Origin of the sequence: Streptomyces sp. V4I23, from assembly GCF_030817975.1 — a bacterium.
Taxonomy (GTDB): Bacteria; Actinomycetota; Actinomycetes; order Streptomycetales; family Streptomycetaceae; genus Streptomyces.
On record NZ_JAUSZW010000004.1, the window covers coordinates 6,670,045 to 6,727,715 of the forward strand.

At 68.9% G+C, this 57,671-nt stretch carries 43 protein-coding genes, 5 pseudogenes and 1 riboswitch (2 of these 49 only partly in view); of the genes and pseudogenes, 27 read left to right on the forward strand and 21 right to left on the reverse strand.

Features of this window, described 5'->3' with window-relative positions:
• From QFZ82_RS32645 to QFZ82_RS32660, 4 genes are all read right to left on the reverse strand, one after another.
• A protein-coding gene (locus QFZ82_RS32645) for a NosD domain-containing protein (RefSeq protein ID WP_307716544.1) crosses the window boundary here: on the reverse strand, positions 1-1,130 show its 5' portion. Its footprint begins 55 nt before the window's first position; the window shows 1,130 of its 1,185 coding nt (coding positions 1-1,130); the start codon lies at positions 1,128-1,130; its stop codon lies off the left edge, out of view.
• 355 nt (positions 1,131-1,485) lie between these two features.
• Positions 1,486-2,412, reverse strand: a complete 927-nt coding sequence (locus QFZ82_RS32650) for a carbohydrate ABC transporter permease (protein WP_307716545.1) — start codon at positions 2,410-2,412, stop codon at positions 1,486-1,488.
• A complete protein-coding gene (locus QFZ82_RS32655; protein WP_307716546.1) occupies positions 2,409-3,281 on the reverse strand; it encodes a carbohydrate ABC transporter permease in 873 nt (290 codons plus the stop codon). The genes QFZ82_RS32650 and QFZ82_RS32655 overlap by 4 nt, the downstream gene beginning before the upstream one ends.
• A gap of 82 nt (positions 3,282-3,363) precedes the next feature.
• Positions 3,364-4,680 carry an ABC transporter substrate-binding protein gene (locus QFZ82_RS32660; RefSeq protein ID WP_307716547.1) on the reverse strand — a complete coding sequence of 439 codons (1,317 nt, stop codon included), beginning with the start codon at positions 4,678-4,680 and terminating at the stop codon, positions 3,364-3,366.
• 355 nt (positions 4,681-5,035) lie between these two features.
• Between QFZ82_RS32660 and QFZ82_RS32665 the strand changes: the two genes are divergently transcribed.
• From QFZ82_RS32665 to QFZ82_RS32695, 7 genes are all read left to right on the forward strand, one after another.
• The gene (locus QFZ82_RS32665; RefSeq protein ID WP_307716548.1) at positions 5,036-6,037 is read left to right on the forward strand and encodes a LacI family DNA-binding transcriptional regulator; all 1,002 of its coding nucleotides are present in this window, start codon (positions 5,036-5,038) and stop codon (positions 6,035-6,037) included.
• Positions 6,038-6,283: 246 nt separating this feature from the next.
• Complete coding sequence (locus QFZ82_RS32670; protein ID WP_307716549.1) at positions 6,284-7,618, forward strand: ABC transporter ATP-binding protein; 1,335 nt, start codon at positions 6,284-6,286, stop codon at positions 7,616-7,618.
• Positions 7,619-8,034: 416 nt separating this feature from the next.
• Positions 8,035-9,045, forward strand: a complete 1,011-nt coding sequence (locus QFZ82_RS32675) for a LacI family DNA-binding transcriptional regulator (RefSeq protein ID WP_307716550.1) — start codon at positions 8,035-8,037, stop codon at positions 9,043-9,045.
• An 85-nt stretch (positions 9,046-9,130) separates the two neighbouring features.
• Complete coding sequence (locus tag QFZ82_RS32680) at positions 9,131-10,507, forward strand: glycoside hydrolase family 172 protein (RefSeq protein WP_307716551.1); 1,377 nt, start codon at positions 9,131-9,133, stop codon at positions 10,505-10,507.
• A complete protein-coding gene (locus tag QFZ82_RS32685) occupies positions 10,500-12,035 on the forward strand; it encodes a glycoside hydrolase family 32 protein (RefSeq protein WP_307716552.1) in 1,536 nt (511 codons plus the stop codon). Before QFZ82_RS32680 ends, QFZ82_RS32685 begins: the two co-directional genes overlap by 8 nt.
• Complete coding sequence (locus QFZ82_RS32690) at positions 12,032-12,964, forward strand: carbohydrate kinase (RefSeq protein ID WP_307716553.1); 933 nt, start codon at positions 12,032-12,034, stop codon at positions 12,962-12,964. Before QFZ82_RS32685 ends, QFZ82_RS32690 begins: the two co-directional genes overlap by 4 nt.
• Before the next feature lie 168 nt (positions 12,965-13,132).
• A complete protein-coding gene (locus QFZ82_RS32695) occupies positions 13,133-14,536 on the forward strand; it encodes a glycoside hydrolase family 172 protein (RefSeq protein WP_307716554.1) in 1,404 nt (467 codons plus the stop codon).
• Here QFZ82_RS32695 and QFZ82_RS32700 read toward each other — a convergent pair.
• The 3 genes from QFZ82_RS32700 to QFZ82_RS32710 all read right to left on the reverse strand — a co-directional run bounded on the left by QFZ82_RS32700 (position 14,511) and on the right by QFZ82_RS32710 (position 15,956).
• Positions 14,511-14,804 (reverse strand): putative quinol monooxygenase, encoded by a 294-nt coding sequence (locus tag QFZ82_RS32700; RefSeq protein ID WP_307716555.1) that lies wholly within the window; start codon positions 14,802-14,804, stop codon positions 14,511-14,513. The genes QFZ82_RS32695 and QFZ82_RS32700 overlap by 26 nt on opposite strands.
• 131 nt (positions 14,805-14,935) lie before the next feature.
• On the reverse strand, positions 14,936-15,703 hold the full coding sequence (locus QFZ82_RS32705) for a CbtA family protein (protein WP_307716556.1): 768 nt from the start codon (positions 15,701-15,703) through the stop codon (positions 14,936-14,938).
• 28 nt (positions 15,704-15,731) lie between these two features.
• Positions 15,732-15,956 (reverse strand): CbtB-domain containing protein, encoded by a 225-nt coding sequence (locus QFZ82_RS32710; protein ID WP_307716557.1) that lies wholly within the window; start codon positions 15,954-15,956, stop codon positions 15,732-15,734.
• A gap of 36 nt (positions 15,957-15,992) precedes the next feature.
• Positions 15,993-16,147, reverse strand: a riboswitch (cobalamin riboswitch).
• Between the two features lie 67 nt (positions 16,148-16,214).
• Between QFZ82_RS32710 and QFZ82_RS32715 the strand changes: the two genes are divergently transcribed.
• Positions 16,215-16,805, forward strand: coding sequence for a histidine phosphatase family protein (locus QFZ82_RS32715; protein ID WP_307716558.1), 591 nt, complete (start codon positions 16,215-16,217; stop codon positions 16,803-16,805).
• Between the two features lie 31 nt (positions 16,806-16,836).
• On the opposite strand, the gene QFZ82_RS32720 is transcribed toward QFZ82_RS32715, so the two are convergent.
• Together QFZ82_RS32720 and QFZ82_RS32725 are read right to left on the reverse strand one after the other, a co-directional pair.
• A complete protein-coding gene (locus tag QFZ82_RS32720; protein WP_307716559.1) occupies positions 16,837-17,367 on the reverse strand; it encodes a hypothetical protein in 531 nt (176 codons plus the stop codon).
• A complete protein-coding gene (locus QFZ82_RS32725; protein ID WP_307716560.1) occupies positions 17,367-17,609 on the reverse strand; it encodes a hypothetical protein in 243 nt (80 codons plus the stop codon). The genes QFZ82_RS32720 and QFZ82_RS32725 overlap by 1 nt, the downstream gene beginning before the upstream one ends.
• Before the next feature lie 107 nt (positions 17,610-17,716).
• Here QFZ82_RS32725 and QFZ82_RS32730 point away from each other — a divergent pair, with 107 nt between their 5' ends.
• The 5 genes from QFZ82_RS32730 to QFZ82_RS32750 all read left to right on the forward strand — a co-directional run bounded on the left by QFZ82_RS32730 (position 17,717) and on the right by QFZ82_RS32750 (position 25,878).
• Positions 17,717-18,310 (forward strand): TetR/AcrR family transcriptional regulator, encoded by a 594-nt coding sequence (locus tag QFZ82_RS32730; protein WP_307716561.1) that lies wholly within the window; start codon positions 17,717-17,719, stop codon positions 18,308-18,310.
• Between the two features lie 53 nt (positions 18,311-18,363).
• Positions 18,364-18,792, forward strand: coding sequence for a DUF6153 family protein (locus tag QFZ82_RS32735; RefSeq protein ID WP_307716562.1), 429 nt, complete (start codon positions 18,364-18,366; stop codon positions 18,790-18,792).
• A gap of 86 nt (positions 18,793-18,878) precedes the next feature.
• Positions 18,879-19,511, forward strand: a complete 633-nt coding sequence (locus QFZ82_RS32740) for a DUF305 domain-containing protein (RefSeq protein ID WP_307716563.1) — start codon at positions 18,879-18,881, stop codon at positions 19,509-19,511.
• 111 nt (positions 19,512-19,622) lie between these two features.
• Positions 19,623-19,748: a hypothetical protein gene (locus QFZ82_RS32745; RefSeq protein ID WP_307717998.1), complete on the forward strand. Its 126-nt coding sequence runs from the start codon at positions 19,623-19,625 to the stop codon at positions 19,746-19,748.
• Positions 19,749-20,607: 859 nt separating this feature from the next.
• The gene (locus QFZ82_RS32750) at positions 20,608-25,878 is read left to right on the forward strand and encodes a sacsin N-terminal ATP-binding-like domain-containing protein (protein WP_307716564.1); all 5,271 of its coding nucleotides are present in this window, start codon (positions 20,608-20,610) and stop codon (positions 25,876-25,878) included.
• Between the two features lie 121 nt (positions 25,879-25,999).
• Here QFZ82_RS32750 and QFZ82_RS32755 read toward each other — a convergent pair whose 3' ends face one another.
• The 8 genes and pseudogenes from QFZ82_RS32755 to QFZ82_RS32790 form a co-directional block, all read right to left on the reverse strand.
• Positions 26,000-26,521, reverse strand: a complete 522-nt coding sequence (locus QFZ82_RS32755) for a hypothetical protein (protein WP_307716565.1) — start codon at positions 26,519-26,521, stop codon at positions 26,000-26,002.
• A gap of 7 nt (positions 26,522-26,528) precedes the next feature.
• Positions 26,529-28,060: pseudogene (locus QFZ82_RS32760) on the reverse strand (VirB4 family type IV secretion system protein).
• A gap of 28 nt (positions 28,061-28,088) precedes the next feature.
• Entirely contained in the window at positions 28,089-28,553 is a 465-nt protein-coding gene (locus QFZ82_RS32765; protein ID WP_307716566.1) for a DUF6238 family protein, read from the reverse strand.
• Positions 28,554-28,685: 132 nt separating this feature from the next.
• Entirely contained in the window at positions 28,686-30,158 is a 1,473-nt protein-coding gene (locus QFZ82_RS32770; protein WP_307716567.1) for an SCO6880 family protein, read from the reverse strand.
• Entirely contained in the window at positions 30,155-31,615 is a 1,461-nt protein-coding gene (locus tag QFZ82_RS32775) for an ATP-binding protein (protein WP_307716568.1), read from the reverse strand. Before QFZ82_RS32775 ends, QFZ82_RS32770 begins: the two co-directional genes overlap by 4 nt.
• A gap of 36 nt (positions 31,616-31,651) precedes the next feature.
• Positions 31,652-32,344, reverse strand: a complete 693-nt coding sequence (locus QFZ82_RS32780; protein WP_307716569.1) for a hypothetical protein — start codon at positions 32,342-32,344, stop codon at positions 31,652-31,654.
• Entirely contained in the window at positions 32,344-32,658 is a 315-nt protein-coding gene (locus tag QFZ82_RS32785) for a DUF6112 family protein (RefSeq protein WP_307716570.1), read from the reverse strand. Before QFZ82_RS32785 ends, QFZ82_RS32780 begins: the two co-directional genes overlap by 1 nt.
• A 135-nt stretch (positions 32,659-32,793) precedes the next feature.
• Positions 32,794-33,921 (reverse strand): C40 family peptidase, encoded by a 1,128-nt coding sequence (locus QFZ82_RS32790; RefSeq protein WP_307716571.1) that lies wholly within the window; start codon positions 33,919-33,921, stop codon positions 32,794-32,796.
• 507 nt (positions 33,922-34,428) lie between these two features.
• Here QFZ82_RS32790 and QFZ82_RS32795 point away from each other — a divergent pair.
• From QFZ82_RS32795 to QFZ82_RS32810, 4 genes and pseudogenes are all read left to right on the forward strand, one after another.
• The gene (locus tag QFZ82_RS32795; protein ID WP_307716572.1) at positions 34,429-35,184 is read left to right on the forward strand and encodes a site-specific DNA-methyltransferase; all 756 of its coding nucleotides are present in this window, start codon (positions 34,429-34,431) and stop codon (positions 35,182-35,184) included.
• A 256-nt stretch (positions 35,185-35,440) separates the two neighbouring features.
• Positions 35,441-35,998, forward strand: a complete 558-nt coding sequence (locus tag QFZ82_RS32800; RefSeq protein ID WP_307717915.1) for a DUF4913 domain-containing protein — start codon at positions 35,441-35,443, stop codon at positions 35,996-35,998.
• The gene (locus QFZ82_RS32805; RefSeq protein WP_307716573.1) at positions 35,995-36,477 is read left to right on the forward strand and encodes a hypothetical protein; all 483 of its coding nucleotides are present in this window, start codon (positions 35,995-35,997) and stop codon (positions 36,475-36,477) included. Before QFZ82_RS32800 ends, QFZ82_RS32805 begins: the two co-directional genes overlap by 4 nt.
• 266 nt (positions 36,478-36,743) lie before the next feature.
• Positions 36,744-37,016: pseudogene (locus QFZ82_RS32810) on the forward strand (transposase); the annotation flags it as partial.
• A gap of 187 nt (positions 37,017-37,203) precedes the next feature.
• On the opposite strand, the gene QFZ82_RS32815 reads toward QFZ82_RS32810, so the two are convergent.
• Positions 37,204-37,710, reverse strand: coding sequence for a S1 RNA-binding domain-containing protein (locus tag QFZ82_RS32815; protein ID WP_307716574.1), 507 nt, complete (start codon positions 37,708-37,710; stop codon positions 37,204-37,206).
• Positions 37,707-45,677 carry a DNRLRE domain-containing protein gene (locus QFZ82_RS32820; protein WP_373429456.1) on the reverse strand — a complete coding sequence of 2,657 codons (7,971 nt, stop codon included), beginning with the start codon at positions 45,675-45,677 and terminating at the stop codon, positions 37,707-37,709. Before QFZ82_RS32820 ends, QFZ82_RS32815 begins: the two co-directional genes overlap by 4 nt.
• Positions 45,678-46,923: 1,246 nt before the next feature.
• Between QFZ82_RS32820 and QFZ82_RS32825 the strand changes: the two genes are divergently transcribed.
• The 6 genes and pseudogenes from QFZ82_RS32825 to QFZ82_RS32850 all read left to right on the forward strand — a co-directional run bounded on the left by QFZ82_RS32825 (position 46,924) and on the right by QFZ82_RS32850 (position 51,422).
• On the forward strand, positions 46,924-47,277 hold the full coding sequence (locus QFZ82_RS32825) for an SH3 domain-containing protein (protein WP_307716575.1): 354 nt from the start codon (positions 46,924-46,926) through the stop codon (positions 47,275-47,277).
• Positions 47,278-47,382: 105 nt separating this feature from the next.
• Positions 47,383-47,865, forward strand: coding sequence for a hypothetical protein (locus QFZ82_RS32830; protein ID WP_307716576.1), 483 nt, complete (start codon positions 47,383-47,385; stop codon positions 47,863-47,865).
• Positions 47,862-48,331 (forward strand): annotated as a pseudogene (locus QFZ82_RS32835) (hypothetical protein). The gene QFZ82_RS32830 and the pseudogene QFZ82_RS32835 overlap by 4 nt, the downstream one beginning before the upstream one ends.
• A 5-nt stretch (positions 48,332-48,336) precedes the next feature.
• A pseudogene (locus QFZ82_RS32840) lies at positions 48,337-48,474 on the forward strand (hypothetical protein); the annotation flags it as partial.
• 242 nt (positions 48,475-48,716) lie between these two features.
• Positions 48,717-49,715 (forward strand): hypothetical protein, encoded by a 999-nt coding sequence (locus QFZ82_RS32845; protein WP_307717999.1) that lies wholly within the window; start codon positions 48,717-48,719, stop codon positions 49,713-49,715.
• 1,242 nt (positions 49,716-50,957) lie between these two features.
• Positions 50,958-51,422 (forward strand): TrmO family methyltransferase, encoded by a 465-nt coding sequence (locus tag QFZ82_RS32850; protein ID WP_373429457.1) that lies wholly within the window; start codon positions 50,958-50,960, stop codon positions 51,420-51,422.
• Positions 51,423-51,679: 257 nt separating this feature from the next.
• On the opposite strand, the gene QFZ82_RS32855 is transcribed toward QFZ82_RS32850, so the two are convergent.
• Both QFZ82_RS32855 and QFZ82_RS32860 read right to left on the reverse strand, forming a co-directional pair.
• Positions 51,680-52,560 (reverse strand): IS5 family transposase gene (locus tag QFZ82_RS32855; RefSeq protein ID WP_307717655.1). Its coding sequence is split into 2 segments (ribosomal slippage): positions 51,680-52,200 and positions 52,200-52,560, totalling 882 coding nucleotides; the frame shifts between segments, so codons are not numbered across the junction.
• Between the two features lie 32 nt (positions 52,561-52,592).
• Positions 52,593-52,874 (reverse strand): hypothetical protein, encoded by a 282-nt coding sequence (locus QFZ82_RS32860; RefSeq protein WP_307716577.1) that lies wholly within the window; start codon positions 52,872-52,874, stop codon positions 52,593-52,595.
• Between the two features lie 154 nt (positions 52,875-53,028).
• Here QFZ82_RS32860 and QFZ82_RS32865 point away from each other — a divergent pair.
• The 4 genes and pseudogenes from QFZ82_RS32865 to QFZ82_RS32880 all read left to right on the forward strand — a co-directional run.
• Positions 53,029-54,131: pseudogene (locus QFZ82_RS32865) on the forward strand (helix-turn-helix domain-containing protein).
• Between the two features lie 16 nt (positions 54,132-54,147).
• Positions 54,148-54,309 (forward strand): hypothetical protein, encoded by a 162-nt coding sequence (locus tag QFZ82_RS32870; RefSeq protein ID WP_307716578.1) that lies wholly within the window; start codon positions 54,148-54,150, stop codon positions 54,307-54,309.
• Between the two features lie 514 nt (positions 54,310-54,823).
• Complete coding sequence (locus QFZ82_RS32875) at positions 54,824-56,623, forward strand: sigma-54-dependent Fis family transcriptional regulator (RefSeq protein ID WP_307716579.1); 1,800 nt, start codon at positions 54,824-54,826, stop codon at positions 56,621-56,623.
• 74 nt (positions 56,624-56,697) lie between these two features.
• Positions 56,698-57,671 carry the 5' portion of an aldehyde dehydrogenase family protein gene (locus tag QFZ82_RS32880; protein WP_307716580.1) on the forward strand. 523 nt of this gene lie beyond the right edge of the window, so only the first 974 of its 1,497 coding nucleotides appear in the window; its start codon is at positions 56,698-56,700; its stop codon lies off the right edge, out of view.

Below are 57,671 nucleotides of genomic sequence, written 5' to 3' on the forward strand. Positions count from 1 at the left end.
GTGGTGGCGCTGTGGAGCACCCTCGTAGCCGTGGTGCTCGCGTCGAGGACGACCTTGGCCGCCACGTTGCTGGTGATGTGGTTCGATGCCAGGTAGTTGTTGTCGCCGCTCTTGACCAGCACGATGGTCGGGGTCTGGCCCGCGGGCGTGATGTTCTGCGACGGGACGCCGAAGGAGAACTGATTGCCCGTCACGGTGTTCTTGTTTCCGGCGATGTGCACCATGCCGAACTTGTCGTCGAAGCGGGTGCTGGTGCCGTCTCCGTAGACCCGTCGGAAATGGTTGGCGGAGATCAAGTTCTCGGAGCTGTTGTCCAGCAGGGCGATCTGGCTGGGGAAGTTGCTGAGCAGCTTGTTGCCGGTGATGGAGGCGCGGTTTCCCCTGGACAGTGTGATGTTGCAGGCCCACAGGATGGTGTTGCCGGCAATGTGAAGCCCCTCGGCGTTCTCCGCGAAGATGGAGTAGCCGGCCCAGGCGCTGATCAGGAAGTTGTTGGTGATCTTGGCGACCTGTGACGCTCCCGTCAGTTCGATGGAGGAGCCGCACTCCGCGATGAAGTTGTTGGTGATGTTGGGGGCGTCCGCGCCCTTGATGACGAGGGCGTGTGCGAGGTACACGAAGCCCATGCCCTCGATGCGGACGGCGTCGTTGTCGGACTGGAACGAGATGCCGGTCTTGCCGTTGCCCGGAAGATAGGGCTTGCCGGCGGTCACCCCGTCGAGACAGAAGTCCTGGAAGACGATGCTGTTCAGCCGCCCGACCGTGGCGGGGGCCCCGGTTCGGCTGACCAGGAACGCTTCGTTGTGACCGTCGTTGTTCTTGACCCGGATGTGACTGGCGCCCGGAAGTGTCTCGACCCAGGACCCGGTCTGCGACTCGTCACGGATGGCCTCGGACAGGAACCCGTGGCCGGCCCCCTTGATCTGCAGGAAGCTGACATCGACGACCACCCGCGTCAGGAGGTCGTAGTGGCCGGGCGGGATGTAGATGACCGCGCCGGGTCTGGTGGTCTGCGTCGTCTGCTTCGACTTGATGTCGGCGATGATCTGGTTGATCACGGCGCCGATGTCCACGTACGGGGAGACCGTCGCTCCGGTCCACGTCGTGACGTCGTAGACAGTGTCTGCCATGTCCGTCCTTTCTGAACGGTCTGGTGTGCGGGTGCTGTGTGTGCGGGGTGGTCAGAGAAGGCCGACGATGGAGTGGTACGACGGGTGCGGGGGAGGCGGTGCGGACGGCTGTGCCGTTGCGGCCCGAGCGGTGCTGCGCTGCGCGGTGTTGAGGGACACCGCCGCTGTCAGAACTCCCGTGAGCCCTGCGAGCACACTGCGACGTGAGATCCGCGGCTTTTCCTGATGCATGGCGGCTCCTGGACGAAGGATCGGGGTGTCCGTGTGTCCCGGTGCGGGCACCGACGCCCGCACCGGACGGAGCACACGGTCGTGCGAATCGGCTCCTTTCGACGGCTCAGCGGATCGCGACGGCTCAGCGGATCGCGCCGGCGGTCATGCCCGAGATGACCTGACGCTGGAAGACCGCGTAGATGATCAGCTGAGGGACCAGCACGAGGGTCGCGGACGCCATCATCGCGCCGTAGTTCACGCTGTAGACGCCCTGGAACTGGGAGATCCCGAGCGAGACCGTCGTCAGCTCCGGCTTGTTGATCAACGTCACCGCGAAGGGGAACTCGTTCCACACGTAGATGACGTTGAGGATGGCGAGGGTGGCGACGACCGGGCGCATCAGCGGGAACACGACCTTCCACGCCATCGACCACAGCCCCACCCCGTCGATGACCGCCGCCTGCTCGATCTCCTCGGGGAACTCGCGAAGGAACCCGGTGAGGAGAAGGATGTTGAAGGGGATCGAGACGGCGATGTACGGCAGGATCAGCGCGGCATGCGTACCGAACAGACCCAGCGCGATGTCGAGCCGGTACACCGGGAAGAGCAGAATGTATACGGGTACGGCCAGGCCGGCCAGGAGGTAGTACCTCGTCGCGTTCTGGACGCCGCGTCGTCCGCTGCGGAAGACCATCCGCGTCAGAGCGAAGGCGGCCATGTAGGAGATGACCAGGCCGATGGTCACGGAGAACACCGCCAGGATCAGCGTGTTCTTGTACATGATCATCAGGTCGAGCGTTTCGAGGGCCTGTCGGTAGTTGGCGAGGCTGAGATCCGACAGGGAGAACGGGTGCGCCAGGATGTTCTCGTTGGTCTGGAACGACAGGAGCATGATCCAGAGCAGCGGCAGCAGGATCACGAAGGTGATCAGATAGGCGAGGGCCGAGGCGATGATGCGGCCACGGCGCGGACGCCGGCCCGGCAGGGACTTGGCGGGCACGGACTTGGCGTGAGACGCGGTGCGCCGGGTGCTCGTCGTTGCGGTGCGTGGGGTGCTCGTCGTCTTCACGCCGCAGCCCTCCTCTTGAGGCCGAACAGAGTGGCGACGGCGGCGACGACGCCGATGACGAACACCACGACTGCCAGCGCCATGCCGTAGCTGTACTGCAGTGTGGTGAAGGTGACGTGGTACATGTAGCTCACCATGACCTCGGACAGATGGACCGGGCCGCCGCCGGTCAGGGCGTAGACCAGCTCGAAGATCTTGAAGACGCCGGTCACGACGAGGGCCGTGCAGATTCCGAACGACTCCCGCAGCATCGGCACCGTGATGTACCGGAGTTGCTGGAAGCGCGTAGCCCCGTCGAGGGTGCTGGCCTCCATCACGTCACGCGGCAGCATGCGGATGGCGGCGTAGAGGATGGTGACGATGAAGCCGATCTGCTGCCACAGATAGACGAACGCGACGGAGTAGGGGCTGAGGGTGCTCCCTCCGATCCACTGCGGCTGGACGGCCATGCCGACCGCCTGCAGCACCGCGTTGACCAGGCCGATCTTGGGGTCGAGGATGAAGATCCAGATCAGCCCGACGAGAATCGGTGCCACGATCGCCGGCGCGAACACGAGTGGCCGGAGGATCGCGCTTCCCTTGACGTCGCCGCTGAGCAGGACCGCCAGGAGGAACGCCAGGGGGACCAGAAGCGTCACCGCGACGCCGAGGATGATCCCGGTGTTCTGGACCGAGGTCCGGAACACCGTGTCCTGCGCCATCTCGCGGTAGTTGTCGAGTCCGGTGAACGTCGCCGGTGAGACGCCGTCGTAGCTGGTGAAGCTGTAATAGACCGAGTACAGGATCGGGTAGACCATGTACACGGTGTAGAGGAGCAACGCCGGCGCGATCATGAGGGTGAAAGTCCGGCGTGTGGTGAGCCAGTTCATGCTGTCCTTGCCATTCGGACCAGGGTGGGCGGCCCCGGTCGTCTCCGGACGGCGTTCGCCGTCGGCTGCCTTGTGCCGTCGGCTACTTGAGGGTCCGCTGAACGAGCTGCACGGCGTCCTTCGGACTCATCGCACCGGACATCACGCCGTAGAGGCTGTCGTACATGGCGTTGGCGGTCTCGGCCGAGACGACCAGGTCCGGCTGTGCCTTGGGGCTCGACAGGTCCTGCCGGGCGGCCTCCTCGAGCACGGCCCAGAACACGGAGGACTTGGCCTTGTCCACGATCGGCACGTAGGTGGTGACGGGCGGCTGCGCATTCTCGACCAGGATCTGCTGGCCCTCGTCGCTGTAGTAGAACTGGAGGAACTTCTTGACGGCCGCGTACTTCTTCGGGTCCTTCTTGACCTCGGCGCTGGCCACGAGCGGCGCCGACGGGGCGTTCATCACCAGGTTCTGGTTGCCGACGCCGTCGGAGAAGGTGGGACCTGCCCAGAACCCGACGTTCTTGCCGACGGGGCTCTCCTGGATCTTCGCGGCGTCCCACACCCCGGAGTCGAGGAAGGCGGCCTGTCCGGAGGTGAACGAGGCGACGGCCTGGGTGTAGGTCTGCGTCGTCATGTTCGGCGGAAAGGCGCCGGCCTTGGCCAGGTCTTCGATGTGCCCGTACAGGCGCAGGAAGTCGGGGTTGTCGTAGCTCTGCTTCTTGTCGAGGATCGCCTGGTACTTGTCCTCGTAGCCGAAGCGGTCGAGCATCGTGAGGAAGGCCCATACGCTGAAGGAGGAGTTGTTCGCGCCCTGGGCGATCGGCACGACGCCCTTGGCCTTCAGCTTCTTCACGGCGGCGAGCAGGTCGTCGTGGGTCTTGGGGACGGCGATGCCGTGCTCGTCCAGGATGGCCTTGTTGTAGTAGAAGCCGGTGACCAGCGCCTGGTAGGGGACGCCGTACTGGACGTTCCCCTGCTTGAAGCCCGAGAGCATATGGGGGGCGAACTTGGCGTCCAGCTTCTTCTCGGCGAGGACCGGCTGCAGATCGAGCAGGTCGCCGTTCTTCGCCATGTTCTTCGCCAGCGCGTTGTAGACCCAGAAGACCTCGGGCAGGGTGTCGCTCTGCGCCGCGATCGTCATCTGCTGCTGGTGCTGCTCCATCGGCCGGCCGACGAGCTTGACCTTCATCGTCGGGTTCTTCGCGTTGAACGCCTGGACGAGTTCGTACGTCGCGGGGTCCTGCTGCTGGATGTTCGGGTTGTGCATCGCCAGGGTGATCGCCCCGTCGGCGGAGGCGCCACCGGAGTCCGAGCCGCATGCCGTCACCATCGCGGCCGTCAGGGCCGTCGCCGTGACACCGCTTGCGAGCCGACGTATCCGCGGGGAGCGAGATCTGTCGGTCTCGCGTGTCATCGTTGACATAGTGCTGCACCTTTCACTGACATCTTCTGAGGCGGGTCTGCTGACTGCACCGAGATGAGCGGCCCGGATCGGCTGCTGGAGATGGCTTGGTGACGGCCGGCGCGGGGCTCTTGTGAACGAGGCTCGCCGGGCGGGGCAAACGTTTCGATGAAAGATACTCAGCCGGATTCGCGTGTCAAGACTGTGTACCAACGGGATTTCCCTGCACTGCGGGGGATACAGCTCACTGCCGCCGCGCGGGATCCCGTCGGGCGCTGATCAACGGCTCCCGCGCCCGTTGACGGCGCTGTCGCGGCGTGCCATCTTTTGCGTAAACGTTTCGATTACGTAAGGCGGAGATGGGCGAGTGGCAACGATCGTCGACGTCGCGCAGCTGGCGGGCGTCTCCACGTCCACCGTGTCTCACGTCCTCAACGCGACGCGCCCCGTCCGCGAGGACACCCGAGCACGCGTCGAGGCGGCGATCCGGGCCACGGGATACCGGCGCGACAGCGTGGCCCGGGCCATGCGCCGGTCACGGACCGACTCGATCGGCCTCGTCGTGTCGGACGTGACCCAGCCCGCCTTCGCCGAAATGGTCCGGGGCGTCGAACACGAGGCGACTGCCGCCGGCCTCACGCTGCTGCTCGCGAACTCGGGCGAGGACCCCGCGCGCGAGCGGCGTGCGCTGGAAGTGCTGACCGAGCGCCGGGTGGACGGCCTGATCATCGCCCCGGTCGGCCGTTCACACCGCAAGGAGATGGCGGACATCCAGCAGCGGGGCACCCCTTTGGTCCTCATGGACCGGCTGGGGGGCCTCCGCGCCGATCAGGTGGGGGTCGAGAACACGGCTCCCATGCGCGACGTGGTCCTGCACCTCGTCGAGCACGGTCACCGGCGCATCGCGCTGGCGGCCGGCGACGCCTCGGTCCCGACCATCGCCGAGCGGCGGCAGGGCTACCTGGACGCCCTCGGCGAGGCGGGCATCGAGGCCGACGACTCGCTGATCCTCATGGGCCGCGGTCTCGCGGCCGACACCCGGCACAGCATGACCGGGCTCTTCCAGGAGCCGGACCGTCCGACGGCCGTGGTGGCGGTGAGCACCGAATCCGCCGTCGGCGTGCTCCAGGCGGCACGGGCGCTGGATCTGCACACCCCGCGCGACTTCGCGTTCGCCGCCTTCGACGGCTTTCCGAACGCGGACCTGTTCCGGCCTCGGATCAGCACCATCACGCAGCCCGCGTACGAAATCGGCAGCACAGCCATGCAGCTCCTGCTCGGCCGCCTGGAGGACGACACCAACAGCTACCGCTCCGTCCGGCTGGCGCCCGAGATCACGTACCGGGAGTCGTGCGGCTGCCCGGACTGACCCGGCGCCACCGATCGGACACCGCATGTCCGGTGCGCGAGACGTGCCGGTGGCGGTGCGGAGCGTCAGGCGGCGGGGGAGGCCAGTCCCCCGCCGCCTTGCAATCAGCGACTGACATATCACTGAAAGGCAGATGGTAATGCCCTCCCCTCCGGTCACCCCTGCCCCTCTTACTGATCCGGCGCACCTCGGCGATCCGGCGCACCGGACCTCGCCCCGCGGGCCCTTGCCACCCGGCGGCACCAGATGACACGGGCCGTCTCCCTGCGTGGCGTCAGCAAGACCTACGCTCGCGCCGCCACTGCCGTCGACCGGTTCTCGCTCGACATCGCACCGGGAGAGTTCCTGGTCCTGCTCGGCCCCTCGGGCTGCGGCAAGTCCACCGTCCTGCGCATGATCGCGGGCCTGGAGGACATCACCGAGGGCGAGCTGCTGCTGGACGGCGCGTACGCCAACGACGTGCCACCGCGCGAACGCGGCATGGCCATGGTGTTCCAGAACTTCGCGCTCTACCCGAACATGACGAACCGGCACAACATCGGTTTCCCCCTGAAGCTGCAGCATCCGCACGAGGACCACAGCGCGCGCATCGAGGCAACCGCCCGGATGCTCGGGATCGACGACACCCTGGACTCCTACCCGAATCAGTTGTCCGGCGGCGAGCGCCAGCGCGTCGCGATGGGCCGGGCCATCTCCCGGCGGCCGTCCGTCTTCCTGATGGACGAGCCGCTGTCCAACCTGGATGCCAAGCTCCGCAACCACCTGCGCGCCGAAATAGCCAAGCTGACCGCTGATCTAGGGGTCACCACGATCTATGTGACACACGATCAGGCCGAGGCGATGTCGCTCGGCGACCGGGTCGCGGTGATGCGCGCCGGTGTGCTCCAGCAGGTGAGCACTCCGCGCGAGACCTATGCGCTGCCCGCGAACGTGTTCGTCGCCGCCTTCATCGGCACTCCTCGCATCAATCTGCTCCAGGCCGTCGTCCACGCGCCGCTGGGGGAACGGATGTGTGTCGAACTCGGCCGGCAGAGACTGCCGCTGGCCGAACCGCTCAGCAGCGACCACCAGTTGCTGCGCATCCAGCAAGGGCGGCCGGTCGTCGTCGGACTGCGACCCGAGGCCGCCCGCATCGCCCCGCCCAGCCACGCCCGGCCCGGCGAGGTCCCGCTGACCGGCGTCGTCGAGCACACGGAGTACCAGGGCCACGAGGCCCTGGTGCATCTGAACACGGGCTCGCGCCGTGCGGTGGTGCCCGATCTGGAGTCGGCGCGGCCCGGTCCCGGCCGTCGGAGCCGTACGCCCGGCCGTCTCGGACGGATCAAGGAGCGAGCCAGGGCGCACGCAAAGCCCCAGGCGTCCGCGCCGGACGGGCCGAAGGACCGGGCGCCGGGCGCGCACGCCCCGGATCGGGGCACGATCACGGCCGGCGACCTGGTGCTGCGTACGGGACCGGACGTACGGCTGCGGGCCGGCGCCCATGTGCCGCTGCTCGTGGACCTCGGGCAGCTGTACGTCTTCGACCGCCGCGGCCACCGCATCTGCCCCGCTCCGGCCGAGACTCCGGGCCTGTACGAGTAGGGCGCGGCGCGGTGCGTTCCCGGCGCCCTCCTGAGCCCGCAGGGGCGCGGCACCTCGTTGCCGGGGGCTACGGGGATGGGCCCTGCGCCGGGCGCTGGGTGCCCGGGGACACCTCCCGCGCACGAGGCTGCGGGGGAGTACAAGGCACGCGTTACCCCCGGCGCTTGAGGCACACGGGCCCCGGGGCCTGCGTGGCAGACACGACCCCGTGGAGGGGCTCACCCGGGAGTGAAGCGCCCACCGGCAGCAACTACCAACGGCCCGCCGTGGTGAGCCAAGACCCCGTAAGGGTCCACGAGGGACAGGGGAGTTGAGGCGAAGGGAGTCGAGGCATCCGACGCCTTGACACCCGTCGCGGCACGCGACAACAATCGGCGCAAACGTTTCGCGCAAACGTTTCGATGAAGGGAGGTGACGTGGCGACCATCGTCGATGTGGCGCAGTTCGCCGGGGTGTCCATCTCGACCGTCTCGCACGTCGTGAACGGCACCCGGCCGGTGGCGGAACGGACCCGCAGGCGGGTGCTGAAGGCCATCGAGCAGACCGGCTACCGCCAGGACACGCTCGCCCGGTCGCTGCGCCGCGCACGCAGCGACTCCATCGGACTCGTCGTCTCCGACGCCGGCCAGCCCACGTTCGCCGACATGGTCCGGGGCGTCGAGCACGAGGCGGCCCAGGCGGGATACACGCTGCTCCTCGCGCACTCGGGGGAGGATCCCGCCCAGGAGACCCGATCGGTCCAGGCACTGGCGGCCCGCCGGGTGGACGGCCTCATCGTCGCCCCGGCCGCACAGTCGACGGGCAGGGAGACCGAGGCCGTGCGCCGCAGCGGGACGCCCGTGGTGATCCTCGACCGGATCGGCGAGCCCGGGACCGGCGACCAGGTCGGCGTGGACAACACCACGCCGATGCGCGAACTCGTGGAGCACCTGCTCGGGCACGGCCACCGCGGCATCGCCCTGGCCGCCGGAGATCTCGCGGTCTCCACCATGGCCGAGCGCCACCGCGGCTATACGCAGGCGCTTCGGGCAGCAGGCATCGAGCCGGACCCCGAATGGGTGATCACCGGGTCGGGACTGGCAGGGGAAACCCGCCTTTCGGCCCTGCGCATGCTCGGCGGCGAAGGGAGGCCGGAAGCAGTGGCCTGCGCCAGTACCGAAACAGCGGTCGGAGTCATGGAGGCCGCCGCGGAGATCGGCCTGCGCATCCCGCGCGACCTCAAGCTCGCCGTGTTCGACGGCTTCCCGCAGTCCGACCTCTTCGAACCCCGTATCACCACCGTCGTGCAGCCGGCCTTCGACGTGGGAGTCACCGCGATGACCCTGCTGCTGCGACGGGTGAACGGCGACACCAGCGACGCGGGCGAGACGATCCGCCTCACGCCGCGTGTCATCTACCGCACCTCGTGCGGCTGCACCCCTGGATAACCCCTCAGCGGGCGGTGGCGGAGGCCAGTCCCCACCGTCCGAACGATCCGACATCAGCGACTGACATCACGAAAGGCATCCCCCCATGTCTACTTCCCTTGGCGATCTGACCCGCCGGAAGGCGGCGCGCAGCGCCCGTACGTCGAGCTGGGACCAGCGCGGCCGCAACCAGGACTACTGGACGACCCCCGCGCACTCCAGCCGGGTCCTCGCCGACCTGGAAGGCCCGGGCCAGATCACGCACATCTGGATGACGCAGTTCTGCCGGAAGACGCTCGGACCCGGTCTGATCGACCCGCTGGAGGCGGACACCGTCGCGCCCGTCATGGAGATCCACAACGCGCTCGGCGTCAACTGGGAGGAGCCGGACCCCGACTACTACCGCAAGGTCCTGATCCGTATCACCTGGGACGACGAGGAGGAGCCGGCCGTCCTCGTGCCGCTCGGAGACTTCTTCGGCGTGGGCCACTGCATGCCCAACAGCTACCAGTCGGCGCTCTTCACGGTCTCGGCCAAGCCCGAGGAGTCCCTGATCTTCGGCGGCAGCGCCGCACTGAACTGCTGGGCGCCGATGCCGTTCAACAAGCGGGCCCGTATCGAGCTGGTCAACGAGAACGACCTGCCGATCCAGCAGTACTTCTACGTCGACTACGAGCTGTTCCCCGAGGAACTGCCCGAGGACACCCTCTATTTCCACGCCCGCTGGAACCGCAGCAACCCGTGCAACGGCTGGGCCCCGGACATCCAGACCAACAGCCCCGAGGTGAACATCGTCGATGTCACCGGCGAGGACAACTACGTCATCCTCGACACCGAGGGCACCGGCCACTACGTCGGCTGCAACCTCTCCGTCCACCACCGGCAGGGCAGTTGGTGGGGTGAGGGCAACGACATGATCTGGATCGACGACGACTTCCTGCCCGACGGCTCCACCGTCTGGCCGCCTTCCCTGCACGGCACCGGCACCGAGGACTACTTCAACCACGCCTGGGGCATGCAGAGGAACGCCTACCTGTACCACGGAGCGATCCTCCACGAGGCCGACGTCCCGGGCTACTCCGTCAACTACCGTTTCCATGTGACCGATCCGGTCCGCTTCGAGGAACGCATCAAGGTCTCCATCGAGCACGGCCACGGCAACCATCTGAGCGACGACTGGGCCTCGACCGCCTACTGGTACCAGACGCTCCCCTCGCCGAAGGCGTCCATACTGCCGCTCGAGCAGCGCCTGCCGGTACGCCCCGCCGGCCTGCCCATGCCCACCCCGGCGCCCCGCGCCGGCGCCGTCGCCGAGGAGATCGCCCAGATGCGTGAACGCTACCGGGCCCGTTTCGAACGGCACATGGAGCACCTCGCCGAGCGCACCCGCCTGCGCGGGGAGCGTTCGCTGCAGGAGTCGGAGGCCAACACCAAGCAGGCCGCGGACGTGCGGCACCGCTACGACGAGCGCACCCGTGGCTGACCCCGTGGACGCCGCCGAACGGCCCCCTGCCGTGTCCGCTCCGCCGGGGGACCCGCACTTTCCGGCGCTGCACCTGCGGCCGCCGCACAACTGGCTGAACGACCCCAACGGGCTGGTCTTCCACGACGGCCACTACCACGTCTTCTTCCAGTACAACCCGGGGAGCGCCCGCCACGCCGACATGCACTGGGGGCATTTCCGCAGTGCCGACCTCCTCACCTGGGAGCTGCTGCCCATCGCCCTGGCCCCCACCCCCGGCGGGGAGGATGCCGGGGGAGTGTGGTCGGGCAATGCCGTCGAGGCCGACGGCGAGCTCGTCGCCTTCTACTCGGCCCGGCACTCCGACCGCTGGTACCAGCCGGTCGCCCGGGCGGTGTCCCGGGACGGCGGTCTGACCTTCACCAAGCACGAGCGGCTGATCGTCGCCGAACCGCCCGCCGGGACCAGCATGTTCCGCGACCCCTTTGTGTGGCGGGACGGCGAGCGCTGGCGCATGCTCGTCGGCGCCGCCCTGGAGGACGGTCGCGGCGCGGCCGTGCAGTACTCCTCCACCGACCTGGTCGAGTGGGAGGACCAGGGTGTCTTCCTGGCCCGGGCGCCCGAGCCGCTGCCCGGCGGTGGCAACACCGAGGAGGGCTGGGAGTGCGCCCAGTACGCGTACTTCCCCGACGGCCGCGGGGTGGTGCTGGTCAGTGCCTGGGACCCGGACGAAGGGGCGCTGTGCACGGCGGCCTGGCCGGGTCACGAGGAGAACGGGGCGTTCGTCGCCGGCTCTCCCCGCCGCCTCGACCACGGACCGGACTTCTACGCGCCGGCGCTGCTGCCCGCCCCCGACGGCCGCTGGCTGATGTGGGCCTGGATCTGGGAGGCACGGGACGAGGAACGGGTCGGCGCCCCCAGCGCGTGGACGGACGAGGTGGGCTGGGCCGGGATGCTGTCCCTGCCGCGTGAGGTGACCCTCGGCGACGACGGGGAAATCCTCCAGCGTCCCGCCCGGGAGGTCGACCGGCTGCGCCGGGACCGCCGTTTCGACGCGACGGGTGAGGCGCGCGCCGATCGGCCTGCCGACCTGGGCGGGATCGGTCCCGCCTGCGACATCGTCGCCCGCCTCGGAGCCGCAGGAGGACTGCGGCTGATCACCGACGCGGTCGGCGGCGAGTACCTGGACATCGTCCGCGACCCGGACACCGGCGAGGTGGTCGTCGACCGGTCCCATGCCTCGCTCGAACCGCGTGCCAAGGGCGGCAGTTGGCGGCTGCCCGCGCAGCCGGGGCCGGTGGACCTCCGTGTCGTCCTCGACCACTCCGTCGTCGAGGTGTTCACGGCCGACGGACAGGCGCTCAGCCTCCGCTTCTACCCCGTCGGCGGCGCCCCGTGGCGCCTGCAGGCGACGGCGACGGGCTCGGGTCCGGCCCACTACGCCGTCGAGGCATGGGACCTCGCCGGCGTGCAGATCCACGACAAGCGGCCGGAAGGCGACAGGCGGCCGGAAGGCGACAGGCGGCCGGAATCGGAGCGGGCGTCATGACCGCCGTCGTCATCGGCGAGTCGCTGGTCGATCTCGTGTGGCGCAGCGGGGGCACGACGATCGCCCCCATCCCCGGCGGCAGTCCCGCCAATGTCGCGGTCGGCCTGCACCGCCTGGAGCGTCCCGTCCGCCTCACCTCCTGCTGGGGCGACGATCCGCCCGGCGTGCTGGTGCGTGACTACCTGTACGCCACCGGCGTGCCCATCGACCGTACGGAATCCGCCTCGGGCCGCACCACCCTGGCCCTGGCCTACGTCGACGACGCCACCGGTGCCGCCACCTACGACTTCCTGGCCAACTGGGATCCGCTGCTGCCGGAGTTGCCGTCCGATGCCACGCTCCTCCACACCGGTTCACTGGCCATCGTGGTGGAGCCGGGTGCCGACCGCGTCGTGCAGGCCTGTCGTGCGATCCGGTCCCGGCCGGGCGGAGCAGTCGCCGTGGATCTGAACGTACGTCCCGGTGTCCAGCCGGACCGGGCCGCCTACCGGCGTGCGGTCGAGCGGATCGTGGCGACCGCCGATGTGGTCAAGGCGAGCGACGAGGATCTGGCCTGGCTGTATCCGGACCGGCAGCCGGTCGACGCCGCCCGCGACCTGCTCGGCATGGGCCCCCGCCTGGTGGTGACCACGATCGGCGCCGAGGGCGCCCGTGGTCTCCTCGCCGGCGCGGAGGTCACGGTGGCGGCGCCACTGGTGAAGGTCGTCGACACCATCGGCGCGGGCGACGCCTTCCAGGCGGCGCTGCTCGCGGGGCTGCTCCGGCCCCGCGAGGACGGCACCCACCGGGTGCACCTGCCCGAGGACCGGGACGCCCTGGAACAGCTGCTGCGCCAGGCCGTGACCGCCGGCGCGCTCGCCTGCGAACAGGCCGGCGCCCAGCCGCCCACCCGGGCACAGCTGGACGCCGCCCTCGGCGTCGCTCCGTAGCGACGGCAGCGTGCGGGCCTTCGTACGGCGGGCCGTCCTCGGCGGACGGCCCTCCGTACGGGGTGAACCGCCCCTTGGAGGTATTCGGCGGACCGGGGCCACGACGCCTGGCGCCGGTCCGCCGAACACCCCTCGCCTTCCCACCACTTCACCGGGAGACGCATGCCCATGTCCGTTCCCTCCTTCGCCCTCGGAGACGACCTGCTCGGCCGGGCCGCCAAGCGCCGCCGGGCCCGCTCGGCGCGCGTGGCCAGCTGGGACCACACCGGCCTGAACGAGGACGCGTTCGTCGTCATGCCGGGCGAGACCGCGGTCCTGGCCGACCTCGAAGGTCCCGGGGCCATCACCCACCTCTGGTTCGTCCAGGGCTGCCGGCTCGTTCTCGGCCCCGGTCTGTTCGACGCCCGGCAGGCCGGCACCGCGATGGTCGAGTTCAACAACGCCCTCGGCTACAACTGGGAGGTCAACGACCCCGACTACTACCGCAAGGTCGTCATTCGCATGTACTGGGACGACCAGGAGCACCCCAGCGTCGTCGCACCGCTCGGCGACTTCTTCTGTGTCGGCAACTCCCTGCCGGCGAGCTTCCAGTCACTGCCTTTCACCGTCTCCGTCAAGCAGGACTCCGAGCGCAGGTTCGGCGGTCCGGCCGCCTTCAACTGCTTCCTGCCCATGCCGTTCAACTCCCGGGCCCGTATCGAGGTCGAGAATCAGGGAGACGCGGCGTACATGCAGTACTTCTACGTCGACTACGAGCTCTACGCCGAGGACCTGCCCGAGGACACCCTCTACTTCCACGCCCAGTGGCGCCGCAACAACCCGTGCGACGGCTGGGGGCCGGACCTCCAGGTCAACAGCCTGGAGACCCAGGTGCCCAACCTGGACGGCAGGGACAACTACGTCATCCTCGAGACCGAAGGCGCCGGCAACTACATCGGCTGCAACCACACGGTCACCCACTTCACCGGGACATGGTGGGGCGAGGGCGACGACATGATCTGGATCGACGACGACTTCCTCCCCGACGGCAGCACCCGCTGGCCGCCCAGCATGCACGGCACGGGAGGGGAGGACTACTTCAGTCACGGCTGGGGGATGCAGAAGATCAACTACCCCTTCCACGGAACGATCGTGCACGAGGACGACGTCCCCGGCTACCAGATCAGCTACCGCTGGCACCTGGCCGACCCCCTCCGCTTCGAGGAGCGCATCAAGGTCACCATGGAGCACGGCCACGCCAACCATCTGTCGGACGACTGGGCCTCGACCGCGTACTGGTACCAGACCCTCCCCGGACCCCGCTTCGACGTCCCACCGGTCGGGCTGCGTCTCCCGCGCCGCCCGGACACCCCGTCGACGAAGGACCTCCCGGCCCCCGACCGTGGCCGTCTCGACGCTCCGCGCAAGGCGATGTACGAGCAACGCGACGCCCGCATGGCCGACTTCGCGGCGCAGCGTCAGGAATGGCTCGAGCGCCGCGCGGAGGAGTCGCGGCAGCGGTCGGCGAGCAACGCGGAGTACGCACGCGAGGTACGGCGCCGGTTCCTCAGCCGAGGGGGTTCAGGAACGTGAGCACGGACTCCTTCTCGTTGATCAACGGCTGGAGCTCCGTATTGAACGGCTTGCCGTAGGGCGCTGCCAGATGGGCCCGGAAAGCGGCCTCGTCCTCGTACACCTCGAAGATCCAGTACGCCAGGGGATCGGCTTCCTTGGTGTACACCTCGAACGCCAGGTTCCCGGGCTCCTCACGGACGCGAACGGCGTAGTCCTTGACCAGCGCGGCGACGTGTTCCTCGTTTCCGGGGCGCACGGTGAACTCGGCCAGCAGAGTCTTCTTCATGCCCTGTTTCCTGTCTCTCGCCGGCGACACCGGCATGGCGGAACGGTGCGGGGCGGGGGGCCGGTTCCGGCACTCCGCCCCGCACCGTCAACGTACCTGCAGGAGCGGTCGGCTTCCTTGGCCGTATCGACTCAGTGCGCCGCTGCGGCTCTGTGAGACTCGGCCCCGGCCTTTGCCTCACCGGCGCGCCGCGGAACGAGCAGCCGCTCCACGAGGTGGCCGAAGATCAGTCCGAACCCGGCCCAGAGGGAGAGCTGGGTGGCGAGGGAGCCGAGGCGGAACTGCCAGAGGACAGCGGCCGGGAAGCCCTCCGGCGCCTCGTTGAACGACGGCAGGAAGGCGTAGGCGAGACCCATGGCGACGACGAATCCGGCCACGGCAGCGACGGTCGCGTTCCAGTTGCCCAGCCGGGGCGCAAGCCGCTTGCCGAAAATGACCGCGGCGACGGCGAGCAGCACGCTGAGCGCGATCAACAGGAAGTACAGGGCCGTGCGCCGGCCGATCGTGCCGGGATCACCGACAGCCGGCGGATTGGCCGGGTACTTCAGGAAGGGCACGACGCAGACGGTCAGCGCCGCGCCCAGCGAGATCAAGCCCGCGGTTGCACGCGGGCCGATGCGGCCGATGCGGCCGAGCGCGACGCAGAACGCCAGGGCGGCGATACCGCCCAGGGCGACGCCGGCCAGCAGGATGCCGGTGGCGAGTCCGGCCGTGGACTGCACGGCACGGCTGACCAGTTCCTCCTCGCCATGGCCGTGGCTGCCCTGTTCCTCGAAGGCGATGGCCGCGTCCACAGGAGACTCGCCGAGCAGATAGGCGACGGCGAAGGCGAGCACACCGGCGAGGAGACCGGCCAGCATGCCGCGTACGAGCAGGGCTCTGACGGGTACGGAGTTCATGAGTGGCTACCTCTGACTTCAGCGGTTGTCAGTGGCAGGGGAAGCCGAGCAGATGACGGCCGTCGTGGACCCACTCGTGCACGTTCTCGCCGGAGAGGAGTGCGACGGCGCCCTGTTCCGCGCCGACGAAGTACAGGACGACGAGCATGAGGACGCCGACGAACAGCGCCCAAGGGGCGATCGCCTTCAGCGAGATGGTGGTGATGGCCGGTGCGGCGGGGGTGGCCGGCGCGGGGGCAGCGGAGAGTGCCATGGCAGAACCTCCTGGGGAACACGCGTCCCGATCGTTGGTGCCTTGGACGACGGTGGCGGGTCTGACTCGCCTGTCCCGATCTCGTATGTGAGGACAGGCTTCACAGTGGCGCGACCGTGCCGGGTTCTCACCGGACTTCCGTCACACCGTCGTCATGTCCACGTGAAAGTACCGCGTCGCGACCTGCGGCGCTACGGCGCGCGGGCCCGTACTCGTGTGCCTTTAGTCTCTATGCGACACGAAAGAGGAAGGGGAGAGATGCCGGTACGCGTGATGCTGGTGGCACCCGCCGTCAATGAGGGTTTGCGCCAAGCGCGTTTCGGTGGGGACAGTCCCCTGGACCAGGTCGGGCAGCAGCAGGCGCGCGCGGCTGCGGCCGGGCTTCCCCCGTCGACCATGCAGACGTCCTCCCCCTCGCTCCGCTGTCGTCAGACCGCCACCGTGCTCGGTATGGACGCCCGGTCCCTGACGGAGTTGGACGATCTGGACGTGGGGCGCTGGCACGGGAGGTCGCTGGAAGAAGTGACCGAGTCGGAGCCGCAGGCAGTGGCCACCTGGCTCTCGGACCCTGATGCGGCGCCTCACGGGGGTGAGTCGTTGACCAGGCTCGTCGGTCGCGTCGGCGCCTGGCTGAACGACCGTGCCGACGGCACGGAAAGGGTGTTGGCCGTGGCGGAACCGGCGGTGATCCGCGCGGCCCTCGTCCACGCACTGGGCCTTCCGCCGCAGGTGTTCTGGCGGCTCGACGTACGGCCGCTGTCGCTGACCGAGATCACCGGCCGGGCCGGGCGCTGGAACCTGCACTGCGGAAGGCCGTTGACTCCGGTCGCAGCGACCACCGGGCCCTGAGGATTTCGCCGCGGACGCGCCCAGGGCTACCTCACGGAGCCGCAGTGTTCCGGGTGCGCTCTTTGCGCCGCTGCTCCTCCTGCTTGCGCCACCCGTACCGGGTCAGGCCCTTCGGCTTGAACACCGAGAGGATCACGATGAGGAGCAGGACCACCAGCCCGCCGACGGAATGGGGCAACGTGCCCGGCAGCTCGCGGGGGTCGGCGGTGCGTGCCGCTGTCTCTGCCAGGTGGCTCACGGTCCGTGTCTCGATCAGCAGGACGGTGGCGGCGAAGACGGTGAGGAGGAGTTTGACCAGCACCCAGAAGTGCCGGAGCAAGCCCCATGGGGTGCCCAGGGCGTTGACGATGCCGATGACGACCGACGCGAGGGCGAGGGGGACGATGGCGTACAGCACCGTCACTTCCATCGCGGCATAGGCACCACGCACCGCCGACGCGTCCTGGCCGGTCACCGCCGTGACGTCGAGAGCGAGGTAGGCGAAGACGGCACCGAGCCAGCCGACCGAGGTGGTGACGTGGGCGGTGAGGACCGCCTTGCGGAGGCGCGGCGGCATGGCCATCAGCGGTGGGCCTCCGGTGCGTACGCGGCCGGGTGGCCGCCGGACGTCTGGATCACGCTGACGCCGGTCGACGGTGTTTCTCCGATGCCCATGTGCCGGCCGGGGCCGTGGTCGCCGCCGAGGCCGGTGAGCTTCACGATCACGGCCAGCAGGATCAGGACGCCGACGACGACGGCGGACACCTTCGCCCAGCGTGGCGCCTTGGGTGGGTCGCTGCGGGGGGACGGGGACGGGTCGGCCATGAGATGTCCTCCACGGGTGTCGAATCTTCGAGCACCATCAGTTTACGAGACACTCTGTCTCTCTCACGTCAACATGTCACGACCGCGTCGACCCGTACAATGCAGGGGTGCCGAAGCTGTGGAACGAGACGATCGCGACGCACCGCCACGCGGTACGTGAAGCGATCCTGGAAACCACCTGGGAGCTGGTGGCCGAGCGCGGTCTGATGTCGGTGACGATGACGCAGATCGCCGAGAAGGCCGGGATCGGACGCGCGACGCTGTACAAGTACTTCCCGGACGTCGAATCGATCCTGACCTCCCACCACGAACGCCACGTCGCCGCCCACCTGGAACAGCTTGCCGAACTCAGGGACGGGCCCGGCGACGCGGGCGAGCGGCTCGAAGCGGTGCTCGGGCGCTATGCGCTCATCTCCCACCACCGCGGGCGGCACGCCACCGAGGAGCTCTCGGCGCTCCTGCACCGCGGCGAGCACGTCACCCGTGCGCAGCAGCAGCTCGTCGACCTTTTCCGCGGGGTGCTGGCAGAGGCCGTGGCGAGCGGTGACCTCCGGGACGACGTTGCGCCCGACGAGCTCGCGCGCTACTGCCTCCATGCCCTGACCGCAGCCGGCTCCCTGCCCTCCGAAGCTGCGGTCCGCCGACTCGTCGCGGTCACTCTTGCCGGGCTTCGCCCCGCGCGTGGAACCATCGGTCCGTGATGTCCGGGACGGTCTGTCGGCGACGGTGAAGGGGCCCGATTACGATGCGGGGCATGAGGCAGCAGGCGTGGCGCGTGAACCGGCCCAGTGGGGTCCGGGCGTACGTGCTGCTCGTGCTGGCTGTGCTGGCCGGTGTGGTGGCCATGCACGGACTGGGGCCCACCGTCCCGTCGGTGCCCTCCCATGCCGCCCACAGCGCGCACCCGACGGCCATGGCCGGGGTCCTGGAGCACGCCGACGCTTCAGGCTGTGATGAGTGCCTTCACGTCGATCACGGCAACGGCGATGCGGGCGGACACACGGAGCATGCCGACGCCACGTGTGCGGCCGGCGGCACGGCCGGAGCACCCGCGCTTCCTGCCCTGGCTCTGTCCGGCTCCGTCACGTGCCCGACCTCGGACATGGCCACAGCCGTTCCCGCGGCGACGCTGGGCGGTCGCGCTCCGCCGTCGTTGAGCGAACTGCAACTCCTGCGCATATAGGCCTTCTTGGCGTGCCCGGTCACTGTGACCGGCGCCGTCTCCGACAGCCATGCCTGATCCCGTGAAGACACAGGAGTCGCACCACCATGACCGCACACCGTTCCATGATCCGCCGTGCCGCCGCTGTGGCGGCCGCAGGCGCGGCCGCCGTCGTACTCGCCGCCTGCGGCGGGGGAGGCGACAGCTCGTCCGGCCACGGCGGCCACGACAAGTCCCCGACGCCGACCGCGTCGGCCTCCGCCCGCCAGGGTGACCACAACGCGGCGGACGTCTCCTTCGCGAAGGGCATGATCCCTCACCACCGGCAAGCGATCGAGATGGCCGACCTGGCGGAGTCCCGCGCAGGGTCCGCTGAGGTCAAGGCGCTGGCCGCGGAGATCAAGAAGGCGCAGGACCCGGAGATCAAGACGCTGTCCGGGTGGCTCACGTCCTGGGGTGAGGAAGTCCCCGAGGAGGGCGAGGGCGGCGAGCACGCCGGGCACTCCATGTCCGGGATGATGACCGCCGAGGAGATGACCGAGCTGGAGAAGGCGTCCGGCGAGGCCTTCGACACCGCATTCCTCCAGATGATGGTCAAGCACCACGAAGGTGCCGTCGAGATGGCCAGGACGGAACAGTCCGACGGCTCGTACCAGCCCGCCAAGGACATGGCCGGCGACATCATCACGTCGCAGAGTGCCGAGATCACGCGCATGAACGAGCTGCTCGGCAAGAACTGACCCCTGGAGCGTCACAGCGGGGACGGCCCACCCCGTCCCCGCTGCCTCCAGGCCAAGCGCCCCCGTTCGGTCCATGGATTTCCAGGAGGCCAGGCCGGATAGCCTGGAGCAATGCTCTCCGAAGTCACAGCGACCCGCTACGTCACGCCCTTGCGTGAGGGCGGTTCGCTCCCCGGGATCGTCGAGGCCGACGATCTCGGCACCTACGTCATGAAGTTGTCTACCTGGTGGCGCTGACCTGCATCGATGCGGCCGTGCCCACCCCTGACCTGCGCGGATGAGTCTTTCAGCGTCTTTCGGGATCGTGCTGCGTTACGCGGTCGATTCTCCCCACGCGCTCCCCAGGACCGGCGATACTCCCCAGATTCTCCCCAGGAAGTGACGTTGGGGCGGGCCTGGTGGCACGGGACGTCATGCCACCGGAGGCGCTGCCAAGGACACGTTGTGTGACTGCCTGCGAGGGCAGGGCAGAAGCCTGGCGCCGAGGGGATGAGCGCAAGGCGTGAGTCTGACTCTGCCTGAGCAGGCTCAAGTTCGAACCGGCCGTCGGAAGCCGACGTCTTTCCGATGACGCATCACGTGGAGTGCGTCGCCATCCTCGAACCGGCCGCGAAGGGCTCCTGATTTCTGATGGGTCGTCAGGCGACTTGCCGGGCAGGTCAGTTCCTCTGACGGGTGGCGTGTGTCGGTGTGCCGCCGAACACAAGCGAAACAGAGTGCTGAGCGCTGGCCAGCCTGAATGGCCGTTCGGGGTCACGATGATGCCTGTTGATGCAGCCGGACGCCCAAGGGGACTCCCAGGCCCGCGAACGCGGGTGGTCTTGGTTCGAGACCGACTCGAGTGCGAGGCCATCCGGTTTCCTGATCACCAGATGCTGCGTGCCTTGCCGTGATCAGCCCTGCTCCATGAACTGAGGACACTGTCAGCGTCGGATATGGGCGACAGTTCCTTCCGTGGCAAAGTCCTTCACGGCTCCTTCTCACTCAGTAGGATCACCGGCGGAGCGGGGCGGGAGACGTGCGGGGGAGCGGCGGTATGGGAGCTGGAGGCCGTCGGCCCTCGGCGGAGCGCTTGCATTCGCGCAGGCGGGCTGCGGTGCGTAAGCGAGTCCATGATCAGGCGCTCGTTGAGGTTCGGGGCTGTCTGAGGGACTGGGACGATGGCCGCGAGGCGGCGCGCGAGGCCAAGGCCGTGGCCGAGACGATCATCTCGCCCGAGTACGAGGGCCGGGTGCTCGTCGAGCTGCTGCAGAATGCGCACGACGCTCACCCGGCGCGCAGCGCTGACGGGCGCATCGAGATCCTTTTCGACGAGGACGAGGGAGAGCACGGCACTCTCTATGTGGCCAACGGCGGCAAACCGTTCGGCGGCAGGGACTTCAAGGCACTCTGCAGCATCGCCCTGTCCAGCAAGCGTGCCGATTCCGGGATCGGTCACAAGGGCGTCGGCTTCAAGAGCGTGTTGCACCTGTCTGACGCCCCCGAGGTCTACAGCGTGGCACGGGAGGGGTCCCGGATCCTCGACGGGTTCACCTTCCGCTTCGCCCGGCTCGACGACTTCGACGCGCTCGCCCGGGAGGTGGCGCCCGAACGCACCGGTTTCGCGGCCCACTTGAGGGAGAACCTGCTCACGCTGAAGGTGCCGGTCTTCCTGGAGGACGCGCCGCCGGCCGCCCAGCGCCTCGCGCGCCGGGGCTTCGTTACCGTCGTACGCCTGCCGCTGAAGTCGGCCGAGGCGCGCTCAGCCGCCAGGGACCAGCTGCGGGAACTCATGGATGACACGGCCCCGTTCGAACTGTTCCTGGACCGCCTGGAACGTGTGCGGCTGGAGTGGCGGGCGGCGGGGGAGACTCGGCGCAGGACGTACGACCGTCAGGTGGAGGTGCTGCACCACTCCCGCGGCCTGAAGGTGCAGCAGGTCACGCTGCGCCGGCGGATTCGGCTGATCGTCGTGTGCGGGAAGGCAGACGCGGACCTGGCCCGGGACGCGATCGCCGCGTCGATGGAGAAGAGCGGGATGCGGCGCGACTGGGCGGCCTGGGAGAAGAAGGCCGAGGTACGCGTGGCCGTCCCGGTCGGCGATCCCCTGGGGGCCGGGCGGCTCTACACCTTCCTGCCGATGGGTAAGCAGATGCTCGCGCCTGTCCGGGGGTACATCCATGCACCGTTCTTCGCGGAGATGAACCGCCGTTCGTTCAACGAGGCAGTGCCGTGGAACGACCTGCTGCTTGACACCGTGGCCGAGTTGTGCGCCCGCGCGGTGCTCGCTGCGGCGGACGGGCGGGCACCGATTCCGTCCGGCGCGCTCGTCGACCTGATGTGCTGGGAGCCCGAGAAGCTGGGGCGGCTGACCTCTGCCTTCCAGCGGCTGGACCACGACATCGCCCAGGTGCCGTTCGTCCCGGTGATCGGGACGCCACCCGGGGCGCTGACCTCCCTGCACCGTGCTTTCCTGTGGGAGGGGAAGCACGGATCCACGGTCTTCACTCCGCAGGAGGTCGCCGCTGTCGGGGTCACGCATCTCGTAGACCCGAAGCTGCACCCCACCCGGCTGCGACGGCTTGCGCCCCTCGCCAGGGCCGTGGGCCGGGGCCTTGCTCCACCCATCGAGCGGCTCGCGTCCTGGGCGGAACGGCTCGCCAAGGCCGCCGTACGCGATCCGTTCGATCCTGACTGGTGGGCGGACTTCTACTACGACCTCTCCCAGGCATTCCCCGACGGGTCGGCCCTGGTCGGCAAGCGGATCGTCATCAGTTCCCGGTCGACGACGGAACCGGCCGGCGGGGAAGGCGTCTTCTTCGACCGCGATGCCCCGCAGGGCGGCTCCCTGCCACCCCTGCCCGACGGGGTGTCTGACCGCCTTCACTTCGTGCATGAGGGCATCGCCTGGTCCGGCAAGGGCCGCAAGCGTAGAGTCCAGGGCCGCAAGTGGCTCAGGACCACGAATCTCGTCCACGACTATGGGGCCGATCGGGTGCTCGAGGTCGTCGCCGCCGCATTGAGCGCCAACGGTGTGGATGACGGCGTACGCCTCGCATGTCTGCGCTATGCCTGCGCGGTCTCCCACGCACTGGAGAGCGGCGGCCGCAGGGCACTCCGTCTGAAGAATCTCCGCGTGCCGACCCGGGCGGGTTGGTGCGACGCGGAAGGGGCAATGTTCGGGCCGGGCTGGCCCGGAGAGCACTCCTCCGTCGACAACACACTGACTCGGTTCCTGGAAAGGGTCCGGGGACTGTCGTCCGTGCTCGACGAGACGGAAGGGCGGCTCCTCCTCCGCCCCGAGGAGCTGTGCGGTGACACGGTCGCTGTGGCGGCGATGTTGCGCTTCCTCGAAAGGCACCAGGTCGCGCATGGACTCCGTACCCGCTCCGAGACCTTCGGTACCAAGGTCAGGGGAGACGACCTCAATCGGCCCGCCCGGTTCTGGGCCCCGTGCCCGCGGAGTGGGCTGCCGCAGTGGAGGACTACCGCTGAGCGCTGGCCGAGCCGCCGTCAGGTCGGCTACACCAGCGTCGATTACCACGAACGCAACCTGTCCGCAGCCGTGCTGCCCGGTCAGGACGACTACGCGGCCTTCTCCGAGGAGGACCGCAGACTTTACGCGGAGCTGATCGTGCACGGCCTCGCCGTCGCCTGGCCCGACGCCGCGCTGGAGATGCAGTTCGTGCGCCACAGCGACCCCGCCGGAACGCCCTGGCCCACTCCGCTAGCCGCCTTCCTCGCCCACGCGCCGTGGATCCCGCAGACGGTCGCCCTGGGTGCCACCTCCGAGGGAGCCACGTTCGCCACGGCCGACACGGCCTGGTGGTGGCATGGTGTTCAGCCCCCGCCCCAGTTCCTCAGCGTGGTGCCGGCGACCTTGCGCAGCAGGCGGTCCGCCAAGCTCTCGGCACGGCTCGGCCTGCTCCGCGTCCGCTCCTGGGACGATTCCGAAACCGCGCTCGACCGGCTTTGTTACCTCCCCGACCTCGTGCAGGCCGACGCCCACCTCCGGGATGGCAGACTTGCACACCAGATCGAACAGGAGTACGAGAAGGCGTGGGTGCAGCTGCTTCCGGCGGGGGCAGGGACGCGCACCGCTGACGGCGGGCCCCTCATGGCACCGCGCCGACTGCTGATCACCCGGGCTGGCGTCCTCGAACCGCTTGACTCGGAGGAGGCGGACGAGACGGTTTTCGTCCCGGATCCGGACGGGGTCCAGAACCGGGCCCTCCTGGACCGTGTCCCCGTGCCCGTGATCCCGGTCCGGGACAAGGAACTGGGCGGTCGCGTCCACACCTTCCTCGACCGGAGAACGACGTTCGACGTCCAGCGATGCAGCGACGCCGAGCACGACATCCAGGCCGACCGGCTGCCCGTCAGTGACGCACCACGCCTCCCGTTGACGGAGTACGCGGGACCCTGGCTGCGCACCCTGGTCGCGGCCCTGGTGGAGTTCGACGAAGAACGCGCCTCACGTCCGGGGCCCTTGGCCGTGGTTGACGTGGACAGCCTGCTGAGCCGCTGCGACGTGACTGTGGCCGACGAGGCGGTCGTCTGGATCGCCGGCCATCGCCTCACCGAGAACGGAGCGGACCGTGCCCTGCTGCACCCGCACCCCGACCGGCCCCGTGTCGTCGTGGTGCACAGTGGGCAGCGCTCCGGCTGGCGGGTGCTCCGCACCGCCGCCCCCGCCGTGGCCGCCCTCATTGGCGCGCCCTACCTCGCGGGCAGCCTGTGGACCGCGCTGACGAAACTGGAGGAGCGCGGCCTGAAGGCCGACCGCGTCCCCGACGAAGACCTCTCGGTCGTCCTGGACCTGCGGCCGAACCAGCTGGGGGCCGTCCTCGCCGAGCGTGCCTCGCAGCGCTCCAGCAGCGAGCGGCTCGTTCCCCTCCTCGCCTGTCTCCATCTCGACCTTGCGGAGGAACTCCGACAACGCGCCGAGGACTTCCCCGACCGCGCCGCCCTCATAGTCTGGCTCACTGGCCGGATCGGCGCACCGGACGCGGAACTGCTCATGCGGCTGCTGGAGGACGACGACCGGGAACGGCAACTGAGTGCCCTCTCCGTGCCCCTTGCCGACGCCAACCGAGCATGGCGCGCGCTGGGCCTCCCGGAGATCGACAACAGGGACCGGCACGAACGGCAGTTCGCTACCTGGCTCCAGCGGAACCGTCCCGCGCTCGCCGCACGAATACGGGACGCCTACGCGGACGTTCACCGGTCCGGAAGCTCCCTGTCCGGGTACGTGAAGCTGCGCGACCTCTCCCCACTCGTGCCGGACCCGGCGTGGCACACGACACTGTGGAACCTCGCCGATGAACTCCTCCAGGCTCACGCGGACGCTTGGTTGGCGAGACGGCTCCCCGCCCCTTCGTCGACGTCCCGCCCGCTGCGGCCGCTCGCCGAGGTGCGCGAGGCATCCAATACGGCGGTCCACAAGCAGGTGCCACGACTGCGGCAACTGATCGAGGAGTGGCAGCGGCTCCACTCCGCAAGTCGCCCCGCAGTACTGCCGCCCGCCCAGGACGTCCTGCGGGAACTGGATGACCACGGACTGCTGGACTTCGAGGTCCTGTCTGTGAAGGCGTTGATCGCCTGGCTAAGGACCCGCGGTTACTGGCCCGAGGACATGCCGCTGTCGGACCGGCGCGCGGATCTCGGGCTGACCGAGACCCGTTCGTCGGAGCCCACAGGGGACGGCAAGGTCACGGGCGGAGGTCGGCCCGGAGGGTCTGCCCCCGGCCCCCATGTGATGCTGAACGGCAAGCCCGTGTCGGCGCGGCTCGACGATCTGGGGGCTCTCGCCCGCGATGTGGCCGCCGACCTCACGCCGGAGCAGCGGGCCACCTCGGCCACGTCTGCTACGGCGCTCGCGCCCCGGATTCCGCAGCCATGCAGCGCGTCCTCGTCCGGTGCGAGGTCGCACGGCGGTTCGTACCAGGCCCCCGTGACTGACCAGGACCGGGCCCTGGCGGTGGGCCTCGCGGGCGAGGTGGCGGTGGCGGCCTGGCTGCGCGAGCAGTTCGGGGTCGAACCACAGGACTCGTGGAAGTCCGGCCTGCGGGTCCATGGGCTCGCAGGCGGGCAGCCGGGGGACGACCGGCTTGGTTACGACTTCCTCATCCACGACGGCGACGCGACCTATCTCTACGAGGTCAAGGCATCCACCGGCAACAGCGGCGAAATCGTCCTCGGCGAGTCCGAGGTGCGACGCGCTTCCCGTCTGAAGCCGGATGAGACGTATTTCATCGTGTACGTCTCCCATGTCCTCGATCACGACCTCCGCGCGATCGCTGTCCTGCCCAACCCATTCGGCGTCCCCGACCTCGCCGGCTACGAACTGGTCAGCACCCAGCTGAGGCTCCGGTTCAACCGTGGTTGAACCACCTGTTCGTGCACGGTTGGCCGTGGGACGACGGAGGCGACTCGCCCTACCCGGCTTCCCACGCCCTCGTCATCCGCCATGACGAGTCGTTGGCTGGCCAGCGATAGGGATCGGCGGATCAGTGGTTGCCGGACCAGACGACCCGATTGGTGAAACTGCCCCGCTCCCGCGCTTGCTGGTCGATGGCCTCGACCACGTGGGTGGCGTTGCCGCCGTTACGTGCTTCGGGCCGCTCAAGGGCACCGGGGCCGGTCGAGGGGGTCGAGTCGTAGATCACCTCGAACAGGGCGTGGTCATCGAGGTGCTGGCGGGTCACGATCCATCCCTCGGGGTCCCCCGGTGGACGGTAGGAGGAGGGCTCCTGCGGCGGGCCGATGATCAGGTAGCTGCCGTCGGGGAGTGAGACGTGCACGGTGTATGCGCTGAGTCCGAACTCGATGTCGCCCTCCAGCCCGCGCTGCCGCAGGGGCGTGGTGATGTGTGTGTGGCGGCGCCACAGCTCCTGATACCAGGCGGTGTTCACGTTGCGGTGGTTGGGGAGCGGTGCGAGTGAAGCCGTGTCGACGGACGTGCGGTGGCTGCCCAAGCGGGAGGTGTCCGGGGTGTCCGTGAACAGCTCGCGCTGTACGTCGGGATTCATGTGCCTCTCAGTGCATGCGGGCGTCGGTGTCGAAGAGCGCCAGCTCGTGGCTGTGCAGGAGGTGCTGCACGATGAAAGATCGTCCGGCGACCTTCCACAGGCCCCTGCCGCGGTTGAGGTGTGCGATGGCGTCCATCTCTACGGAGGTCAGTCCGAGCAGGGAGGCCGCGGCGTGGAGCTGGTCGGTTTCCTGGCGGTAGATGATGCGGGTGCTGCAGTCGGCGAGGAGGCCCTCGGCGAGAGCGCGGCCCTGTGATCCGGCGTCGCCGGCGGTGAGCAGGTCGCTGAGCCTGTGGATGACCATCAAGTTGGCGATGCCGAGGCCGCGGCTCAGTTTCCACTGGGCCTGCATGCGCTGGAGGAGGCCGGCGTGCCTCATCAGGCGCCATGCCTCGTCGTACACGATCCAGCGTCGGCCGCCGTTCTGGTCGGAGAGGGCGGACTCCATCCAGGCGGAGGCGCACGTCATCGCCAGGACCAGCGCCGTGTCGTCGCCCGAGCCGCCGAGCCGGGACAGGTCGATGGTGAGCATCGGTGCGGTGGGATCGAAGGCGACGGTGGAGGGGGCGTCGAACATGCCGGCCAAGTCACCATGGACCAGGCGGCGCATGGCGTGGGCCAGGTCACGGGCCGCGTCGCCGAGTTGTCCCGATACCATCCCGGCGGCCTCGTCGAGCGCGCCGGAGTTGTTGAGGGTGGCGGCGACGTCACCGAGGAGCGGGGTGGTGCCGGTGTCGGCGGCGCGGGTGACGACGGCGTCGAGGGCGATGTCCAGGGCCGTGTGCTCCATGGGCATCAGGTCCCGGCCCAGGACGGTACGGGCGAGGGAACCGAGCAGGAGAAGGCGCCGTTTGCGGATCTCGCCGATCCAGTCGGCCTCGGAGACGCCCGCCGGGCGCGGGGCCGCGTCCAGGGGATTGAGCCTGCCGGGCAGTCCGGGCCCGAGTGCGACGGATCGGCCGCCGAGGGCTTCCGCCACTGGTGTCCACTCGCCCTTGGGGTCGCACGGAACGTAGACGCGGTACCCGAAGGCGACCGAGCGCAGCGCGAAGGACTTGGCCAGGGCGCTCTTGCCCTGGCCGATGACGCCGGCCAACAGGATGTTGGGGTTGGTGAAGCCCTCGACCTTGCCGTACAGCGCGAAGGGGTCGAAGACGAACGACGCCTCGGCGTGCACATCGCGGCCGATGTAAATGCCCTCGGCGCCGAGGCCGCCCTCGGCCAGGAACGGGTACGCGCCGGCGGCTACGGCGGTGGTCATGCGGTGGGCGGGGAGCTTCAGCCGGTTCTTGCGGGCGGAGGCGGGTCCGGGGCGTCCGCTCGGGGGGTAGAGGGCAGCGGGCGTCTCGTGCTCGACGTGTGTGCTCTCTGCCTGGTGGGCGGTGCTTCGGCGCGGGCCTTGGCGGTGGCTTCGGCGAGCTGGCGACGGGCCTGTTTGCGGCTGGCCCGGTCGGTTCCGTGGGGAGTGAACAGCGGAGGCGCGGAGGCGCGGCGGGCGGGGCGGGCGGGGCGGGCGCGGCGGGCGGGCCGGTGGCTCATCGGGGGCCCTCGATTCTGCGGGTGGTGCTCATCGCACGCAGGCCGTGGTGTGCGTGCGGAGGTCGGTGGGGGTGGTCTTGCGTCGGATGATGTGTCCGGCGGCGAGGTGGCGCTGGCAGATGGTCAGTACGGGCGGCCCCTCGGGCAGCCGTTCCGGATGGCACGCGCTCGCCTCGGCGCCTTCTGCCGCCGTGTTGCTGGGCAGCAGGTGGAAGGCCGAGTGGATCTCGGCGGTGGCCTGCCACATGCGGGTGTGGGCGGTGGCGAGGTGGCGGCCGGCGGCAGGGTGCGGTGGCCGGGTGGTCTCGGTGAGCCGGTCCAGGAGCTGGTGCAGGGCGGTGAGGTGGGCGTGCAGCACGTCAAGGTGCAGGCGGTCCACCGGCGTGGGCGGGGTGGCGTCCTGCCGTGTCAGAGCACGGGTGTGGTGGCGGACTCCGGCGCTCGCGGCACGAAGGTAGGGGTGCGCGTCCTCTGGACGCGTGCGAGAGGTCAAAGGTGGTGGTCCTTCCTGCCGGGAGGCAGGGGCGGCAGGCAGCGGTGGCTCTGCCGCAGCGTGATCGGAAAGGGACGGCTCAGGGTTCTCGCCATCGGGCACGGCTCAGGCCGGCGGGGGAATGGTGCCCGGTCACAGAGCGGTGCGGGCGAGCGGCAGCGCGGTGAGGGCGAAGGCGTCGGGCTGCTGGTAGTTGAGCCGTCGCTGGTCGACGCCCGAGGTGACGGTGCTGGTCTCGATCTGCGCGCAGGCGGCGTCGAGGAGGGCGTCGGTTTCGGCCGTGACGGTGACCAGGCCGGTCAGGGCCACGTCCGCGTGCCCGGCGATGAGCTGGCGCTCTCGCATTTTGACGTCGGCGTACTCGACGGAGTCTTCCTCGCTGTCGACCTGTCCACGGCGGGCGCGCCCGTTCGCGTCGGCGATGATCGCCGCCTTCTTCCGCTGGACGTCCCGCAGCGCAGACTCGAGCCCCTGGGGCGCGTATATAAGGGACAGGCTGCGCCGCACTCCGGCTGTGAACATGATCCCGTGCAGGAAGCCCGCTCCCATTTCGGTGCGCGGCCAGTTCTCCACCCAGTACGTGGCGTGGCGGGCGGAGTCGGTGGCGAGGCGGTCGTACTCCTCGACCTGGACGACGGGCCCGGCGGCTGCGGGGTCCGCCTCGGCGAGGCCGGTCTCGGACCACTGCTGGAGCGCGGCGAGGGCCTTCGGGTCGTAGGCGGTGCGGATGACGGCGGCGATCTCCCGCGAGGTCAGCCAGCCTGTGACCATGAGTCCGGCGTTCCGGGCGGCCTGGGCGATGGACGCGGTCGTCTGCTCCATGACGGTGAACGCGCCCGGCAGCCCGCCGCCGGCCTGGCTGATCAGGCGCTTGGCGGCCTTCAGGTCGAGGGAGATGGCGAGGTAGGTCTCGTGCGGGGCGGCGGCGGGGCCGACCGAGGCGACCAGTTCCGAGTAGATCTGTCCGGCGACCGGGGCCTGGGGCTGCCCGTTCTGGGTCCAGTGGCGGGTGAGGGTGTCGCCGCTGTCGGGGACGGTGCGCTCCAGTACCTGCACGGTGGCGATGTGCCCGGTGCGGGCGATTCCCGCGAGGGCCCGTCCCCAGCTGTTGACGTTGTGGTTCTGGGTGGCGGGGTCGAGGAGGGCGAAGGCGCGGGAGGTGACGCGGGCGATGGCGGTCAGCGTCTGGCGGTGCGGGTCGTGCACAGCCGCGGCACCGTTGGCGGAGTCGCCAGGCGTGACCACCTTGAGGGAGGCGGCGGTGCCGGGCAGGTGAAGGACGCCTTCCTGCCGGGGCCGGGTGACGGGCCGGGCGAGCCAGAGCGTCTGGCCGGTGCGTCGGCGCTGCGCGTAGCGGGCGACGATCGGCGCCCAGTCGATCAGGGAGCGGCCGTGCCGGCGGATCGCGACGAGAGCGCCCGACGCGGCCCATAGCGGGGTCAGGGCGACGGCGCCGAGCAGCCCGGGGGAGACCGCTGTCATCAGCAGCAGCGCCAAAGTGCATGACACGAGGACAAGTTGGGGAAGGGAGAGGCCGAGGAGGATGCCGCGACGGGACCGGTGCGGGAATTTCACCGTGACCGGGGCGACGGAAAGGTCAGTCATGGGGCGGGTCCTGGAGGCACGGGTGGGGCCCGGGGGCGGGAGCGCGCAGTACGTCCCGCCCCTGGGAAGCGGGCAGAGGAGCAGGGGCCGGTCGGGGGCGGGGGCGGCCCAGCCGTTCCGCTGGTCGTGGCGTTCTGTGAGTCGGAGGACGGCGGTGCGCCCTGGGGAGGCGGGGTCGTGGTCGGGGGAGCGGACTGCCATCCGCCGCCCTGCCCGGGCGCGGCGCTCGGTCCGGACCCACCCGGGCCCGGGCTGCCTCCCACCTGGCTGCTGGTGTCGTCGGAGACGCTTGTCGGCGGAGGTTGGACGGCCTTCTCCAGACCGGACTTGATGGCATCACCACCGGGCGAGACGCCCGTGCCACCGCCTGGTGAATCTTCCTTGCCACCGCCTCCACCGGTCGACTGGGAGGCGATGTCGCCAGGGAAGCCGCCTCCGCCTGCGGCGTCGGGGCCTTGCGGAGCGGCTCCCGCTCCGGCTGCCGCGCCGCCGGTTCCGGCGGTGGCGGCTGCCGCCGCGGCCTTGCGGGCGGCCTTCTCGGCGTGTGCCTTGGCGATCTGGGCTCCGGCGCCGCCGGCGCGGTGGAGGGACTCGCCGTCGGTTCCGTCGGCCGCCCAGTGCACGAATGTGAAGACGGCGTACGGGCACAGCAGCACCAGGACCATGATCACGATGCCGGACATGACGTCGGCGAGGGCACCGATGCCGTCCTTGGCCTCGGTCTTGCCCATGGCGGCGATGCCGAGCACGAAGATCACGGTCATCAACAGCTTGGAGACGACGAGGGTGGCGGTGGCTTCGATCCAGCCCTTGCGCCAGCGGCGTGCGACCTCCCAGCCGCCGCCGGCGCTGGCGAAGATCGCCAGCGTGACCATGACGAGGATGCCGACCTTGCGGACCATCATTACGCACGAGTAGAGGAAGGCGCCGATGGCGGCGCCGAGACCGGCCACGACCGGGACGAGCCAGCCCAGTCCGGCCAGGGCACCGATCTGGCTGACCTTCACGATGCGGCGCACGGCCGACTCGATGTCCAGTTTCGCGGCCTTGAACAGGCCGTCGGAGATCGCGTCGACCACCTCGACGGCGACCGTGGTGAAGGCGATGGCGCAGAAGGCGAACAGGACGCCCGACATGGTGCCGGTGAATGCTTGTGTGAGGGCTTGACCGTCGCGTCTGACGGCGGCCCGGACGAGCTGCGCGCAGAACGTCGCGACCAGCAGGACCAGGCCCAGCGGCAGCAGCATCTCGTAGTTGTCGCGGAACCAGCCAGCGTTCAGGTCGACCTTCGTGGTGGTGTTGACGGCCTTGGCCGCCAGGTCGGCAGCGGCGGCTGCCAGTTCACCTGCCGACTTCGCCATCCAGTCACCGATGGCCTTGCCGGGATCCGAGGCGAAGTCGACCGCGTCACCGACGGCGCACAATTTGTCTGCCAGGGGGAAATCACAGAAACCCACGGAGAGTTGCCCCTCCTTTCTTGTGTCAGGCGCGGGTCACTGCGTGACGCTCGGAGCGATGGCGGCCAGGGCACAGTCGTGGTGGGGCCGGCACTGCACGGCCAGGGTCACGGCGCGTTCCTCGGCTCCGCCGCCGCCCTTCTTCCAGGCGATCTGCTGCTTGCCGTTGACGGTGACGACGTAGATGTACGCCTCGGTGATCGCGGAGGGGTCCTCGGCGAGGGCCTGCTTGAACGCGGAGGGGTAGTGGCCCTCGGTGACCGTGCCGGTGGCGTGCTGGTCCTGGTCGGCCATCCGCGACCAGGGCACCGGATCAGGGACCTGGCCGGAGACGGACGCCCAGTCGGCGTACTTGGTCTCCTTGGTCATCCATGCGCGCATGCCGGCGAGCTGCTGGTCGCGGCTGGTGTCGCGGGTGTCGTAGGACCACAGCATCTGGGCCACCGCCTTGACGTAGGCGACCGGCTCGGCGATCTGCGGAGGCTTGGGCACCGCCCCCGATCCGGCGGCAGGCTTCGGGGCGGCCTCGGAGGAGGACGGGCTGCTCGCCGGCGCCGGAGCGGCGTGGTCCGGACCCTGGCGGCCGGTCCCGTTCCCGCTCAGCCAGGCGACGGTGGCGGCGGTTGCGAGCAGGACGGTGACGACCAGAGCGACGATCGCGATCCGCTTGTTGGCCGGCCACCCGGTGCCGTAGGAGGACAGGGAGGGGGAGGGGAATCGTTTGTGCATCAGTGGACCTGCGACCCGAGAGCCGAGAAGAACGCGACGATTCCATTTGCGGCGCCCAGGCCGAGAGCGGCGCCCGCGGCGACGACGGCGCCCTTCTTGCCGTTGGCCTCGGCCTGGTGGCCACCGGTGTGGTGGCCCCAGGCCCACACGCCGAGCGAAACGGCGAGAGCGCCGACGACGGCGATGATCCCGAACATGTTGATCGAGTTGACGACGTTCTTCAGCACGGCGAGGCCGGGCAGGCCGCCGCCCGCGGGGGTGATGCCCGGGTCGAAGGCGAGCTGGATGATGCGGTCTGCGAGAGGGAGGGGCATGGGTGTGGCGAGGCTCCTTGCATACGCAGGCCAGGCGAGGGCCGGCGGGAAAGGGGGAAGAGGAGGGGGCGCGCTCGCGGCGCGGGAAAGGCCGCAGCGGCGGCCCGCCCGGAGCGATGCCCGGGCGGGGCGGCGTCAGAGGACGCGACGGGCGGCGAGAATGTCCCAGTCCTTGATCGGCGTGATCCGGACCGGCTTGGACGTGCGTGGCGCCTCGATCACGAGGCCCTCGCCCATGTACATGCCGACATGCTCGGGGCGGCTCGCGGTGCCGCGGCTGAAGATCAGGTCACCGGGCTGGAGCTGGCTGGGGGAGACAGCCTTGCCTTCGTTGACCTGCGTGTACGTGGTGCGGGTGAGCGTGATGCCGGCGTGGGCGTACGCCTGCTGCATCAGCGAGCTGCAGTCGCAGCGGCCCATCGGGTCGGGGCCGTGCGCGTCGGTGCAGCTGCCGCCCCACTGGTACTGCGTACCGAGCTGGTGCATCGCCCAGTCCAGGGCCTTACGGGCCCTGGGGTCGGCATCCTTGGGGATCTTGTACCCCTTCGGGACACTCCCCTCGGGGTTGCGACCGAAGCCGGATCCGTCCTTGGACGGAGCACAGCCAGTGGTGCCGGTGGGGGACTCCTTGTCCGGCTCCTTGTCGTCCTTGTCCTTGCCGGTGCTCGGGAAGGTCTTGGCGATGGCTTCCTGCAGCGCGGTGGACAGCTCCTCCCACTGCGCGTACGCGTCCGGGTAGCCGGACTTCTGCACGGCCTGTGCCGCCTGGGTGACGGTCATCTGCTGCCACCCCTTGACCTTCAGCAGCTCCTTGTAGAAGCGCTCGCTCGCGTAGACGGGATCACGCATCTGCTGGGCAGTGCCCCATCCCTGAGAAGGGCGTTGCTGGAACAAGCCGAGCGAATCCCGGTCACCGTAGTTGAGGTTGCGCAGCCGCGACTCCTGCATCGCCGTGGCGAGCGCGATGATCTGGCCCTTCTTGGGCACGTCGAGGCTGATGCCGGTGGCCACGATGGTCCGCGCGTTGGGGACTTGCACGGCGGGCAGATCCAAGCCTTCGATGTGGACGTCCTTGCCGGACGCTCCGTCGAGGATCTCGGTGACGTGCTTGGCGACCTCGTCGGAGTCGATATCGGTCAGGCACCCGCTGAAAGAGCCGGAGGTCTGCACGGCTTCGGCGGAGGAGGCCATCATCATGGCCGTCCCGGCGAGCAGCAGTGGGGAGAGGAAGACGACGCCGATGCCGGCGGCGACCGCCTTCAACTGGCGCGGACCGCTCGTACGTCAGCGGTTTCGGGCATGGGTGGGCTGTAAGGCGTCATGAACGTGTCCTTCGGGGTGCGGTGTCCGGCGTGCCGCGTGCGCGGGGCGAGTGGAAGGGCGCGGCAGCCGGGGTGGGCGATCGGGGTGGCCAGCGCGGGTGAGTTGCCGCTCGTTCCGCGTGGCCGTGCCGTGAGCTAGGTGTGCCGGGGCAGGGGGTACCTCCGTGAGGGGTGGTGGGGAGAGCCAGTGGCGGTGTGCGCCGGGCGGTTCAAAAACAGTAGGCCCGGATCGGCGGCTGACCAAAAAGTCGGCACGAGGTGCCGGAATCCGGCACCTCAGCACCGGACTTCTTGGTCGTCGACGCATTCACCCCTACAGTTTTTGGACTCCCCTCGCCCTCCTCGGTCTGCGGCCCTGGGCTTCTCCATGCCCAATTCCGGTCTGCGAGGACTCGTATGCGAGACGGGAATCTCCCTCCACGCTTCAACACCGAATTGGGGCCTCTCTTTGCCTTTTTCCCTGCACCAGGGCGACGCTCTCAGCGTCCTCGCCGGCCTGCCGGACGACTGCGTCGACTCCGTCATCACCGACCCGCCGTACAACAGCGGTGGCCGGACCGCGAAGGAGCGCACCACGCGCTCGGCGAAGCAGAAGTACACCTCCGCCGACGCCCAGCACGCCCTGCCGGACTTCACCGGCGAGAACATGGACCAGCGCAGCTACGGCTTCTGGCTGACGCAGATCATGACCGAAGCCCACCGACTCACCCGCACCGGTGGCACCGCGCTGCTGTTCACCGACTGGCGCCAGCTTCCCATCACGACGGACGCGATCCAGGCGGCGGGCTGGCTGTGGCGCGGTGTGCTGGCCTGGCACAAGCCGCAGGCCCGGCCCCAGAAGGGCCGCTTCACGCAGAACTGCGAGTTCATCGTGTGGGCCAGCAACGGTCCGATCGACGCATCCCGTAACCCGGTCTATCTGCCCGGGCTCTACAGCGCGTCGCAGCCGTCCGGCAAGGCCCGGCAGCACATCACGCAGAAGCCGGTCGAGGTGATGCGTGAGCTGGTCAAGATCGCCCCGCCTGGTGGCACGGTGCTTGACTTCTGCGCCGGCTCTGGTTCCACGGGCGTCGCCGCGCTGCTGGAAGACCGGGACTTCATCGGCGTGGAGAAGACCGAGCACTACGCCTCCATCGCAGCCGACCGGCTCACCCAGACCGTCCGCGAAACCCTCGCCCAGGACGACATGGTTCTGACGTCCTGACACCTCAACAGCACGTCAGATAACGGTGATCGGGGTAGCCAATCCGACCGGGTGCCCTCATGCAGCCGTGCCTTGGGAATTCCTGAAGACCGGCTTGTTCCTCGGTGCTTCCGTATCGCCATTACCCAACGGCTCGTAGGAGGCCAGTCTTTCCATGCCTGAACCTGAATCCGTAGAACCCCAAGAGGGAGAGTTGGAGGCCCTGCGTGTTCCGGACCCCCACCTCGAACGTATCGAGGCCAGTGTCCGGCGGCTGATGGAGCAGTCGGCGCAGCAGGCCCAGCAGCTCGACCAGCTCTCCTCCGCGCCGACCGTCGGATCCTCGCCGTTCGCCGCCTTCGGCATGCCGGGGCTCGCCATGCCGACGCCTACGGCTCCCCTCGAGCCGCGCCCGATTCTGGAGCTGGAGGGCGAGGAGTACGAGGACGAACTCGACGCGCTCAGCGACTGGGTCGACGACTTCCTCCTCCCCGTCTACGGGGCCGAGGTCACCACGGCGGCGCCCTGGTGCCTGCAGTGGCAGGAGCACGACGACGTCGTCGCGTGGCTGCACGCCCTGTGGCTCGCCTATCAGCAGCACAAGGACCCTGAAGCCGGGCTCGCCGGTCTGTTCGTGTGGCACCGGGACTTCCTCACCCACGCCATCGCGGCGATCCGCGCACCCGGCGGTCCGCTCTCGGCGTGCATGACGTCCCCGGACCGTCCCGCGCACCGCATACTTCCCGGTCCGCCGCCCTCGGCGCGTACGGAGAAGGCGAACGCGGCGGAACCCGAGGCGCCCGGGTCTGACGAGCCTGGCGAGCCGACGCCATGAGCACGGGGCAGCAGCCGGCCTTCGGCCTCAGCTTCGATCCCCGCGCCCTGACCGACCTGCTCCAGGCACCCGGCGACATCCGCGACCTCACCCTCGCCTATTTGCAGGAAGTGGTGAACGCCGAGCGGTTCGGGATCAGACTCACCGGCGACCTGGAGGGTTACCGCAAGTTGTTCGTGGACCGCCGCAAGGAGTGGCGTGTCGTCTACGGCGTGCGCCCGGCACCCGAAGCGTCCGACCATCGCCGGGAGATTCACGTCGTTGCGATACGCCCTCGGACCCGAAACGACGTCTACGACACCGTCGGACAGCGCCTCGGGATGGCCCGCCGGCCGTTGAGCGCCCGGACCCACGCCGCCCGCTCCCGGTCGCCGCAGCTCGCGACCCAGGGGCCCCTGCCGAAGCCGGCGCCGCTGCCCTCCACGATGCTGGGCCTGCCCCGCCCAGCCCTCGGCCCTTCACAGCACCACCTCCGATGACGTGAGGAGCACTCGCCCATGCCCTCCGATCCCGTGCCGGGTGCATCCCGGCGTACGGTCTGGACCACCGCATCCAGGCCGCGACCGGCAACGACGTCGCCACCCTGTGGGTTCACCGCGACCGCGGAGTCCTCGACGAGCGGCACGCCCGTCTGGTGGACCGGCACCGCGAGCTGGCCAAGGCCGAGACCGGAGTTCGGGTGATCTCGCCGGCCGCACGCGTAAGTGGTTGGATCACTCTGGGACCGTTGATCCTGGGGTGCGGAGTGGCTCGGCCGAAGCCGTGGGAAGTCGACGACGAGTTGTGGGCGGTGATCGAACCGTTGTTGCCCAAGGTCGAGCGTCGGACCCGGCATCCGGGACGCAAACGGCATCCGGACCGGCTGGTGTTCCAGGGCATCCTGTTCGTGCTGCACACCGGGATCTTCTGGGAACACCTGCCACAGGAACTCGGCTTCGGGTCCGGCATGACCTGATGGCGGCGGCTGGCCGAGTGGACCGAGGCCGGGGTGTGGCCCCGGCTGCACGAGGTCCTCCTCGCCGAAATCCGTCGGCGCGAACGTCCTCGACTTCTCCCGAGCGGTTCGCGTTGTCGTCCGGATGGATCAGGCAGGACTCGGCCGTGGCCGTGATGCTCCCGGCCGGCATCACTGGACGCCGCCGACGACGAACGGCCCGCGCTCCGGTTCCGGAGCGCGGGCCGCCGCTGGGATCAAGCCAGGGAGATCACTCCTTCAGCGATTCCGCCCTGACGAACAACACGCGGCGAGTGTGGACATTGACCTCCACGGCGGCGACCGCCACCTCCTCGCCGACTTCGGGCCGCACCTCGCCGAACTCGGCCGCCGGAAGCAGTCCATCGAAGTCCTCGCGGACCCGGACAAATGCTCCCATATCCCCGAGTTTGACGACCTGCCCCACGACAGGCTCCATGAAGGAGTCCCGCGCATAGGCCCGCAGCGGATCGTCCTGCAGATCCTTCAGCGACAGCGTCACATCGCCGGACAGCTCGCCGACGCCGAGAACCATCACCGACAGTTCCTGGCCGACGCGGACGATCTCATCACTGCTCGAGAACGGCCGCCACGACATGTTCGCCGTGCTCAGCAGCCCGTGAACGCCACCGAGGTCGATGATCGCGCCGGTGGGAAAGACGGATTCCACCACACCCCGCAGGACCGTTCCCGGTGTGAGAGCGCTGAGCCCGCTCCGCTGCCCGCCTTCTGCTGTCATCCGGAGAATCCCTTCTCGTACGACGTCCAGTAGGAATTCTCGATCATCGAGTTGAACCGGGGAATGTCCTTCTGGGGTATCACCCATTCGTATTCCACGGCTCCTCGGGAATTCTCGTGCCGCTGCCGGTACTGCTCGGGCGGGAACTCCGCCTCGAACTCCGGCTTCATCACGTACTCCCAGTAACCGTTCTCGTAGCCGGGCTGACCAGCATACTGCTCCGCCACTCCTCGGCTGCCGCCCACATAGGCCGTTCCCTCGTGCCGACCGTGCTGGCCGTGGGCCGAGGAGACGAGGCCGTTCTCGGTCGCGTCCTTCTGCCCGGCGTGGGGCGCCCGGAACAGCGACGGGCCCTCGCCCTCGGCCTTCTGCCGCTTGGGCTTCTCGGGCGCGGGCTGCGGCGTCGGCGCCGGCTTCTTCTTCATTGGCATCGAGCCCGGACCCGGCTTGGACGGGCTCGGCTTCCGGGTCACCAGGTCGGCGACCATGCTGGGGAGCGTGTAGGTCCACTTGTCGGTGTTGTAGCCGTGGCTCGCCACCCAGTTGTCGTACTGCGTGCCGTAGTCGCAGCCGGGAGCGCCGGCCCCGCCGTTCCAGCAGTCGCCGTCGACGAGCCAGCCGCCGTACTCCGCCGCGTGCGGGACGTTGCCGATGAGGCCGTAGAACACTTCCCCGGTGCCCATGTAGATACCGCTGGCGGTGTCCGAGACGGCGTCCGCGGCATCCTCGCACCAGTCGATCCCGAAGCAGTGCCCGTCGAGCTCGACGTTGCTGACCGGATTGCCGCCGCCGAAGGCGTACCGGTTTCCGGTGAAGGGATCGGAACCGAGCCGCATGTCCTCCAGGGCCCCGTTGTACATGTCCCGGGTCGTGAAGCGGTTCAGCCCCGGGCTGTAGTCGCGGAAGCCCATGTCGTACGTGCCGGTCGCGGCGTCCCAGCGCTTCGAGTTGAAGCGGTAGGGGTTGTACGCCTCCTTGTCGGGCTGGGCGGTGTCGGGCTTGTCGATGCCGGTGAACTCGGACTTGTCGTCCGAGCCGTAGACCGTGTAGCCGTAGGTCGCCTTGGTGTCACCGCCGGCGTCGGTGAGGGTCTCGGTGTCGGCGTGGCCGTTGTAGCCGTAGACACCCAGCTCCTCGGTGTCGTCGCTGTTGTGCTTCAGCTGCGACAGCCGCTCGCCCCACGGTGAGTACTGGTAGGACTTGGTGACCGCACCGGCCACGGACTCGCTCAGCACCTCACTGCTCGTGCCGAGGTAGTTGTACTCGGTGGTCTTGCCGTCCGCGGTCTTGGTCGACGTGCGGTCCAGCGGGTCGAAGGCGTACGTGGTGGTCTTCGACGTGCCGTCGCCCTGCAGCTTGGTGTGCTTGACCACGTGGTCGAAGCCGTCGTAGTCGTTGTCCTCGACCGTCTTGCCGACAGACGTGACGGTGTCGAGCCGGCCGAAGGCGTCGTAGTGGTAGTCCGCCGCGACACCGCCCGTGGTGGCGCGGGTCAGCCGGTTCCTGTCGTATGTGTAGACCGTCTCGACGCCCTTGACGGTCGAGCGGATCACATTGGCGTTGTTGTCGTGGACGTAGCTCTCCGTACCGGCGCCGTTGCCGGTCTTGGTGGCCTCCCTGATCCTGTCAGCCGGATCGTAGGTGTAGTCGGTGGTGGACTCGAGGTACGCCGTGCGGTTGTCGGCGTTCATCTTCTTCGCGACGTCCTGTGCCCGGTTGCCGTTGGCGTCGTAGGCGTAGGTGTGCGAAGAGACGAGGGTGCCGTTCGGCTTCTTCTCGGTCTGGGACTTCTCGGCTCCGTTGAGGAAGTAGGTGTAGTCGACCGTGTTGCCGTTGGCCTTGGTCTCCTTCAGCGTCTGACCACGGTCCGTGTAGGTGTAGCCCGTCACGTGCGGGCTGGTGTCCGAGGCGGACGAGCCGACCTTCACCGTCTTGACCAGGTCCCGCAGGTCGTACAGGTACTGCGAGAACTGGTCGTTATGGGTGACGGTTTCGACCAGGCCGCTGACGTCGTACGTGTAGGAGGTGGCCTTCTTCTCCTGTCCGGTGAGCGCCTCGGTGACCTTCTGGACCTGGTTCTGTCCGGTGTAGACCATCGTGTACGCGTCGACCCTTGCCCCGGAGGAGGTGTCGTCGATCGACGTTGTGTTCCCGTTGACGTCGTAGGCGTACGCGAAGGACTTGCGCTCGGCCCCAGCCGATGGCGCGTCGGTGCGGGTCTTCAGCGACCCGTCCGGCCAGTAGGCGGTGTTCTGAACCCGGGTGGCGGTCCCGCCCGCCGACGTCAGCGTGCGCTTCGTCTGGCGGCCGTCGTCGTCGTACTCGTACGCCGTGCGGATGTCCCACGGGTCGGTCGAGGTGCGGACCTGCCCATTGTCGAAGTAGGTGTAGTCGGTGTCGTTGCGCACCGTCTCGCTGTCGGACGGCGGCGCGGAGACCTTCTTCACCCTCCCGATCTCGTCGTACACCGTCTGCGTGTAGACGTTCGGGTCGTTGTAGCGGCTGTCGGCCGGGTCATACGGCTGGAACTGCTTCACCGGCCGGTTGAGCCTGTCGAATTCGGTGCGATGGACGAAGTCGTCTGCCGAGCCTGCCGTGTTCACACCGCGCGGCGTGATCACCTTGACGACGTTGCCGACCTCGTCGTACTCGGTCCTGGTGGTGCGGACGGTGGTGCCGTCGTACGGCACCCGCTTCTCGACGGCCTTGCCCCGCTCGTCGTAGATCATCTCGCTCTTGTTGCGCTCCCTGTCGGTCACCTCCTTGACCAGGGAGTCCTTGTCGTAGGTGCGGGTGGTGTACTTGCCGGCCGCGTCGGTGACTCGGGTCACACGGTGGTTGAGGTCGTAGGCCGTCTTGGTGGTGTAGTCGGTGGCGTCGGTCGTGGCGTTCTTCTTGGGGTCGATGACCGTGACCACGTTGCCGACGTTGTCGTACTCGTACGAGACCTTGTCGCCCTTAGCGTTGACGACGCTGGTGAGCTGGTAGACGGCGTCGTAGTTGTTGGTCGTGACGTAGTCCGTGGCGTCCGTCGTGGTGGCCACGCCCTTGGGCTCGGTCGTGGTCCTGAGGTTGCCGACCTTGTCGTACGTGTAGGCCGTACTGCGCCCGGTGTTGTTGTTGTCCGGGTCGGTCGCCTGGGTGACCTGGTCCGCCGCGTCGTACACCGCCTGCGAGACGGCGCCCGTCGGCGAGGTCGCCTTGGTGACGTTGTCGTTCGCGTCGTATTCCGGAGTCGGGGTGGTGATGAAGACGCCGGCCTTCTGGTCCTTGGGCGTCTTCCTCACCAGCGGACGGCCGAAGACGTCGTACGTCTGCGTGGTGGTGAGCTTCCGGCTCTCGGACGTGAGTACCTGGTCGACCTGGGTGACCTGACCGCGCTCGTCGTAGACGTACTCGGTGACGTTGCCCTCGGCGTCGGTGATCGCCTTCGGATACCCGTTGGGGTCGAAGCCGGAGTTGAGCGTCTCGTTGCCGTTGGCGTCGGTGTCCTTGGTCGGCTGGCCGTAGGCGTCGTAGGCGTACGTGGAGGTGTAGTCACCTGCCGTCGTGGTGGCGACGCCCTTGGGGTCCGTGACCGAGGTCAGGTTGCCGAAGGTGTCGTAGCCGAACTGCCACTTGCGCCCCTCGGGTGAGGTCTTGGTGAACAGGTCGGCGGAGAAGCCGTCGACGCGGGTCTGGTACGTGTACTTCGTGGCACCAGGCAGACTGCCGTCGTTGGCCGGGTCGCAGTAGTACGTGGCCACCAGTTGCTCGGACGCCCAGGACTTGGTCGTCTCGGCGTCCCACTCGCGCAGCGGATAGCCGGTCTTGGGGTCGTAGCAGTATGCGGTCTTGGCGCCGTTCGGCTCCTCCAGATAGGTGACGTTGTTGTCCGCGTCCCAGTTGAGCTTGGAGATCTCCGACTTGGCATTGGTGATCTGCACCTGCCGGCCGAAGTCGTCCAGAACGTAGTCCGCGGCGCGCGACTCGGCGTCGGTGACCTTGGTGTCGATGAACTTCGGGTTCGCGGCGTTCGCCTTGTACGTGAAGCCGGTGTTGTGGTTCAGACGGTCGGTGATCGTCTTGGTCCACCAGTGGTACTTCGGGTCGTCACCGGCCTGCGGCGCGTAGTACGCCATGTTGGTCGCGTTGCCGCGGGGATCGGTGACCTTGACCAGCTTGACGTTCTTGTTCCCCTGCGTGGCGTCGTAGGTGAACCTGAACACCTTGGGCTGGCTCGAGCCGACACCGTCGGTGATCTGGCCGAGCAGACCCTTGGTGGTGTAGTAGAACTCGATCTTCCGGCCCGAGATATCCGTCATGGACTTCACGTGGTCGTAGATCTTGGAGTTGTTCAGGCTGCCCGTGTCGGTAGCCAGCACGCCCGAGTCATTGACGTACTGGTAGCCGGACTGGCCCTTGGTCCAGTAGTCGACGGTCAGCGTCTGACGGCCGGCCGGGTCGGTGATGTACTTGAGGAACTTGGTCGGCTTGTTGTTGGACTTGCGCTCCTCGTACGTGAACGTCTGCGTGTTGCCGTTCCGGTCGACCGTCGACGTCATGTAGCCGTCGCAGCCGAACAGGAACCGCGTGCCGTCCGGGCGCGTGAGCGTCCAGGCGTCCGGCACCGGGTCCTTGGTCGGCTTGCAGTCCAGGCCCGACTTCATCGTGACCTTGTAGTGGACGCCCGCAGGAGCCTTCCACACGCTGTTCGTGCTGTCCCAGCGGAAGACGTGCGTCGTACCGTCACCGTCCGGAAGACGGATCTCCGTCGGGTTCGACTTGGGGTGGAAGTCCAGCGGCGCCCCGAGCCGGATCGGCCCTGATGCCTGCATGGACCAGCCGTGACCCGCCACCGTGTCGGAGGTGTCGAGGGTGTTGTACGCCAGGCGCGCGAAGGTGTTGAGCCCGCGGCCCGGGTTGTTGATGGCGTTGTACTGCCACACGCTGTTGCCGGAGGCCAGGTTGTTCATGACCGACGACCCGGCACCGGTGTTCTTGCCCGTGTACGAGTAGAACTTCTCCATGCCCAGCGTGTTGGAGGTCGGGTCCTCCACCGCCACGTTCTGCTTCAGCGGCGGAATACCGCCGGTCCCGGCCGACAGCCAGCTGCCGTCCGAGATCTTGCGGACGTCCCAGCCGAGCACGTACTCGTTGCGCTTGTTGCCCGAGTCCGAGTTGATCGGGGTGGCGACCTTCGCCTGGATCGTGGCCGACTTGCCCGGCAGCAGCGCCGGGATCGCCGTCTTGAGCTGGTTGCCGCCGGTCGTCACGTCCGTGCCGTCGGGCAGCTTCCACGTGTAGGACAGCTCCCGCTCACCCGCGGCCCACGCCGAGGCGGTGGTGTTGGTGACCGTGAACTCCACCGTGTACGTGGTGTTCGGAGTCATCCGGGCCGGAGTCGTGGGCGCGTAGTACGTGTCCTCCGTCGTGGAGTCCACGTAGATGACCTGCATGTACGGGCGCAGCTGCGGGTCGGCGGCTTCCGCCGACAGGAACAGGGTGCGCTCCTGCGGGCCGGTCGTCGACTCGTCCTTCAGCCGGACCGCGACGCCCTTGTTGCTGGTGGGCGTCTTCACCCAGCCCTGCATCAGGCTCGTGGCGTCCCACCAGTGGCGGCCGACGTCCGACATGTTCGCGACGGTGTCCGAGACGGTGGCGGACATGTCGCCGCCGGCCGTGGTCCACGCGGTGGTGGAGTTGGCGTTGTTCCAGGTGGCCTGGGTCTCGGTGAAGTCGCGGGTCAGGGAGTGGAGTTCGTAGATCGCTCCGCTGCTGCCCGTGGTGGTCTCCGCGCCCCACATGTACATCTTGTTCTCGAGCACCGTGGCGGTGGTCGGAATGGATGTGGTGGGGAACTTCAGCACCGCACGCGTCTTGCCGTAGGTGCTGGAGTTGTTGCCGACGCTCAGCCACTTCTGGCCGACGCCCCAGGACTGGATGGTGTCCTGGTTGGTGGTCGGCTGGGCGGAGGAGAGCGTGGTGTCGGTGACACCGCCCTGGCTGCCCTGGATGATCTTCATCGTCCGGCCGGCCTTGGGGATGCCCACCACACGCGTCGGTGAACCGAGCAGCTGCCCGCCCGCCGTCTTGACCGCGATCTGGTAGTAGTACGACTTCCCGATCTCAGCGCTGCTGGAGTCCGGGGTCGGGACGGCGGTGGTGTCCGTGTGGGTGGTGGCGGCCTTGTCGATCGGCGCGATCAGCGTCGCCGCGGAGGGCGTGAACGCCTGCTGCGTGGAGCGGTGCAGCTGGTACTCCACGATGTCCAGGCCCGCGTCACCCGTGGTGTTCGTGTACTTCGGCCAGGACAGCTCCGGACCCGTCGAGTGCACGACGGTCGGCGAGTTCAGCGCCGTGCCCACGTTGCCGTAGGTGACCGTCAGCCGCGGCAGGGAGGACGTCTCGCCGCCGTAGTCGCCGTCACCGGCCTCGTAGCGGGGGCCGCCGGTCAGGGCGGTCGACGACTCGTCGGTCGCCTTGAGCACGAAGCCGTGGTTGGTGGCGGTGCCCGAGACCCACTTCTGGACGGTGTCGGTGACCGGGAACTTGTGCCACTGGTTGTACTCGCCCGTGTTCTTCACGATCGACGCCGGGTTCACCAGCCGGACCGAGTCGGCGAGGGTACGGGTGGTGGCGCTGCCGGTGTCGCCGAGCACGATCTTGCCGGTGTTGCCCTTGGCGAAGTCGTACTGCGTGGCGTCCAGCGTCTTCCAGACCCCGCCCGTACCAGTCTGGTTGACCGTGTAGCTCTTCGTGCCGCCGTTGTAGGTGACGGTGTACGGGGCGGCCGTCGCCGCGTCGGACGCGGCCGGGTAGTGGACGTCGACCCGGTAGCTCGCGGTCTCCGGGACCTTCGGCTGCCAGGTGTACGTCTCGCCGGTGGCGGTGTTCTTGTTGTACGCGTAGTCGCCGTTGATCGCGGCGCTCGTGCTGCCCTTCGGCCACTCGCCGACCGCCGCGGTACCGGGGTCGCCGTCGTCCTGCTGCACGGTCGTGCCGGACAACTCGCCGACCAGCGCACTGGTGTTGGACCAGGTCGCCGTCGACTCGTCCCAGGCACCGGTGGCCCGGTAGGCACCGATGGTGACGTCGTTGCCGTTGGTGGTGTGCGCCTGGTCGAAGTACATCTCCAGGCGCGCCGAGTCGATCTTGGTGCCCGTCGGGATCTCGTTCAGCGGGAACTTGATCAGCGAACGCGACAGACCGGTGTCGGTCTTGCCCGCCGACAGCTTCCAGCTGGTGTTGAAGTTCACCGACGGCTGGTCGGAGAGGACCATGGTGTCCTGGGACACCGACGCGTTCGGCGTGATGGTGATCGTCGGGTCGATCCGTACCGGGTACTGGCGCTGGACCGACGCCAGCCACGCCGCATCCGGCGTGACCTTGATCTTCCACTGCTTGCCGTCACGGATCAGCTGCTGGCGCACCTTCGTGCTGTAAGCCAGCCCGTACGGCGACGACGCGTCCTTCTTCGCGTCCGTCATGAACGCGGCCGGGATCACCATGACCGGCGTGTTCGGCAGCTCACCGAACAACGCGATCGAGCCGTCCTTGCGCGCCTTCGGCGTCAGACCGCCCGCGTCGAGCGTGAACGTGTACGACACCGGGCCCGAAGGGGCCTCGGCGAGCACGATGTTCTCCTTCACCCGGCCCGGCCCGACCTGGTACTCCAGGTCGGCTCCACCGGCGGCGATGTCCTTGTAGAGGACCGTGTCGCCCTTCGCCGCCGGCACCGAGCCCTTGGCGGCGCCGTCCAGCCCGAGGGTGACGGCCGGTCCTTCATCGCCTGCCTGGAACTTCAGCAGCTTGCCGTCACCGTCGGCCGCTCCGAACCAACTGCGCGCTGTGTTCGACGTGTTCGCGAAGTCGAAGCCCTTCGCGTCCGACGCCCGCACCGTCGTGTCGATCGGCTTCCACGACCCGCCCGACCGGTACGACACGGGCTTCGCCGACAGCTCCGCCTCCACCCGCCCGTCCGACATCTGCCAGAACCGCGCCTGCGGCGTCCGCCGCTCGACCAGCTCCTTCACCCGCTTCGCGGGCGGCAGCTTCTCACCCTTGGGCAGCTTCTCGCGGCTGGGAATCTCCAGCTTGCCGCCCACCGGCGGCTTCGCGGCCCTCTCCTCGTCCTCGTCCGAGAACCAGCCCGCTATCGTGTCGACGACACCCGGGTCGCCGTCCTTGCCCGGCTCAGACGGTGGGGCCGCATAGGCGACCTGCGGCAGCAGCGTTCCCGCCACCGCCGACACCACCAAACAGGAGATATATCTCCCGTAGGGGATTTTCACCTCGATACCTTTCCGTACGGCGCACCGCACTCACCGCACGGAAAGGCTCCGCAGACGGAAAACGGCACGCCGAATAAGCCCGCCGGGGAATTCCGACGCGCCTGAACAGTGCCGCTCATCTGCGCGCGAGCAGGGATCGGACCACCTCGCGAGCGCGGCAAGGGGATTATTGATCAGCGAAGTGACGCCACGTCAAGTGCACGGACATTCAGGGCAACCCACGGGCACCCCAGCCGCCTAATCCTTTTTGTCCAGTTGCTCGCGCGGCGCGCCAGGCATGGTGTATGACCGCCCGGTTCGACCGCACCCGATTCAGCCGACTCACCGAGGGCCGGGCCCCGTTCATACCACCTGCACTGACGAACTGCGGGCCGCAGACCGGTGATCAGGCGCGGATGAGTCCCACATTCGTGGAGTCCCCGCATTGGCGCCAATGAAGAGGGCTGCGGGACTCATGGAGGAAGCCGCCGCGATCCGCGATGCGGCCGAAGCCGCCGTTGTTGCCGCCCTGAAGCCGATCGAGACGGCCACTCGCAGCACACCCCCCGGGCGTCCGGCAGCCGATTCCGGCCGCAGACCAGGCGGCTCTGCTGGCCATCGCCGGCGGCGCCAAGCTCCACGAGCACCTCCTCACCGGCCGGATGTCCGTGGCCACCGCCTCCGGCACACGGATGCGACGACCGGTCACAGGCGAGGCTGGCCCCCTCTCGCCGGTCCGCCCGGCAGCGTCATTCACCCGCCCGGCTGCCATGCCGAAGGCCCCCGCTCCACGCCCGCCCGGCCGCTCACGCTGAATGCCGGGGCCGACCGGCGCGGCGAAACATAGCCGACGATCGCCGGTTAGCCAAACCGGCGATTCTCCGGACTCTTATACAGCAGCCGGGCCAAAGCCCCGGTGCCCTTCCACGAAATCCCTATACTTCATGGAGGTTTCTTCCGCATGTGCTCCACCCGAATTGCCATATCCGCCGCGATGCTCGGCGCACTCGCTCTGCCGTTGCTGTCCGCCACCGCCGCGAATGCGGCCCCCGTCGCCACCGCGGCGACTGCCGTCCCGATGAGTAGCTGCTCCTCTCTCCCGCCGCTTCCGTACGAGGTCCACACGAAGGCTGTGACCGTCCGGTCCAAGGCCACCACGAAGTCCACCGTGGTCGGGGTGCTCTACCGCAGTCACAAGTTCACCGTGCACAAGAAGAGCGGTAACTGGCTCTACATCACGGATAGGACGACCGGCGTAAAGGGCTGGGTCTCCGGCACGTACGTCTACCGAGACGTCCGCATGTGCCTCAGCTGACAGGCGCGCAGCAGTAACCCGCCTACCTGATAGCCGAGTTGCCGGACCGTTCGTCAATTCCCTGCCCCTGAAGTTCCAGGTGTCGCCTTCCGGAAGGAGTTCCCCTTGTCCGACGACATACCCGATGGCACTGAGGATGCCGTGGGTGTGCTCACCGAACGGATCGAAGCCCACTTCGATATGGGCATGGATCAGTTGAGGGCCGCAGTCGCCCTCGAGCCGGCCGCGAATCCTGACGCCACCGAGGTCGTCAAGTGGCATGGCCTTCTCGTCGACTCCCAGTCTGTGCTCGACCGAGCGGAGGACGACCTCCTCGCCGCGCTGGAGACACAGCCCGGTGAGGTCGACGACCCGACGATGGGCCTCGCCCAGCGCGTCAACGCGGCCGTCACGGCACGCGACGGCCGGGCCCTGGTCGTGCGGTGGCTTCTCGATCCGGAGGCTCCGGGGAAGAAGGGCCTCGCTGCCGAACGCCTTGCCCGTCTCAATCGCGGAGCCCGCAAGGGCCCGGCGGTGCCGACCAGCGCTCCGCACCGCCCCGCACTTGCGCCGGTGTCGGTGCCGCGAGCGGGAAGGGCCGTGCTGTGAGCGTCCCGCTCAAGTCCAGCACCGCAGACGGCCAGCTGCAGGAGGTCTTCGGCGCCCCGGTCGCCGATCTGTACGCGACGGCTACCGGACCTGACGCCCCTCCCGCGCTGACCCGCGCCCTGGAGCTGCGCTCCTTCCTCGCCTTGGCCGAGGAGCAGGTCGCCCGCGTCCGCGACCGCGTGCACGAGGCGATGGCACCCGACCGGGACATGGGCGAGCTGTCAGTCGGTAACCTCCGCTTCGACGCGCAGTGGCTGGAGGCGGCGCTCGATGCCCGCCACGGCTACCGCGCCGCGCTCGGCGAGCTGCTGCGCACCATGCCACCCCCCGACCAGCAGTCCCGCCCCGTCCGTACGGCGCAGCCGGTGGTCGCCGCCGCCCTGCCCCGTCCCTTGCCGCCCCGGCCCCCGCGCGTGCCGGGGCGGCAAGGGCCCGCCGACCGGCACGATGGCGGGCGCGTCGGTGAAGACGATGCGGCGGTACGCCTACTCACTGGCGGTCTGGTTGACGTTCCTCCACATCTTCGGCCGCCGCTGGGACGAGGCGACGCTCGCTGATGTTGAGGCGTACAAGGACTGGCGGCTCACCGACGTCCGCAACGACGAACGGGTCAAGGGCATGAGCTTCGACACCGACCGCGCGGCGCTCAACTGCTTCTACACCTGGGCCGGCCCTCGCTATCGGACGATCAACCCGGTAGCCGCCGTTCCTCGCCAAGTCCCCTCCCCGAAGCCCACCGCGGTGTTCGACCGGTCCGGGATTCCCCCGGCCAGGAACGGGCGTGATCCGCTGCGGCCGGCGGCCAGCCGTCGGCGCCAGGTGAAGTGGCTGCTCCGTAGCGGCTACGAGCAGTGGCGCAACATCGGTCTGCGTGGCTACGGGTTCGACGGCCTGCGCCGTCCGGGCTGGCGCGGGTACAACGAGGACCGGACGTCGCCTTCGTCGACAGCCTGTACGGCACGGGACTCCGGCTTCAGGAGTGGGCCAGCATCCTCGACGTCGAGCTGCCGTTCGGTGAGCGAGGGCGCTATCCGAAAGCGTGGCTGGCCGCCGCGTGCATCAAGGGTGCCCCGGATGAGGGCCGTTACTACCGGATTCCGCGCCGCGCGCTGTCCACCGTGGCCTCGTACATGGATGCGGTGGAAGGATCGCGGGCGGAGGTGATCCGCCGCGCCCAGCGGGCCGGTCGCTACGACCGGTTGCCCGGGGCGCGGATCATGACGGGCTACAGTGCCCGCACGCGGGAGCTGCACATCCAGACGGCGTCCGGGGCTTCGGTGCCGCTCTCCTTGGATGTCCTCGGCCCCGACGAGCGTCTTCGCCTGTTCCGCATGACGCCCAACGGCCTGGAGCCGCTCGCCGTGTGGCTCTCTCACGACGGCCTGCCGAAGAAGGTCGGCGGCTGGGAGGACACCTTCCGGGATGCCAACGAGCGCATCGCCGATCTGTGGGCCGACCTTTCAGCGGAAGAGCTGACGCCGGAGGAGCGCGAACGGCGCCGGGCCCAGTGCCCCGTATGGGCTCGCGCCCACATGCTCCGGCATTCGTTCGCCTTGCGCTGGTACCTGGTGCTGTCCATGGTGTGGCAGCCCCACCTGGACGGCTTCACCGATGAGCAGCTCAAGGACCTTCGTGATCAGTTCGGCGATGTCTGGTACGCCCTGTCGATCTTGTTGGGCCACAGCCACCCGGACACCACCCGCGATCATTACCTGGCGCCCTTCACCGGTCTCCATGTCGACTATCTGATGGCGCTGCTCGACGAGGACGAGCAGCGGGCGATGGAGTCGCTCGTCCGCACGGCCGTGGCCGCCACCGGGGTGGTCCTGGCGGCGGAGGGCGCTCGGTGAGCAGGGGCGGACGGCGGGCGAGTATGCCTTCGGGCTCGTGGCAGCCGCCGCAGCGCGGCCTCGTTCCGGAGGCGGGCGGCACACTGGTTCGGTTCGTGGTGGAATCGGGAGAGCAGTCCAAGACGTACGACTTCTCCATCTGCGGCCCCCGAGCTGCAGCAGTGGCTGGCCAGGTGTCTCAGCCGCCGGATCGGCACGGCACGCACCCCGGTCAAGCGGCTCACCGCAGCCGAGACTTACTTTGGGGCGCTGCGCGGATTCGCGCGTGTCCTGAGCGGGCAGCAGCCGGTGCCAACTCGCCCGGAGGAGCTGGCGGGTACGCACATCCGCGCGTTTGTGGAGCATTACGACGAGCAGCCGAAGCGTCAGCATTCTGCCTTCAAGGAGCTGCGTTCCGTGTTGCGGAACGATCCGGAGCTCCCGGAGGACGCCCGTCAGGCCCTCTTCGACGTTCGGGTGAAGGAGCCCGAGGTGATCCGCCCCGGGGCCTACACGGACGACGACTGGCAGGCGATCACGACGGCGGCGCGGCGAGACATCCGCTTGGCGCGGGAGCGGATCGAGGCCGGTCAGCGCCTGCTGGCGCGGTGGCGCGGTGGTGATCCCACACTCAGCCGACAGGAAGCAGAACGCGGAGCCCTCTTGGACATCTTCGACCGCACCGGCGACCTACCGCGTGAGCCCGGAGGTAAGGGCAACCACACGAAGGCGGTGCTGCGCGCTGGCGGCTTTCGTTACTTGGCCGCGAGCTTGTGTCTGACCAGGCCGGAGGCGACCGCGTTCTGTCTTCTGCTGACCGCGCTGACCCAGGAGAACTTCGGCACGATCGCCGCGTGGCCTGCGGCGCACTTTCACCCGGAGGGCGCCCGGGAAGACGAGCGTGTCGTCCTGGTGGAGGAGTCCAAGCCCCGGCGCGGCCCCGAGCGGGAGCACATGATCACGGCGCTGGAGCACCTGCCCGACGAGGTCGCAGATCTGCTCGGCGCCGGCGCCGACGAGTCCCGCCTCATGCGGTCGCCGCTCCGCCTGTATCTGCTCCTGCTGTCTCTCACGGAGCTGTCGCGTCGCCACGGCGGGACGTCTGCGGCCTTCGCGGTGCTCAACCACCGGCTGGGGCGCTGGGGCGTTGGGGTCCGGGCCGGCGATGTGCGCCTTTGGGCCTGGTCGCATGGCTTCCCCGCCGCCCGGCATGCCACCCCGGGCCGACCGGGTGTGGACACCGACCGCATCCGGCAAACGGCCCTGGAGCGCCGCCGGCATCCCGTGGCGCACTCGCGCCACACCCACAACGACATTAAGGGCGGTGTGGAGTCGATCATTCGGCTGCGCCCGGAGTACTCGGAGGAGACGCCGCAGGGGATCGAGGAGTTCTCCCATCTCCAGGTCACCTGGTTCTTCAACTTCGGTTCCCCCGAGGACGTCGCTCTCCACGCGCGCAGCCCGCGGGACAACCCGGACTGGCCGGCCACGGGAACCTTCGTGCACCACAACCACCGGCGTCCGGCCCGCCTCGCGACTTCGTTCCCCAGGCTGCTCCGCGTCGACGGACGGGACCTGCACGTCACCGACCTCGACGCCGACGACGGCACCCTGGTGGTGGACCTGGTGGCGGTCTTCGAAGAGTTCCTGCCGCGCGGCACCGTCACCCAGCCCACGTGGCCAGGTGAGATGCTGAAGGACTACTGGAGGGACGCCGCCGAACGCTGACTCGGGGCATCCTCCGGAACCGAGACTGGCGGCGCGACGGGACGTGGCCGCCTGAGCGGGAGCCAAGGGCTGCTGTCGCGCAAGGTCGTACCGGGAGGCACTCATCACTCGGTGCCTCCGGCGGCGAGGGGCGGCGCGGCTGCACCTGGTGGAGCCGTTTGCTCACTGCGGATCAGCAATAGATGGGCGCCGGCTTCGGTTAGCTGACTGCGCCGTTCAGCCGCCATGGCCTTGGGGCCTAGGTTCTGTCCGGCGGATCATGTCCGGAGCCATAACCGGATGGCTGCCAGGGTGACGGTGCCGTGGAAGACGTAGGCGCGCTTGTCGTATCTCGTGGCTACGGCCCGGAAGTTCTTGAGCCGGTTGATCGTCCGCTCGACTTCGTTGCGGCGCTTATAGAGCGTGGTGTCGAAGCCAGTGGGCCGGCCCCCTTTGCTGCCGCGGCGTTGGCGGTTGGCCCGCTGGTCTTTCGGCTCGGGGATGGTGTGCTTGATGTGCCGTCGTCGCAGGTAGCGGCGGTTGCGGCGGGAGGAGTACGCCTTGTCGCCACCGAGGTGGTCCGGCCGGGTGCGTGGGTGCCCACCGTTGGGACGGGCGACGCGGATGCGTTCGAGAACCGGGATGAGTTGCGGGGCGTCGCCCCACTGGCCCGGTGTGATCAGCAAGGCCAGTGGGCGGCGTCCGCCTTCACCCGCCAGGTGGATCTTGCAGGTCAGCCCGCCCCGTGATCGTCCGAGTCCCTCGTCGGGGCGGTGCTGCCGGGGCGTTGATCTTTTTTCGGGATGCGCGGCGCTTTCCTGCGGGCCCCGGCGGCGTGCTGGTGAGCGCGGCAGGAGGTCGAGTCCACGCTCACCATGCTCCAGTCGATCCGGCCGTCCGCGTCGGCGTCGGTCTGCACGGCCTGGAGGATCCTGTCCCAGGTGCCGTCCGCCGACCAGCGTCTGTGCCGCTCGTAGACAGTCTTCCAACTGCCGAACCGCGGCGGCAGATCCCGCCACGGAACACCCGTCCGCAGGCGGAAGAGAACCCCGTTGATCACCTTGCGGTGGCTCGTCCAACGCCCGCCCCGCTGCCCCGTCGCGGGCAGATGCGGCTTCAGACGAGTCCACTCCGTATTCGTCAGATCGCCTCGTCCCATGTCCATGGAAACGTCCACGAGGACGACACCACTCAATCAGTGATCCGCCGGACAGAACCTAGGTGCGACGGGGTGGGAAGTACGACCCCATAGGACTGAGTGGCCGTGAGGGCATCGAGCATGCCCACGAACGCGGACGGCGTGGAGGAGCCACGCTCCATGTAGACGCCGGCCAGCGTCAGCTCGTGACGACGGCAGTATTCGGTGATCGCTCTCGTCAGGGCCAGCTGACAAGCGCGCGACACACGCACCAGGCGCAGGAAGCCGAACACGAGCGGACCGGGGACGTGCCGCTGTTCCGTGAGGGGTTCCATGATCATGACCGTCCATCGAGCCGTCGTCGGAGGGGCACTCCGAGCCTGATGCCGGCCGGGTGGTCGGGGAATCCACGGCCGTCCCACTTCTGTCCCACTTCCGTCCACCTGGCGCGACACCGCGTGCTTCGATGGCGACGGAAGGGAGTGGCACGTGGCGACCGTTCATGAATGGACCGGCCTGGAGGCGCTCGCCCTCCGGAAGGCTCTCCGCTTGAGCGTGCGCGCCTTCGCCGAAAAGCTGGGCGTCTCGGTCAATACCGTTAGCAACTGGGAGAAGTTTCTGGCCAAGAGGCGACCCAATACGGAGAGCCAGGCCATCTTGGATACAGCGCTCACCCAGACGAACGCGGCGACCCACGTGCGTTTCGAAACAGAGCTCGCCAAACTCGCTGAGGGAGGCACCTCCGGGGAAGTGGCCGGGCGCGTCACCATTCCCCGCCCGAGAGCCTGGGACTACGAGACCTGGGCAGACGACCTGGAACGTGCAGTCGTGGCCCTCTCCCGCCAGAACTTCCCCTTCGCGGAATCACTGCTGCACCGCTGGACCTCTCGCTACAAAGCCTCGGAACTAGATGAACGGGGCTTGTCCCTGCTGGCCCGGTCCACGCGATGCAGGGAGACCTGCGGCGAGACCAAGGGGCAGTCGTCGGCCCTCTCTCGGCCCAGTACTCATACGCCAACGCTCGATCGCTATACACGCAGTTGGAAATCCCGCGGCGCGTAGCTCAGCTTGATCTCTCCCTAGCCGTCGTCACGGAGACGGTCGGCGAACTTGAGACAGCGGCGCGCCAGTACGAGGACCTTGCGGCCGACGATCGGCTGTCCCATCGTGACCGTGCCCGCGCCTGTCTGTAGGTGGGCACGGCCCTGAGCAAGGACGGCAACCACGACTATGCGGTCAACGTGATGGAAACAGCGGTCCATGCCTTCGAGGACCTCTCCGAGCAGGAGGACTCGGTCGCGCAACAGAAGCTGGCCCTCGCTCACCGCGGTTCCGGGAACCTCGATGCCGCCCTTCGCCTCATCGACCTTGCCCGCAGTACAGGCGTCACGGAATCGCCCAATGCAACGGGTACGCCTGGACACCGCATATGGCCGCATCATGCTCTCCGATCCCGCCACCCTGGATGATGGGCTACACGTCCTCGACGACGCGCCAGGGGGGCGGCCCAGTACGGGTTGAGCCACCAGCTCCGCAGCATCACGGACATCCGGAGGACGGCCGACGGGGCAGCCCGCCCCACACGGCGGTGACCAGGGAGGCGAGCGAGTGACCGACACCCAGCTGGCCATCACCGAGGAACAGATCAGCAACGCCAAGCTGGTCTGGGACTTCCACCAGATGCATCACGACGTGCGTCCAAGCTCGGCAGTCACGATCTCGTCCCACTCTCGTGTTCACCGGCGGCAACAGCCCGACCACAACACCTAGCGTCTGGGTACTTGCGCAGGTCAGGGTCGCGGCGACCGGGTTCGGGTAAGCAAACGGTCAGTATCGGCCCCGACCGGCTCCCGAGGTGGCTCGCCTTGCGGGTGTCGTCGTGGATTCTGGTTGGCGGCCCTCGGGGCGCCCACCAGGGGTTTCGGCGTGTGGGCAAGGATGCGGAAGCAGTTGGCCCGCGGAGTCGAGGCAATCGCCAGTGACTGAGAAGCGGAGACGGCCAGCTAAAGGCCTCTGACCGGGGTGATGCAGCTTTCCAGGTCCTTCGGTGTGCTGCTGCTCGGTGCAGCCGATACTCCCCACGCACTCCCTGGCGCGGAATCATTCCCCCAAGACTCTCCCCAGCCGATTCGCCGGGAAGGCGCTCCGAGTGGTGCCGCGAGAGCTCCGGGGCATCGCAGATCTGGCCTGGGCGGCGGTCGCCGTGGCGTTCCCTCCTTTTGGGGGTGGCGGATTCCCGCCCGAGTGAGTGCACTGGCACTTTCCGCCGCCGAGGGGAGAGACGATGCGGGTCCCGGACGACTCCTTCATCACCACGACGGATCTGAGGCCGGAGATCTCCGCGTCCTGGAGACGGTCGCTGCTGAGCGGCCTGCGGCCGGATGCCGCGCTGGATCTGTCGCCCGCCGTCGACATCGACCGGCGCAGCCGTCTGCTGGTGGCGGCCGCGCCGGTGCTCGACCCGATGGCCCGGGAGCTGGACGGTGACGCGTTCGGCACGCTGCTCGCCGACAGCAGGGCGTGCATCGTGGACCGGCGATTCGGAGAGCGGCGGCTGGAGTCGTCGTTCGACACGGCAGGGATCGCGGTGGGCAGCCAGTTCCTTGAGGAGACCACCGGCACCAACTCTATTGCCACCGTCTTCGAGCTGCGGCGCGGTGTCTCGGTGCTGGGGGCGGAGCACTACATCGAAGGCCTCAAGCGCTTCTCCTGTTACGGGCACCCCGTGTTCAGCCGCGTGACGGGCCGTCTGGAGGGGGTGCTCGACATCAGTTGTCCGGCCGCGCTGGCCAGCCCGCTCCTCGGCCCGTTCCTGAGGCGCGCCGCCCACGACGTGGAGCAGCGCCTGCTTCACGGCGCCCGCGAGGCCGAGCAGCGCATGCTGGCCGCCTATCAGACGGCGTCGGCTGGCGGGCGACGGCCGGTGGTGGTCATCGGGGAGGGAGTCGTGATGGCCAGCAAGGCAGCCATGGAACTGCTCGATCCCGCCGATCACGCGGTCCTGCACGGCCTCGCCGCCGACCTGCCGCCCCACCCCAGGCTCCCGCGTCGCGACCTCGTACTGACGTCGGGTCGTACCGTATCGGTCGCTCTGGAGGCCGTGCCCGGGACGGGCGGCGTGCTCATGAAGATCGACCCGCGCGACAAGCCCCGGTCGCCCGTGCCGCGCAAGTCGGCCCCCATGCATCCGGCGGCACGGGCGCGGGCCGATGAGGGAGAGCGGCGCCGGATGGTGCGGACACCCGTGCTCATCAGCGGGGAGCCAGGCACGGGACGGACCACGGCGGCGGTCGAGTTGGCCGGGGAACACCCCGTCGCCCGACTCGACGCCGTCGAGCTGTCGCTCCTCACCGCGGAGAGCTGGGCGGACCGGCTGGAACGGCTCGCCTCGGGCCACCCGGGTCTGGTCGTCGTCGAGGACGTCCAGCTGTTGCCACCGGCGCTGACGTCCCAGGTCGCGCGGCTGCTGCGCCATCGCACCGCTTGGATCGTCCTGACCAGCGCGCCCATCGACTCGCTCACCGCCGACCACGCGGCGCTTGCCGCTCAGTGCCTCACCCGTATCGAGCTGGCACCGCTGCGGGCCCGGCGTGAGGAGCTACCGGCCCTTGTGAACGCGGTCGCCCGGCGGCTGTGTCCCCAGGGGCGGCCGCGGTTCACCCCACGGACCCTGGAGGCTCTCGCCGCGCAGGCGTGGCCGGGCAACCTGCACGAACTCGAAGCGGTGCTGCGCCACGTCCTGGAGCACCGCACAGCGGGCGACGTCACCCCGCGGGACCTGCCGGAAACCCACCGCCGGGGGACCCGCCTGCGCAGGCTCGGCCTGATGCAGGAGGCCGAGTACGACACGATCGTCGCCGCGCTGCGCGCCTGCGCGGACAACAAAGTGCACGCCGCGCGCCGGCTCGGGATGAGCCGGGCGACGCTCTACCGCCGGTTGCGGGCACTGGGCATCGACGACGAGGCGATCGCCGGACCCGCCCCGCAGACGGGATCCGGCTATCCGGCCGCGCCGGGTTTCCCGACCCCTCCGGGTTCTCAGACCGGTCCGGTGTCTCAGATTGGGACAGTTACGGCCAGGTGAACTGGCTCATATTTCCTGTCACCCCCCGCGTCCCCTCCCCGCGCGGGGGTCTCACTCCCTTCTTGGAGGCTCGTGTGACAGACATCGCCCCACTTCCCCTGCTGAAGTCGGTACAGGACTTCCTTTCGGCGGAGAAGCGGCTCCTCATCGGCGGGGAATGGACGCCCGCGCTGAGCGGAGAGACCTTCACGACGTACGATCCGTCCACCGGGGCTCGGATCACGGACGTCGCCCGCGCCGGAGCCGCCGACGTGGACCGTGCCGTGGCCGCCGCCCGTACCGCCTTCGAGGACGGCCCGTGGCGTCGGATGACGCCGTCCGAGCGGCAGCGGCTCATCTGGCGGATCGGCGACCGCCTGCTGGAGCGCGCCGAGGAGTTCGCGCAGCTGGAGGCGCTGGACAACGGTAAGTCGGCGGCGGTGGCACAGGGCGTGGACGTGGCCTGGTCGGCTGACCTGTTCCACTACTACGCGGGCTGGGCCACCAAGATCGAGGGCCGGACCGTCCCGGTGTCGGTGCCGTGGGTACCGGGCGGGGAGTTCCACGCCTACACGCTGCGCGAGCCGGTCGGAGTGTGCGCTCAGATCATTCCGTGGAACTTCCCGCTGCTCATGGCAGCGTTCAAGATCCCCGCGGCGCTGGCGGCCGGCAACACCGTCGTCCTCAAGCCCGCCGAGCAGACCCCGCTCACCGCGCTGCTGCTGGGCGAGGTGATCCAGGAGATCCTCCCGCCCGGCGTGGTCAACATCGTGACCGGCTTCGGCGACGCGGGCGCCGCCCTGGCCGCCCACGACGACGTCGACAAGGTGGCGTTCACGGGGTCCACCGAGGTAGGCAAGAAGATCGTGGAGGCGGCGAAGGGCAACCTGAAGAAGGTCTCCCTCGAACTGGGCGGCAAGAGCCCGCAGATCGTGTATGCGGACGCCGACCTGGAACTCGCTGTCGCCGGCACGGCCAACGCCTGGCTGTTCAACCACGGCCAGTGCTGTGTGGCCGGGACCCGCCTCTATGTGGAGGACGCCATCTTCGCCGAGTTCACCCGGGCCGT

What these genes read in the sequence shown, in the direction of transcription:
- QFZ82_RS32800 (WP_307717915.1), top strand. Translation starts at nt 35,441, where the DNA reads ATGGAGCAGTCGGCGCAGCAGGCCCAGCAGCTCGACCAGCTCTCCTCC.
- QFZ82_RS32725 (WP_307716560.1), bottom strand. Translation starts at nt 17,609, where the DNA reads ATGGCCGACCCGTCCCCGTCCCCCCGCAGCGACCCACCCAAGGCGCCA.
- QFZ82_RS32805 (WP_307716573.1), top strand. Translation starts at nt 35,995, where the DNA reads ATGAGCACGGGGCAGCAGCCGGCCTTCGGCCTCAGCTTCGATCCCCGC.
- QFZ82_RS32875 (WP_307716579.1), top strand. Translation starts at nt 54,824, where the DNA reads ATGCGGGTCCCGGACGACTCCTTCATCACCACGACGGATCTGAGGCCG.
- QFZ82_RS32770 (WP_307716567.1), bottom strand. Translation starts at nt 30,158, where the DNA reads ATGACTGACCTTTCCGTCGCCCCGGTCACGGTGAAATTCCCGCACCGG.
- QFZ82_RS32815 (WP_307716574.1), bottom strand. Translation starts at nt 37,710, where the DNA reads ATGACAGCAGAAGGCGGGCAGCGGAGCGGGCTCAGCGCTCTCACACCG.
- QFZ82_RS32825 (WP_307716575.1), top strand. Translation starts at nt 46,924, where the DNA reads ATGTGCTCCACCCGAATTGCCATATCCGCCGCGATGCTCGGCGCACTC.
- QFZ82_RS32660 (WP_307716547.1), bottom strand. Translation starts at nt 4,680, where the DNA reads ATGACACGCGAGACCGACAGATCTCGCTCCCCGCGGATACGTCGGCTC.
- QFZ82_RS32720 (WP_307716559.1), bottom strand. Translation starts at nt 17,367, where the DNA reads ATGGCCATGCCGCCGCGCCTCCGCAAGGCGGTCCTCACCGCCCACGTC.
- QFZ82_RS32680 (WP_307716551.1), top strand. Translation starts at nt 9,131, where the DNA reads ATGTCTACTTCCCTTGGCGATCTGACCCGCCGGAAGGCGGCGCGCAGC.
- QFZ82_RS32690 (WP_307716553.1), top strand. Translation starts at nt 12,032, where the DNA reads ATGACCGCCGTCGTCATCGGCGAGTCGCTGGTCGATCTCGTGTGGCGC.
- QFZ82_RS32670 (WP_307716549.1), top strand. Translation starts at nt 6,284, where the DNA reads ATGACACGGGCCGTCTCCCTGCGTGGCGTCAGCAAGACCTACGCTCGC.
- QFZ82_RS32735 (WP_307716562.1), top strand. Translation starts at nt 18,364, where the DNA reads ATGAGGCAGCAGGCGTGGCGCGTGAACCGGCCCAGTGGGGTCCGGGCG.
- QFZ82_RS32780 (WP_307716569.1), bottom strand. Translation starts at nt 32,344, where the DNA reads ATGCACAAACGATTCCCCTCCCCCTCCCTGTCCTCCTACGGCACCGGG.
- QFZ82_RS32860 (WP_307716577.1), bottom strand. Translation starts at nt 52,874, where the DNA reads ATGGAACCCCTCACGGAACAGCGGCACGTCCCCGGTCCGCTCGTGTTC.
- QFZ82_RS32820 (WP_373429456.1), bottom strand. Translation starts at nt 45,677, where the DNA reads ATGTCGGACGGGCGGGTGGAGGCGGAGCTGTCGGCGAAGCCCGTGTCG.
- QFZ82_RS32700 (WP_307716555.1), bottom strand. Translation starts at nt 14,804, where the DNA reads ATGAAGAAGACTCTGCTGGCCGAGTTCACCGTGCGCCCCGGAAACGAG.
- QFZ82_RS32705 (WP_307716556.1), bottom strand. Translation starts at nt 15,703, where the DNA reads ATGAACTCCGTACCCGTCAGAGCCCTGCTCGTACGCGGCATGCTGGCC.
- QFZ82_RS32755 (WP_307716565.1), bottom strand. Translation starts at nt 26,521, where the DNA reads ATGAATCCCGACGTACAGCGCGAGCTGTTCACGGACACCCCGGACACC.
- QFZ82_RS32655 (WP_307716546.1), bottom strand. Translation starts at nt 3,281, where the DNA reads ATGAACTGGCTCACCACACGCCGGACTTTCACCCTCATGATCGCGCCG.
- QFZ82_RS32740 (WP_307716563.1), top strand. Translation starts at nt 18,879, where the DNA reads ATGACCGCACACCGTTCCATGATCCGCCGTGCCGCCGCTGTGGCGGCC.
- QFZ82_RS32710 (WP_307716557.1), bottom strand. Translation starts at nt 15,956, where the DNA reads ATGGCACTCTCCGCTGCCCCCGCGCCGGCCACCCCCGCCGCACCGGCC.
- QFZ82_RS32695 (WP_307716554.1), top strand. Translation starts at nt 13,133, where the DNA reads ATGTCCGTTCCCTCCTTCGCCCTCGGAGACGACCTGCTCGGCCGGGCC.
- QFZ82_RS32785 (WP_307716570.1), bottom strand. Translation starts at nt 32,658, where the DNA reads ATGCCCCTCCCTCTCGCAGACCGCATCATCCAGCTCGCCTTCGACCCG.
- QFZ82_RS32715 (WP_307716558.1), top strand. Translation starts at nt 16,215, where the DNA reads ATGCCGGTACGCGTGATGCTGGTGGCACCCGCCGTCAATGAGGGTTTG.
- QFZ82_RS32745 (WP_307717998.1), top strand. Translation starts at nt 19,623, where the DNA reads ATGCTCTCCGAAGTCACAGCGACCCGCTACGTCACGCCCTTGCGTGAG.